Consider the following 56,447-nt stretch of genomic DNA (forward strand, 5'->3'; position numbering starts at 1 on the left):
GACGCCCGCGACCGACGGCGGCTTCATCAGCGGCCACGAAGCCGAAGCGATGCGCGATGCGATGACGATGGCGTGGCTCGTGCCGGAGCGGTTCCAGGAAATGGTCAGCCGCGGTCTCGAACTCGGCGAGAACCGGATCCTCGCCGGCATGCATTCGCCGCTCGACGTGATCGGCGGGCGCATGCTCGCGCTGGCCGTCAGCGCGGCGAACCTGACTGCGTACGCGAGCGATGCGCAAGCCGCGTACGGCCAGGCCCACCAGGCGCTGCAGCAACTCACGGGGACGACCGCCACGACGTTCGCCGCCTTCGCGCATTCGGGCACGGCGGCCACCGACCGGTTCGCCGATTACGCGACCAACAGGACGGCCTTCGCGCGCCGCATGACGTTCGGCTTCGGCGCGATCGAGTCGACCGATGCACCGCCCGTCGTGCCCAAGGGCGCGGAGATCCTGCTGCAGACACGCTTCCCGTACCTGAGCGCCGATCAGCGCCGCGTCGTGCTGAAGACCACCGAAATTTCGTCGGGCTACCCGGTGATGGACGATGCGGAAGGCTGGGGCCGCCTGAACCTGTTTGCGGCGGCCGACGGCTATGGCGCGTTCAACGGCAACGTGATCGTGTCGATGGATGCGTCCCAGGGAGGGCTCAATGCGGCCGACCAGTGGCGCAACGATATCGCCGGTGCGGGCAAGCTGACGCTGCAAGGCACCGGTACGCTCGCGCTCGCGGGCAACAACCGCTATACGGGCGGCACGCAGGTGAGCGGCGGCACGCTCGCGGCTGCGTCGGCAATGGCGTTCGGCAACGGCGACGTGTATGTCGGTTCGGGCGGTAGCGTCCGGATTGCCGCCGGCGCGCCCGTCACGATCGCGACACGCTATACGCAGCTCGACAACGCGACGCTCGAACTCGACATCGACGGCAACGGCGGCGGACGCCTGCGCGTGGGTGGTCCGCTCACCGTCGCGGGCGGCACGCTGCACGTGAAGTTCGTGAACGGCTACGCGCCGAAGGCCGGCGACACCATCGCGCTGATCGACGGCGCGGCGGCCGCGGCGAAGTTCTCGACGGTCATGGTCGACGGGTTCAAGGCGACGCCGGTTTATACGGCGACGGGCGTGTCGGTCAGGTTATCGGCGTCGTGATCTCGTGTTCGTGTGTTACGGGTCGCGCGGACTGCGCGTGACCCGCATGTCGTACCCGACACGCTGATGAATCTCAGCGTGTCCGATGTGTCACTGGATACTTGATACGCAGGCACAGCAAGGTTCGTGCCGCGCGGTGGCACATGCATTGCTCGCCACACCGAATACGTGTGGACCAACGGGCATTCGGGTATCGACGTGACGAGAAAATCAGGTGAAGTCCGCATCGGCATTTCAGACTGGCGCTACGGCGGCTGGCGACACGGGTACGACGAAACGCCGCCCGGTTTTACGTTCAGCGTGAAAGGCCCACGCTACCTGACCCACATGCAGCGCTTTCGCGATGAAACCGCGACGCTCGCCTGCGCGAACTGCTTTGCGCAAGGATTGCTCGCCCTGAAGGACAAGCTCGGGCGGATCCTTTGGCAGTTTCCGCCGTCGCCGCGTTTCGACCCCGAGCACATCGCGCGCTTTCTCGGCCTGCTGCCGCACGATACGGAAGCGATACGGAAGCCGGATAAAACGGCATGCCGCGCGACAGCAGTCCGCACGATGAACCCGAACCGCAAGGAGAGGAACGATGACCCTGCTTATCTACCTGGTCGGATGGATCATTTTCATCGGCGGCGTGGCATGGGGATTGATGACGCTGCACGTGTCGCAGCACATCATCGAGATCGTCGCCGTCATTCTGTTCGGCATCGCGGTGATCACGGGCGCGACGCGCGCGCGCAATCGCGACCGGTCGTAGCGCGGTATCCAGGACAGGCCAGACGCCGCGAGCGACGCCGTTTCACTGCTGCGTGTCGATCCAGGCGATACAGGCGGCCAATTCCTCCGGCGTGCCGGACGGAAAGGCATCCTCGAGGTGATCGGGAAACGCGGCAACGCGCGCGCTCGATAATCGCGTGGAAGTGCTACAGCGCCCATGGGGCGATGTCAGGCCCCGGCACGTCGCTCACGCGCGCACCGACGCGACACCGTCGAGTTCACGCACGGCATCCTCGGGCAACCCCAACGCGCCCGCGGCGAGATTCTCGCGCAGATGCGCGACGGACGACGTCCCCGGAATCAGCAGGATGTTCGGCGCGCGCTGCAGCAGCCACGCGAGCGCGGTCTGCATCGGCGTCGCACCGAGCCGCGCGGCGACCGCGTCGAGCGTGGACGACTGCAGCGGATTGAAGCCGCCGAGCGGAAAGTACGGTACGTATGCGATGCCGTCGCGCGCGAGCGCGTCGATCAGGTCATCGTCGTCGCGGTGCGCGAGGTTGTAATGATTCTGCACGCAGACGATTTCGCAGATCCGGCGCCCTTCGGCGATCTGCGCGGCCGTCACGTTGCTCAGCCCGATGTGCCGTACGAGGCCCTGCCGCTGCAGTTCGGCCAGCGCGGACAGCGGCGCCTCGATCGAGCCTTCGGCCGGGCCGTGCGTGTCGAACATGATCCGCAGATTGACGACGTCGAGCACGTCGAGGCCCAGGTTGCGCAGGTTGTCGTGCACGGCGGCCGTCAGCGCTTCGGCGGAGAATGCCGGCAGCCAGGAACCGTCGTCGCCGCGCGTCGCGCCGACCTTGGTCACGATCAGCAGCTCGTCGCGATACGGATGCAACGCTTCGCGAATCAACTGGTTGGTCACATGCGGGCCGTAAAAGTCGCTCGTGTCGATGTGGTCGACGCCCGATGCGACCGCTTCACGGAGAACGGCGAGCGCCGCATGGCGGTCCTTGGGCGGACCGAACACGCCGGGGCCGGCCAGCTGCATCGCGCCATAGCCGATGCGATGAATGCTGCGGCCCGCGACGGAATACGTGCCGGATTGAACGATGGGGGACATGGTCGTGCTCCTGTAGCGAATGCGTGAATCGCAGGTTACGCCGCGTTGCGCTGCGCGATAACCGGTCATAATCCGCACAACCTGTACGAAAAGGCGAACAATGCAAGTCGATCTGGGCGATCTGAACGCGTTCGTGGCGGTGGCACGGGCGAAGGGCTTTCGCGAAGGCGCGCGCATGGTCGGGGCGAGTGCATCCGGTCTGAGCGAAGCGGTGCGCCGGCTGGAAGCGCAACTCGGCGTGCGGCTGCTGCACCGCACGACGCGCAGCGTGTCGCCCACCGAAGCCGGCGAGCGTCTGCTCGCACGGCTCACGCCGGCACTGAGCGAGGTGGAGGCGGCGCTCGACGTGGTGAACACGTTCCGCGAGCGGCCGGTCGGCACGCTGAAGCTCAATGTGCCGATGAGCGCGGCGCGGCTCGTGCTGCCGTCCATCATCCCGCGCTTTCTCGACGCATATCCGGAGATACGGCTCGAAGTCGTGGCCGATGAAAGCTTCGTCGATATCCTTGCGGCCGGCTGCGACGCGGGCATCCGTTACGACGAGCGCCTCGAACAGGACATGATCGCCGTGCCCATCGGCCCGCGCTCGCAACGCTTCGCCACCGCCGCCGCACCCGCCTATCTCGACCGGCGCGGCCGCCCTACCCATCCGCGCGACCTGCTCGATCACGCGTGCCTGCGCGGCCGCTTCGCGAGCGGCGCGATGCCGGCGTGGGAATACGAGCGCGACGGAGAAGTGGTGCGCGTGGAGCCGTCGGGCCCGCTCGTCGTGCAGATCGGCGGTGCCGTCGATCTCGTCGTCGATGCCGCCTGCGCGGGGCTCGGCATCGTGCACCTTTACGAAGACTGGCTTCGGCCGCATCTGGCGAGCGGCGCGCTCGAGCCCGTGCTCGACGGCTGGTGGCGGCCGTTCCCGGGCCCGTATCTGTACTATCCGGGGCGGCGGTTCGTGCCGGCTCCGCTGCGCGCGTTCGTCGATTTCATCAAGGCGGATGCCGGGTAGAACGGCATGAGCCGTCCACCTCCCCGGCAAGCGGCGATCGCATCCGCACGGCGCCTCATCGCCGGTTCGACCGCGACACCACGTCGATCCACACGGCCAGCACCAGCACCGCGCCCTTGACGATCATCTGCCAGTACGCGTCGACGTCGAGCATCGACATCCCGTTGTCGAGGCTCGCCATCACGAGCGCGCCAATCAGCGCGCCATAGACCGTGCCCGACCCGCCGCGCATCGACGTGCCGCCGATGAAGCATGCGGCGATCGCATCGAGCTCGCCCATCGTGCCGGCCGACGGCGAGCCGGCTGCGAGCCGCGCGGTGTTCACGATGCCCGCGAACGCGCACATCAGCCCCATCAGCGCGAAGATCGCGAGCTTCACGCGGTCGGTGTCGACGCCCGACAGCCGCGTCGCCTCCAGGTTCGAACCCACTGCATAGATGCGCCGGCCGAACACGGTCTGCGTCGCGATCCACGAGAACGCGCCGAGCAGCGCGAGCAGCAGCAGCACCGGCACGGGGATGCCGCCGTAGCGGTCGAGCGTCGCGACGAACGCGAACAGCACCGCGCCCGCGCCGGCGATCTTCACGACGTCCTGCCACAGCGGCGCGACCGCGAGCCGATAACGGTGCCGCGTACCGCGCTGCCGGACGACCAGCAGCGCGACGAGCGCGAACAGCAGCAGCGCGAGGCCGTCGCCGACGACGCGCGGTAGATAGCCCTGCCCGATGAACACGAAGCCGTCGGACACCGGCGCGATCGTCGAGCCGCCCGTCACGCCGAGCAGGATGCCGCGGAACACGAGCATCCCGCCCAGCCCGACGATGAACGACGGCACGCGCCGGTAGGTCGACCACCAGCCGTTGAACAGCCCGACCAGCACACCGAGCGCGAGTACCACCGGCACCGTCGCGGCGACCGGCCAGTGCCGATTGACGTCGAGGATCGCCGCGACGCCGCCGAGCAGCCCGAGCAGCGAGCCGACCGACAGGTCGATTTCACCGGCGATGATCACGAACACCATCCCGCATGCGAGCATCCCGGTGATCGACATCTGCCGCAGCAGGTTCGACACGTTGCGCGGCGTGACGAACGCGCCGTCGGTCAGCACCGAGAAAAACACCCAGATCGCCGCGACCGCGAACAGCAGCGCGAGCACCTTGTAGCGCACGAAGACCTGGCGCAGCGGATGGCCGTGCGTGCGACGCGCGTCGGCGTCCTGCGGCACGGCGGCGGAGGAAGACAATTCGGTATTCATGGCGCACTCGCTGCAATGGGTTCGGCCGGACGCCGCGCGGGTTTCAGCGCGGCGCCGAGGATCTGTTCCTGCGTAAGACCGTCGTTGACGAAATCGCCGCGCACCTCGCCTTCGCCGATCACGAGCACGCGATCGGCCAGCCCGAGCACTTCCGGCAGCTCCGACGACACGACGATCAGCGCGACGCCGCGCTTCGCGAGCGCGAAGATCAGCCGGTAGATTTCCGCTTTCGCGCCGACGTCGACGCCGCGGGTCGGCTCGTCGAGGATCAGCACCTGCGGGTCGGCCAGCAGCATCCTGGCGAGCACCGCCTTCTGCTGGTTGCCGCCGGACAGGCTCGCGATCGGCAGGAACGGATGCGCGGCACGCACCGACAGCCGCTGCATCTCGGTGCGGATCGCGTCGAGTTCGGCGGCCGCGTCGATCCGCCCGCGCGCCGCGAAGCGGCGCAGCACCGACAGCGTGATGTTGTGGCCGACGCCGAGCTGCGGCACGATCCCGTGGCGCTTGCGATCCTCGGGCACCATCGCGATCCCGGCGCGGATCGCATCGGCCGGCGAACGGATCGCGAGCGGCCGGCCGTTGATCCGCACGCTCGCCGTGCTCGCGCCGGGATACACGCCGAAGATCGCCTGCATCAGCTCGGTGCGGCCCGCGCCGACGAGCCCGGCGATGCCGAGAATCTCGCCGCGCCGCACGCTGAACGACACGTCGTCGACACGCTTGCGGCGCGGGTTCGCCACGTCGTGACAGGTCACGTTGCGCGCCTCCAGCACGACGTCGCCGATCTCGTGCGGCTCGCGCGGATACAGGTTGCGGATTTCGCGCCCGACCATCATCGCGATGATCCGGTCGGTGGTCAGCGTGCGCATCGGCTCGGTCGCGACATGACGGCCGTCGCGGATCACGGTCACGGTGTCGCATACGGCATCGACTTCGTCGAGCTTGTGCGAGATGTACACGCATGCGACGCCGCGCCGCTTCAGGTCGCGCACGATATCGAGCAGGATGCGCGTCTCGGCGGCACTCAGCGACGACGACGGCTCGTCGAGGATCAGCAGCTTCGCGCGCTTGTTCAATGCCTTCGCGATTTCGATCAGTTGCTGGTGCCCGCCGCCGTAGTTCATCACCGGCTGCGCGACGTTGATCGCGTCGATGCGCAGCTCGCGCAGCAGCGCCTCCGAGCGCCGCACCATCTCCGCGTAGTGCATGCGTCCGCCGGGCAGCGTGATCTCGTTGCCGAGGAAGATGTTCTCGGCCACCGACAGCTCGGGCACGAGCATCAGCTCCTGGTGGATGATCACGATGCCCGCGCGCTCGGTGTCGCGCACGCCGGACGCGACGAGCGGCGCGCCTTCCCAGCGGATTTCGCCATCCCACGTGCCGTGCGGGTAGACGCCCGACAGCACCTTCATCAGCGTCGACTTGCCGGCGCCGTTCTCGCCGCACAGCCCGACGCATTCACCGGGGCGCACGGTCAGGTCGATCCCGTCGAGCGCCTTCACGCCGTCGAATGCCTTGACGATGCCGCGCATCGTCAGCAAGGGTTCGGTCATACGTTCATTGCCTCGCGATGAGCACGCGGCCGCGCGCAGGGCCCGGCCGCGTGCAGCGTGCCCGCCGCGCCGTTACTGGCTCGCCAGCTGGGCCTGGGTGTAGAAGCCGTCCTTCACGACGACGTCGACGTTGCGCTTGGTCAGCAGCGTCGGCTGCAGCAGCACCGTGTCGACCTTCTTCTTGCCGTTGTCGTACTGTGCGTTGAACGCGGGCTTCGTGCCCTTCGCGAGATCGACGGCAAGCTTCGCGGCTTCGCTCGCGATCAGCTTCAGCGGCTTGTAGACGGTCATCGTCTGCGTGCCGGCGATCACGCGCTTGACCGCGGCGAGGTCCGCATCCTGCCCGGACACCGGCACCTTGCCGGCCAGATGCTGCGCGGCGAGCGCCTGGATCGCGCCGCCCGCGGTGCCGTCGTTCGACGCGACGATCGCGTCGATCTTGTTGTTGTTCGCGGTCAGCGCGTCCTCGACGATCCGCAGCGCGGTCGACGCGCTCCACTCGGGCACCCATTGCTGGCCGACGACCTTGACGTCGCCGCGGTCGATCGCCGGCTTCAGCACCTTCAACTGACCTGCGCGCAGCATCTTCGCGTTGTTGTCGGTCGGCGCGCCGCCGAGCAGGAAGTAGTTGCCCTTCGGCTTCGCGTCGAACACGCCCTGCGCCTGCAGTTCGCCGACCTTCTCGTTGTCGAACGAGATGTACGCGTCGACGTCCGCGTCGAGGATCAGGCGGTCGTACGACACGACCTTGATGCCGGCCTTCTTCGCCTCGGCGACGACGTTGCCGAGCGTCTTCGAATTGAACGGCACGATCACGATCACGTCGACGCCGCGCGAGATCAGGTTCTCGATCTGGGAAATCTGCCGCTCCTCGCTCGCGTCGGCCGACTGCACCGACACCTTCGCGCCGAGCTTCGTCGCGGCCGCGACGAAATAGTCGCGGTCGCGCGACCAGCGCTCGACGCGTAGATCGTCGATGCAGAAGCCGATCTCGGGCTTGTCCTTGCTCGCATGCGCGAGCGGTGCGCCCAGCGTCAGGATCGCCAGCGCAGCGGCGCCGGCAAGCGAACTCAATACGGTACGACGCGTCACGGATTTCATGTCTCCATCTCCTTGTTATCGGACTACCTCACGAACGACGGGCGGCCGCCGGAACGGGCTGCCCGTATCGACTCGCCGCAACGCGCGTCAAGCGAGCGTTGCAAATACCGGTTCGAGCGCGCGGTACAGCGCGTGAAACGTCGGACGCCGCGTGTCGCGATACCACGCGTGCCGTGCAGGGTCGGGCTCGCGCACCGCGACGATCGGCGGCTGCGGGCATACGTCGTCGAGCGACGCATCCGGTTCGAGCGCGAGATGCGCGAGCCGCGCGGCACCGAGCGCCGGACCGACCTCGCCGCCCGCGCGCAACGTCAGCACGCGGCCGCTCAGGTCGGCGAGCATCTGCGTCCAGTACGCGCTGCGCGACCCGCCGCCGATCACCGTGATGCTGTCGGGCGCCAGCCCGGCCGCATGCAGCGCATCGATCCCGTCGAGCAGCGCGAAGCCGACGCCTTCGAGCGTCGCGTTCGCCAGATCCGCGCGCTGCGTGTCGGGCGTGAGCCCGTAGAACACGCCCTTCGCATTCACGTCGTTGTGCGGCGTGCGCTCGCCGCTCAGGTACGGCAGAAACCACGGGCGGCTCGCGCGTGCGTTCGCCTCGGCATCGGCGAGCAGCGCCGCGACGCCGTCGTAACCGGTCAGTTGTGCGGTGAAGTCGATGCAGCCGGCCGCGTTCAGCATCACCGACATCAGGTGCCACGCGTCCGGCAGCGCGTGGCAGAAGCTGTGCACCGCGGATTCGGGGTTCGCGCGAAATCCGTCCGACACCGCGAAATACACGCCCGACGTGCCGAGCGACAGCAGCGCATCGCCCGGCTTCACGATGCCGACGCCCACCGCGCCGGCCGCGTTGTCGCCGCCGCCGGCCACCACGGGAATCTCGCGCAGCCCGAGTGTGCGCGCGACCTCGGGCAGCAGCGTGCCGGTCACGCCGTTACCCTCGAACACGGTCGGCATCTGTGCACGCGACAGCCCGCACGCGGCGAGCAGCGTGTCGTCGTAGTCGCGCTTCGCGACGTCGAGCCACAGCGTGCCGGCGGCATCCGACGGATCGGTTGCGAACGCACCGGTCAGCCGGTAGCGCAAATAGTCCTTCGGCAGCAGCACGTACGCGATCCGCGCGAACACGTCGGGCTCGTGACGACGCACCCACAGAAGCTTCGGCGCGGTGAAGCCGGGCATCGCGACGTTGCCGGCCACCGTGCGCAACGCGGGCACGAGCCGCTCGAGTTCCGCGCACTCCGCATCCGCCCGGCCGTCGTTCCACAGAATCGCCGGGCGCAGCACGTCGCCATGCGCGTCGATGAGCATGGCGCCATGCATCTGCCCGGTCAGCCCCAGCGCGTCGATGTCGTGCGGATCGATGCCGGCCGCACGGGCTTCATCGACGAGCGCGGCAAGCGCCCCGCATGCGGCATCCCACCAGTCGCGCGGCGCCTGTTCCGACCAGCGCGGCCGCGGCCGGCTCACCGTCAGCGGGCGGCTCGCGCTCGCCCGCACCGCGCCGTCACGGTCGAGCAGCACCGCCTTCACGCCCGACGTGCCGAGATCGAGTCCGATATACATGGCGTCAGCGCAGCCCGTAGATCGCCTGGTTCACGATGTTCTCGAGCCGCTCCTGGGCGCCGCTCGCATGCCGCGGATCCACGCCGCGCGCGAGCGCATCGTCGGCCAGCGACTGCAGCGTATAGCCGCCCGACAGGATCTTGCGGCCGAACGCCTCGTCCCACTGCGCGTAGCGCTGCCGGCGCAGCGCATCGAGCCGGTCGTTCTCGACCAGCACCGCCGCGCGCTCGAGCGCGAGCGCGAGCACGTCGATCGCGCCCACGTGGCCGTAGAACAGGTCTTCCGGATCGACGCTCTGGCGCCGCACCTTCGCGTCGAAGTTCATCCCGCCGGTCGTGAAGCCGCCGTGGCGCAGGATCTCGTAGAACGCGAGCGTCAGCTCCTCGACGCTGTTCGGGAACTGGTCGGTGTCCCAGCCGTTCTGCGGGTCGCCGCGGTTCGCGTCGACGCTGCCGAACACGCCGAGCGCGAACGCGTTCGCGATCTCGTGATGGAACGAGTGCCCGGCGAGCGTCGCATGGTTTGCCTCGATGTTCACGCGGATCTCGTTCTGCAGTCCGTACTGCACGAGAAAGCCGTGCACTGTCGCCACGTCGTAGTCGTATTGGTGCTTGGTCGGCTCCTGCGGCTTCGGCTCGATCAGCAGCGCGCCGTTGAAGCCGATCCGGTGCTTGTGCTCGACGACCATCGACAGGAAGCGCGCGAACTGATCGCGCTCGCGCTTCAGGTCGGTATTGAGCAGCGTCTCGTACCCTTCGCGGCCGCCCCACAGCACGTAGTTCTCGCCGCCGAGCCGATGCGTCGCGTCGAGCGCATGACACACCTGGGTCGCGGCCCACGCGAACACGTCGGGGTTCGGGTTCGTCGCGGCACCCGCCGCGAAGCGCGGATGCGAGAACAGGTTCGCGGTGCCCCACAGCAGCCGCACGCCGCTCGCCTGCTGGCGCTCGCCGAGATAGTCGACCATCCGTGCGAAATTGGCCGCGTACTCGCGCAGGCTGTCGCCCTCCGGCGCGACGTCGGTGTCATGAAACGTATAGAACGGCGTGCCGAGCTTCGTGAAGAATTCGAATGCCGCATCGGCCTTCATCCGCGCGCGCTCGAGCGCATCGCCCGGTTGCTGCCACGGCCGCCGGAACGCGCCCTGCCCGAAGATGTCGTGCCCCGGCCACACGAACGTGTGCCAATAGCAGACGGCGATCCGCAGATGCTCGGCGAGCGTCTTGCCGAGCACGCGCTTCTCGGGGTTGTAATAGTGGTAAGCCAGCGGGTTGTCCGACTGCGGACCTTCGTAGCGAATCGCGGGAATGTGTTCGAAATACGACATGGCGTCTCCGTGCGGGGTCTTGTTGCAGCGCAACGCGCGTCGCGACGACGCACGCGGCCGAATTCGGTTGACTGGATCGTGCCCGCGCGCCTGCCGGCCGGCAATTGCGAAATTGCGCAGCGCGCTTAATGTTTCTTGCCAGCCGCGCTCGCGCGGTGCGCGTTCCGTCCTACAATCGCCGGACACCAGACATCGCGCGCCGCCGCCTCGAGCGCGCGCCCGGAGACAATGGCACGGCGCCCTGGCGGCGCTCGCCCCGAGACCGAGATGACCCGCGCCCCTTCCGCCCAGACACCGCACCGCATCGCACTGCTGTTCAACGCGAACAAGGTCTACGACCGCGAGATCATCAGCGGCATCGGCCAGTACCTGCACACGACGCGCGTCGTGTGGGACCTGTTCCTCGAAGACGATTTCCGCTGCCGGCTCGCCGGCATCGAGCGCTTCGACGGCGACGGCATCATCGCGGACTTCGACGATCCGGCCGTCGCCGACGCGCTCGCCGGCTCGCCGTTGCCGATCGTCGCGGTCGGTTCGTCATACGAGGACCCGGCGCACTATCCTGACGGCGTCCCATATATTGCGACCGACAACCCGAAGCTCGTGTCGCTCGCCCATACGCATCTGATCGGCGCGGGGCTCGCGCACTTCGCGATGTACAGCCTGCCGGCCGCGCAGGAGAACCGCTGGGCACAGCAGCGCGAGCTCGCGTTCGACCGGCTCGCGCGCGCGGACGGGCTCGATGCGCCGATCTACCGCGGACTGTCGACGAGCGCGTCGGGCTGGAACCACGCGATCGAGCAACTGATCGGCTGGCTGCATGCGCTGCCGAAGCCGGTCGGCGTGATCGCGGTCACCGATGCGCGCGCGCGGCACTTGCTGCAGGCGTGCCTGATCGCCGGCATCGCGGTGCCGGAACAGGTTGCGATCATCGGCATCGACAACGATCCGCTCACGCGCACGCTCACACGCATTCCGTTGTCGTCGGTCATCCAGGGCACCGAGGAAATGGGCCGCACCGCCGCGCACCTGCTGCACCGGATGCTGCGCGGCGCGCGTTTTCCCGGGCAGCGCATCCTCGTGCCGCCGGTCGGCATCAACGTGCTCGAGTCGACGCGCCACCAGCCGCTCGCGAGCCCGCACGTGATGCGCGCACGGCATTTCATCCGCCAGTACGCGTGCCAGGGAATCAAGACCGAACAGGTCGCCGACTATGTCGGCGTGTCGCGCTCGCTGCTCGAAGAACACTTTCGGCGCGAACTGCAGCGCACCGTGCACCAGGAAATCCTGCGTCACAAGCTCGAGGCCGCCCAGGCGCTGCTCGCGAGCCGCAACGCGTCGAGCGCGGAAGTCGCGATCCGCTGCGGCTTCACGTCGCTGCAGTACATGTATGCGGTGTTTCGCCGCGAACTCGGCTGCACCCCGCGCGAATACCAGGAACGCACCGCGCCTGCCCACTGAATTCACCGCCCACGAGCGAACCCACTCATGCATATCGATACCGACTCTTCCCGCCCGGCAGCCGACGTCGGCCGCATTCCGTCCGAGCCGTGGGGCACGCTGCCCGGCGGCGATCCGGTGCGGCGCTATACGCTGCGCAACGCGCACGGAATGCGCGTCGTCGTCAGCGATCTCGGCGCGACCGTCGTGTCGTGGCTCGCGCCCGACCGCACCGGGCGCTTCGCCGATATCGTACTGGCCCACGACACGCCCGCCGACTACGTCGAATCGGGTGCGTACCTCGGCGCGACGGTCGGCCGCTGGGCGAACCGGATCGCGGGCGCCCGCTTCACGCTCGACGGCGTCGACTACACGCTCGATCGCAACGAGAACGGCAACCTGCTGCACGGCGGCGCGAGCGGCTTTCACCGCGCGCGCTGGGACGTGATCGACGACCGCGACGGGCTGACGCTGCGGCTCGATTCGCCGGAAGGCGATGCCGGGTTCCCCGGCAACGTGAGCGTGCAGGTGCGCTACACGCTCGACGACGACGGCACGCTGACGATCGACTATGCGGGACGGACCGATGCCCCGACGCCGCTGAACCTGACGAATCACAGCTACTTCAACCTGAGCGGACGCGCGGGCAGCGACGTGCGCGGCCATCTGCTGCAGATCGACGCCGATGCGTTCGTCGAAGTGGACGATGCGCTGATCCCGACCGGCACGGCCGACGTGACGGGCACCGCGTTCGATTTCCGGCAGAGCGCGCCGCTCGGCGCCCGCCTCGCCTGGCCGCATGCGCAGCTCGCGCGCGGACGCGGCTTCGATCACTGCTATGTGCTGCGCGACCCCGGGCACGGCGTGCGGCCCGTCGCGTCGATCTACGATCCGGAAAGCGGTCGAGAGCTCGCGGTATCGACGGATCAGCGCGGGCTGCAGCTCTACACGGGCAATTATCTGGACGGTGTGCGCGCAAGCGGCGGTGTGTCGTGCGTGCAGCATGCGGCGCTGTGCGTCGAAGCCGGGTTCTTTCCGGACCAGGTCAACATGGATGCGTTGCGCGACGAAACGATCGTCGGCCCGGGCGACACCTATCGCCAGACGACGCGATATCGGGTCGGCGTTCGCGGGTAGCGGACACGTCGGGCGGCCGCCGATCACGCGCGGCTCACCCGTTGCCGGATGGCAGGCGGCGCACGTGGTCCTTGCGTATGCGCCGCCCTGCGCGCCCTGCGCGCGATGGGCGATGCACGATTCGGCCTCGCATCGAGGCCGAAATGTGATCGCTTGAATCACCGCAGCCTGCGATCCCGAGATCGACCGAGGCCAGCGCTGGAGGATGACGTCGATGCCCTTCCCGCCCCGACTCCGATCGCGGTAGGAATGCCCATTGCTAGACACCCCCCGCACAGATCCCGGCGTGCCCAATTCGGGCACCGGGCTCCTACCTTGAGTGTTTGACGGCGAACCGCCGGTCTGGCCACGGGTGAAGGATTCGAGGTTGTGGGAGCCAGGCATCCGCGATCCGCTCGACCCGCGTCCACGTCATGTGATCCTTCTGGCTGCGGCGCCGAAGCGCACGCCGCCAGAGATCCACGACGTGGTAACGGAACGCGCCAAGTGCGCGCGAATTCGTCGGTACCGCGTGGTACGCGAAGTAACCGCGAACCACTTGCCCGAGCCATTTCCCTTGTATGGGAATCGGTTCGTGCATACGCCGCCGTAGTTCCTCCTTGATCCCCCTGAGCTTCGCCCGCATGCGATCGCCCCGGGTCTTCCTCTGAAGCTGGAAGCTACCCCTTCGCGATTTGCCGCAGATAAAGATAAAGCCCAGAAAGGCGAAGGTCTCCGGCCGGCCAAGACCGCGGCTCCGGCGATTGGCCGCCGCATAGCGACCAAACTCCAGCAGCCTCGTCTTCTCCGGGTGAAGCGCAAGCATGAACTCCTCCAGCCTCGAACGCATCGCATCCCAGAAGCGCCGCGCGTCAGCTTCGTGCTCGAAGCCGACCACGACATCATCCGCGTATCGCAGGATGATGACGTTGCCCTTGGCTTCCCGCCGTCGCCAACGATTGGCCCAGAGATCGAAGACGTAGTGCAGGTACACGTTCGCGAACAGTGGCGAGGCCACTGATCCCTGCGGGGTACCTGTCTCACTTACGCTTAGCTCTCCGTCTTCCAGCACGCCGGCCTTGAGCCACTTGCGCACAAGACGGATGATGCGTTGATCACCGATCCGGTGCTCAATGAATCGCACCAGCCATTCCTGACTGACCGAATCAAAGAAGCTCTTGAGATCGGCGTCCAGAATCCAGTTCACCGGGGTGCGGGTGATCGCTGTCGCCAACGCGTCCAACGCATCGTGCTGACTACGTCCGGGCCGGAACCCGTACGAGAATCCGAGGAAGTCCCCCTCGTAGATCGCATTCAGTACTTCAACCACCGCGCGCTGGACGATCTTGTCCTCCAGCGCGGCAATCCCCAGCGGGCGATGCTTGCCATCCGGCTTGGGTATGTACTGCCGCCGAACGGGCAGTGCCCGATACGCTCCGCTGTGTACTTGCGCGTGCAGGCGCTGGAGATGGTCTTCCAGTCCTGCCTCGTAGTACCGCCACGTCAAACCGTCCACCCCAGGGGCCGCCTTGCGTTTGAGCGCAAAGAACGACGCCCTGAGACGATCGATCGTGACGTGGTGCAGCAGCGCGGTGAACCGTTCCTTCTTCCGCTGCCTTGCAGCCTGCCGTACACGGTCCAGCCCCTGTGACACGCTTGCCCGGTTCTGCGCCCGGCACGTGCTGAACTGCCCCGTGTTCCTCTTGGTCCCCGCCCTTGGCTCCACCCACTCCGCAGCCGGTTGCCCGACCTTGTTCGCAGGCTTCGACGCTACTATGGCGGAGTCTGACTTCTCCCGTCCGTTCATCATCGGCTACGGCTCCTCACCTTCCCGACACGGACCAGCCCGGGTTGCGACTGGCCAGACGAGAGATCTCCCGGTTCCCGCGCAAAGAGCGTCCGTGCGTGCCAGGGTCTTCGACCACGCCGGGTCGTCGAGGCGCTCGCGCTTGCGCGCCCCTTCATGTTGCCTTCCGCGTTCTGAACCGCGTCGGCACCCGGAATTACACAACTATCGCGGCTCAATGGCTGGCCCGCACGTTCCCCTACCGACGCTTCGCCGGTCGCCTCACGGCAGCCGACGCACGGCTCGGGGTCGATGTGGCTCGCTACGCCTTCATCGTAATGGACTTGCACCACCTGCTCCTTGCCGGTCTCCCGGCGCACTCAGAACTTGTGACGGATCCCCGCATGCACCATCAACTGCTTCGACGTCGACGACAGGTCTGCCGCCCCCGGAACATACGCCTGGTCGAGCGACGAGCCGGTCGCATCGCCCGCAATCCGCTGGTACGCACCCATCAGGTAGACGTCGGTGCGCTTCGACAGGTTGTAGTCGGCCATCAGCCCGATCGAATGGATCTTCGGTTTCGCGCTGCCCGTGGTCGCGTCGTAGCGCACGGTCGTATACACATACTGCGCGCCCACGAAGAACGCCGGCGTGAACTGATACTTGCCGTTCACTTCGAAGTTCTGGTACTTGATCGCGGTGACCGTGCCGCCCGCGAGCGGCCCCGTGACGGGTTCGATCGTCTCGTCGCCGAACAGGTAGCCGACGTTCGCGGTCGGCCGCGTGACGTTGCTGTTCGTGTAGGCAAACCCGACCGTCGCGGGCCCGGCCGTGTAGTTGATGCCGGCCCCGAAGATCCGCAGCCGCGCCGACGCGAAGTTCGCATCCGCGCCCACCGACCCCGCCCCCGCGATCGCGCCACCGGCGGTCGCGCCCGGGTTGTCCGCATTCAGGAACGCCGCGCCGACGAGCAAGCCGCCCTGCTCGTACTGCGCGCCGACGCTCCACTGCCGGTCGTTCGCGAACCCGGTGTCGTTGCTGAAGCTATATGTGCCGCCGAACGAGAAGCCGGCGAAATCCGGGCTCGCGTACTTGACCGTATTGTTCACGCGGAACGTGTTGCCGGTGTTGTCGTTGTCGAGCGGATGCGAGAACGGATAGACGCCCCAGCTGCCGTTCGCGGTCGTCGGCGCGAGATAGTCGACGACCGAGTCATATTGCCGGCCGAGCGTCAGCGTGCCGAAGCGCGCGCTGCCGAGCCCGACATAAGCCTGCCGCCCGAATAGGCGGCCGCCCTGCGCGAGCGTGCCGCTGTTCACGTTGAAGCCGTTCTCGATCTGGAACAGCGCGCTGTAGCCGCCGCCGAGATCCTCGGCACCCTTCAGCCCCCAGCGGCTGCCCTGCGCGAAACCGCTCGCCATCTGCCACGCGCCGTGGCCGCCGACGTTGTTCGTATAGTCGATGCCCGCATCGACCAGCCCGTATAGCGTGACGCTGCCTTGCGCGAAGGCCGGTGCCGCACAGAGTGCCGGCATCGCGACGAAAAACAATCTCCAGTTCATTCGTTTTCCTTATTGATATATTGAGCGCTACCACCCGATGCGCTGTCGTGCCGCTTATTTCGCGCCGTAGATGTCGAAGTCGAAGTATTTGCGGTTGATTCGCTGATACGTGCCGTTCGCGAGGATCGTCGCCAGCGCGCGGTTGAACGCGTCGCGCAGGTCGGTGTCCTGCTTGCGCAGCCCGAGGCCGTCACCCTGCCCGAAATACTTCGCGTCGTCGATCGCCGCGCCGACGAACATGAAGTCCTTGCCCTGCGGCTTCTTCAGGAAGCCGTCGCTGGCCGCGATCGATGCCTGGAACGCCGCGTCGAGCCGCCCCGTCACGAGATCGGCATAGACCTGGTCCTGGTTCTGGTATGACTCGATCTGTACGCCGGCCGGCTGCCAGTTCGCGATCGCATAGTCGGCCTGCGCGGAGCCCTGCTCGACGCCGACCCGCTTGCCCTTCAGCGACGCGGCCGTCGGCAGCAGCGGCGAACCCTTGCGCGCGATCAGCCGCGCCGGCGCATTCGAGATCCGGTTCGTGAACGCGATCTGCTGCATCCGCTTCGGCGTGATCGTCATCGACGACGCGATCACGTCGAACTTGCGCGCGAGCAGCCCGGGAATCATCCCGTCGAAACTCGATTCGACCCATACGCAGCGCGCATGCAGCTCCGCGCACAACGCGTTCGTGATGTCGACCCCGAAGCCGCTCAGCGAGCCGTCCGGCTGCTTGTATTCGAGCGGCGGATACGTGGGATCGACCGCGAGCCGGATCTCCTTGCCCGTCCAGTCGCCGGCATGCGCGACGCCTGCCGCCGCCGTTGCCGTGAGCGCCACCGCGAGCGCCGCCATCCACTGTTTCATTGCCAGTCTCCTTGTTTCTTCCGTCGTTGAAAGTGATTCGAATGCGTTTGCCCGGCTTACGCGAGATAGCGCTCCGCGAGCGCGATCCAGTAGCTCGCGCCCGTCGCGAGGCACGCGTCGTTGAAGTCGTAGCCGGGGCTGTGCAGCCCGCAGCCCGCGGCACCGTTGCCGTCGCCGTTGCCGATCGACAGGTAGCTGCCCGGGCAAGCGTCGAGCATGAACGCGAAATCCTCGCTCGCCGCGATCGGCCGCAAATGCGGAATCAGCGCGTCATCGCCGCCCCATGCGCGCGCCACGTCACGGGCGAACGCCGTTTCCGCCGCGTGATTGACGAGCACCGGATAACCATAGCGATAGTCGATCTCGGCCGTCGCGCCGTAGCTGTCGGCCTGGCCGTGCACGATCGCGCGGATGCGCCGTTCGAGCAGCGCGCGCACGTCCGGCGACAGCGCACGCACGCTCAGTTCGAGATCCGCATGGGGCGGAATCACGTTCGATGCGGTGCCGGCGTGGATCGAGCCGGTCGTGACGATCGCCAGTTCCTGCGGATTCACGTTGCGCGACACGACCGTCTGCAGCGCCATCACGATCGACGCGCACACGACCACCGGATCGATCGTCGTGTGCGGCGCCGCACCATGGCCGCCGCGCCCGGTCACGCGCACGCGCACCTCGTCGGCCGACGCCATCGCCGGGCCGTCGCAGAAGCCGAGCACGCCAGCCGGCAGGCCCGGCACGTTATGCATCGCGAACACCGCATCGCACGGGAACTGCGTGAACAGCCCGTCGTCGAGCATCCGCTTCGCGCCGCCGAGCCCTTCCTCGGCCGGCTGGAAAATCAGGTTCAGCGTGCCGCCGAAGCGCCCGCGCTCGGCCAGGCAGCGCGCCGCCGCGAGCAGCATCGCCGTGTGGCCGTCGTGGCCGCACGCGTGCATCACGCCGTCGCGACGGCTCGCATGCGGCAGCCCGGTCGTCTCGCGGATCGGCAGCGCATCCATGTCCGCGCGCAGCCCGAGCCGCTTCCCGGCGCCGCGCGTGAGCGTGCCGACCACGCCGGTGCCGCCGAGGCCGCGCGCGACCCGATAACCCCATGTTGTCAGGTAGTCGGCGACGAGTTCGCTCGTCGCGTGTTCCTCGAAGCCGAGCTCCGGATGCGCGTGCAGCCGGTGGCGCAGCGCGATCATCTCGGCCTCGATGGCCGCCATTTCAGGCGGAATGCATGATCGATCCAACCCCGATACTCCTCGACAGGTGCCCGTTGCCGATCGCCGGAATGGCAGATCGTGGCGAGATCGTAGGCAGCGAAAAAGCCGGCGAACAGCCGCAGTTTCGTTATGATGACAACCATTCGTTGTCATCCATCTCACCCTCGACACCATCAATACCACCCACACCATGAGCACGATCAAGCTGCATCAGCTGCAGGCGCTCGTCGCGAGCGCGGAGGCCGGGAGCATTCGCGGCGCGGCGCGCACGCTCGGCCTGTCGCAGGCGGCCGTCACGCGCGCGCTGCGCGAGCTGGAGGCCAGCGAGCGCCTGCCGTTGCTGGTGCGCGCGCCGGAAGGCATCGGCTTCACCGAGTACGGGAAGACCTTGCTCACCCACGCGAAGCTCGTTCTGAAACAGCTCGAGCACGCGCAGAGCGATCTCGAACGAATGCGCGGGCGCGTCGAGGGGCGGCTGAGCGTCGGCGTCACGCCGTGGCTGACGATGACGTTCCTCGCGGAAACCGTGCTGCAGTTTCGCGAGCGGATGCCCGACGTGCGCCTCGAGCTCTACGAAGCGCTGATGGCCGTCGCGCAACCGCTGCTGCGCGACGGCAGCATGGATTTCGCGCTCGGCCACGTGCAGCCCGGCAGCGGCGCGCAGGAATTCGCATTCGAGCCGCTGCTGCGTTACGGCACGTCGGTGATGGTGCGCGCCGGGCATCCGCGCGAACACGCGAAGTCGGTGCACGACCTGCTCGATTGCGACTGGGTGCTGAATTCGTCCGCCGACGGCCAGGCCGCACTCGTCGACCATCTTTTTACGCGGCACGGCGCGCAGATCGACGAACGGCGCATCGTGCGCGCGCAGTCGGTCGCGATGCTGCAGACGATGCTCGAACAGGCCGGCATGTGCACGTGGTGCCCGACGATCCTCGCGGCGGTGCCGCCGTTTGGCGAGCGGATGCGCGTGCTGTCGCTGAAGGAGACCTTCGAGCCGAGCGAACTCGGCATCGTCACGCGTCGCAGCAGCACGCTGAGCGACGCCGCACGCTGCTTCATCGACTGCCTGCTGCAGACGATCCGGCGGCATGCGCGCTCGGCGCGCAAAGAGGATCTCGCGCTGTTCCGCACGCTTGCGCTGTTGATCTGACGGCAAAGGGCGCCAGCGGAAAGCGCGGTGCCGCGGCCGAAACCACGACGCGTCGTGCCGGCCGACTACCCTTCCCCTTTTCCGGTCGACGCCCACCGGGGCGGCCTCCGGGAATGATCCCGTATACCTCCGTGCTGCAATGTTCTATACTGCCCCCCAGTATCCGGAAACCACGATCCCATGCCGCATTCCCCCGAAGAAAAGAAACGCGTTCTGACCCGCGTGCGCCGCGTGCGCGGGCAACTGAACGCGCTCGAGCAAGCGCTCGAGGAGGGAGCGGACTGTGGTCCGATACTTCAGCAACTGGCTGCCATTCGCGGCGCGATCAACGGCGTGATGGCCGGCGTGCTCGAAAGCCATTTGCGCGAGGAATTCACCCAGCTCGCGGACGCATCGCGCCCCGCTTCCGGGTCGATCGACGATATCGTGACCCTCGTTCGGTCCTACTTGCGCTGACCGATGCGGGATCGTCGACCTACCGATCCATTCGATGATTTTTTAAAGGATTGCCATGAAATCACGTGCCGCAGTTGCGTTCGAGGCGGGTAAGCCGCTGCAGATCGTCGAAATCGACGTCGAACCGCCCCGCAAGGGCGAAGTGCTCATCAAGATCACCCATACCGGCGTGTGTCACACCGATGCCTTCACGCTGTCGGGCGACGATCCGGAAGGCATCTTTCCCGCCGTGCTCGGCCATGAAGGCGCCGGCATCGTGGTGGAAGTCGGCGAAGGCGTGACGAGCGTCAAGCCCGGCGACCACGTCATTCCGCTGTACACCGCCGAATGCGGCGAGTGCCTGTTCTGCAAGAGCGGCAAGACCAATCTGTGCGTATCGGTGCGCGCCACGCAGGGCAAGGGCGTGATGCCCGACGGCACCACGCGTTTCAGCTACAACGGCCAGCCGATCTATCACTACATGGGCTGCTCGACGTTCAGCGAATACACCGTCGTCGCCGAAGTGTCGCTCGCGAAGATCAACCCGCAGGCGAACCCCGAGCAGGTCTGCCTGCTGGGCTGCGGCGTCACGACCGGCCTCGGCGCGGTGAAGAACACGGCCAAGGTGCAGGAAGGCGATACCGTGGCCGTGTTCGGCCTCGGCGGCATCGGTCTCGCGGTGATCCAGGGCGCCAAGCTCGCGAAGGCCGGCCGCATCATCGCGATCGACACCAACCCCGGCAAGTTCGACCTTGCGCGCGTGTTCGGCGCCACCGATTGCGTCAACCCTAAGGATCACGAAAAGCCCATCCAGCAGGTGATCGTCGAAATGACCGGCTGGGGCGTCGATCACAGCTTCGAGTGCATCGGCAACGTCAACGTGATGCGCGCCGCGCTCGAATGCGCACACCGCGGCTGGGGCCAGTCCGTCGTCATCGGCGTCGCGGGCGCCGGCCAGGAAATCTCGACGCGCCCGTTCCAGCTCGTCACCGGTCGCCGCTGGCTGGGCACGGCATTCGGCGGCGTCAAGGGCCGCTCCGAACTGCCGGGCATGGTCGAGGATGCGATGGCCGGCACGATCCAGCTGGCACCGTTCGTCACGCACACGAAGCCGCTCACCGGCATCAACGAAGCGTTCGACCTGATGCACGAAGGCAAGTCCATCCGGACCGTCGTGCATTTCTGAAACACGCGTGAGGAGACCATCGCGGCTGCCGCAACCGGTCTCCTCGCGCGATGCCGCCGGCAAGCCGCGATGCTTGCCGGCGCGACGCATTCTCCCCCTTCCGCAATCGGGCCGGCAACGGTCATCGTCACGCCCTCTCCCGCCCAACGCGCAATGCGGGCCCACCGCTGTGCCACACGCGCTCGCGCCGCCAATCCGGCGACGCGCATGTGTCAATCCTGGCGGCCGTCGGCACGCGGCGACATCAGGAACGGCGCGTAGTGGACCGCGTACGCCGCGAACGCGACGATCCAGCACGCACCCGACACATCGAGCCAGACCGCGTACGGCACGCCGGGCACGAGCGGACCGAACACGCGAACGACGGCCGCGCCGATCACCAGCCAGTAGCACAGCTGCTCCCACGGGCCCGCGACGAGCATGCGCCCTGTGTGGCCGAGCGCCGTGCGCGTGATCATCGCGATGATCGCGCCGCCGATCGCGCCGACGGTCAACGCATGCACGGCGAGCGAGTGCGCGACCACGCCGGCGAACGATAGTGCGAGCAGCACGAAGCCGACCGGAATCCACAGACAGGACACGTGCAGGATCCACACGATCGGCCGCTTGCCGACGCGCCACGAATGCCATCCGGCGACGCGCCATGCATGCAGCACGGCAGTGGCGAGCGCGGCGGCGATCAGCAGCGTATCGGGCGCGCCGAGCGCATCCGCGAACAGCGTCAGCGCGACGGCAGGGGCCGCGAGCGCGTCCACGATCCTGAAGCGGCGCATCTTGAACCCGGGAATCGCGTTCATCGTGAACATCGGCACGATGCGGCCGGTGATCACCGCGACGAAGAACACGACGAGCCCCGTCGCCGCGTACGCGGCACGCAGCGCGAGATCGGCCTGGCCCGTCATCACGGCGGCATGGAACAGCGCGTTCAACGCGCCGAACAGCAGCAGTGCGACCGGCAGGAACACGTTGTGCCGGTTCTTCGCCGAAATCAGCACGCGCAACAGCACGACGGCCGTCACCGGCAGGAACAGCGAATCGACGACGGCCGCAAGCGTCGCCGGCCCCGACCAGACGAGCACGCGCCCCGCAAGCCAGAGCAGCCACAGCGCGGCGAGCGCGGGGCCGCGCAGCGTTTCGCGCGACGTCCAGGCCCGTGTGGCGGTCAGCAGGAAGCCGACGACGATCGCGGCGACGAAGCCGAAGATCATCTCGTGCACGTGCCACATGAGACCGGTCATCGCGCCCGCGCCCCCGGCGGCGGGCACGCCGTGCCAGGCCGCGAGCCACACCGCGACGGCAAGGCTCGCGAACAGCGCGCCGGTCAGATAGAAGGGCCGCAGGCCGAGCTGCAGCAACGGCAGCATATCGGGTGCCGACGGGGCTCGCATCGGTTCGCTGATTTTCATGTGCGTCTCCGGCAATCGAGGATGACGTCATTCATCCTAGACCCGTGACGCCCGAAACGGGGGCGTGCCCCTACGCGGCGCGGTGGCATCGTCCGCGTTCATGACATGCGTCAAGCTCGCGCTTCACGCATGTGCCAGACTTTCAAGCGCGCGCCTGCGTCGCCGGTGCAACCGTCAGCACCGCACGCGTCGCATCCGCAGCGTGGCCGACGGCGATTCCCCGAACGCGCGCTTGTAGTCGATCGCGAACCGCCCGAGGTGCGCGAAGCCCCATTTCAGCGCGATGTCCGTCACCGACGCGAGCCCCGGTGACGCATCGTCGAGCAGTTCGTCGCGCACATGTTGCAGCCGCAACTGGCGCACGAATGCCATCGGCGTGATGCCATGCCGATTGCGGAATCCGGCGAACAGCGTGCTCGGGCTGACGCCCGCGAGTTCGGCGAGCCGTTCGATCGTCAGCGGCTCGTCGACATGCGCGCGGATGTAGTCCTCGACGCGCCGCACATAGAACGGCGCGAGCGGCGCCGGCGCGGGCCGTGTGCCGTTGCGTGCGCTGTTCGGGTGGCCGTACAGCAACAGATTGAGCAACGTCGATTCGAGCTGCTCGAACGCGAGCGGATGGCGCAGCGGATGCCCGTCCGTCGCGATCGCGTCGGCAAGCAGCGGCAGCATTTGCGCGAGACACGCGCCCTGCTGCGACGACAGGCTGAATTCCGGCTCGAATTCCACCGACACACGCCGGTCGTCGCCGAAATGCCGCTGCGCATGCCGCTCCATCACCTCGCGCTCGATGCGCAGGATCGCCTGCGGGCATGCCTCGCCCCACCGCATCCTCAACGGCAGCGTCGGTGACAGCAGCGACGCGGTATCGGGCGACGACACGAAGCGCGTCGCGCCGCATTCGATCTCGGCGTCGCCGCGCAGCGGAATCTGCAGCAGAAAGAAATGTTCGAGCGGCCCCGGTTCGATCGACACCTCGCCGCCATAATCGAGCAGATTCAGTGACAGGTTGCCCCAGCGCGCATGGTGCATGCGGCTTTGCAGCGCGTGTGAATTGCCCGTCAGCGTCAGGCGATGCGGCTTGAACACATCCGCCACGCGCGCGCGCACCTCATCGAGATCGTTCGACTGCAGCAGCAGCGTGTCGTGATTGAAACAGGCGGCGTCGCCCAGCCAGCCCGTTCCGGAAATTTGCCCCATCGAAGTTCTCCCGTCGTGCTCGATCGCACTTGCGCGGTGCACGCATTCCCGATCCCGGGAATCCCGTCGCACGATCCGGATAGTGTCCGGAGTATCCGGACAGTCCGCGTCGTTACACTACGCAAGCCCTGCGCACATGACGCAAGAAGCGGACCGTTCGCGCATCGTAGAAAACTGTGAGGGACTTCCGCATCCGCACATACCCGCAGTGCGCCGCGTTCCGGCCCCGGCGCGGCGGGCCGATCCTCAGGTTTCCGGAATTCGTGGATACCGGCCGAAGAAAGCGGATAGAAGCGCGCGTTTCGTCCGCCAATACTGGGCCCATGCAAGCCACGAACAGAATGGAGGGACACATGAAAGGACGACACATCGAGATCCCGTCGCCGGATGGCGGGGCGTTTCGCGCGTACCTGAGCACGCCGGCCGGCGGCACGGGGCCGGGCATCGTGCTGTGTCACGAGATCTTCGGCGCGAACGCGACGATGCGCGACGTGGCCGATTATTACGCCGAGGAAGGCTACACGGTGCTCGTGCCCGACCTGTTCTGGCGCCAGGCGCCCGGCATCGAACTCGGGTACACCGCGGCCGACTTCGAGCGCGCGATGGCACTGTACCGCGAGTACGACGAAAACAAGGGCGTCGAGGACGTCGCCGCCGCACTGGCCGTGCTGACGCAACGGCCGGAATGCACCGGCAAGGCCGGCGTGCTCGGCTACTGCCTCGGCGGCAAGCTCGCGTATCTCGCCGCGTGCCGGCTGCCGGACGTGGCCGCCGCCGTCAGCTATTACGGCGTGGGGATCGAGCACGCGCTCGACGAGGCCGCTCACCTGCGCGGCCGGCTCGTGCTGCAGATCCCCGCGCAGGACCGCTTCTGCCCGCCCGACGCGCAGCAGCGCATCACCGCTGCGCTGGCCGGGCGCGACGGCGTCGAAGTGTACGTATACCCGGGCGTCGATCATGCCTTCGCGCGCATCGGTGGCGATCATTTCGACAAGGCGGCCGCGATCATGGCGCACCAGCGCGCGATCGCCGCGTTCCGCGCGGCGCTCGGCCCGCACTACGACCTGTCCACACTGTGGGAAGAACATCTCCGGCACGAATTCGACACGCGCAACGTCGACGCGACGATGGACACGATGGTTGCGCAACCTTACGTGAACCATATTCCGACGCTGACGGGCGGCGTGGGCTACGACGAGCTCAAGCGCTTCTACACGCATCACTTCGTGCATGCGAACCCGCCCGACACGACGATCACGCCGATCTCGCGCACGATCGGCGCGAGCCAGATCGTCGACGAACTGCTGTTCTGCTTCACGCACACGACCGAGATCGACTGGATGCTGCCCGGCGTCGCGCCGACCGGCAAGCGCGTCGAGATCCCGCTCGTCGCGATCGTCAAGTTCCGCGGCGACAAGCTGTATCACGAACACATCTACTGGGATCAGGCAAGCGTGCTCGTGCAGATCGGCCTGCTCGACGCGACCGGGCTGCCCGTCGCCGGTGTCGAAACCGCGCGCAAGCTGCTCGACGAAACCGTGCCGTCGAACGGGCTGATGCAGCGCTGGCACGACAGCGCGTGATTGCCGGCGGATACGCAGCAGGCGCGCCGAGCGCGCGCCGCCTTCACTCAATCATTCCAGGAGACACCCCATGACTGCCCTTGCTGGCAAAGTCGCGATCGTCACCGGCGGCGCCACGCTGATCGGCGCCGCCGTCGCGCAGGACCTGAGCCGCGCCGGCGCGTGCGTCGCGATCCTCGATCTCGATGCGGAAAACGGCGCGCGCGTCGCCCATACGCTCGGCGAACGCGGGATGTTCATCGCGACCGATATCACCGACGACCGCGCGATCGAACGCGCGGTGTCGGCCGTCGCCGAACGCTTCGGCTCGATCGACCTGCTGATCAACCTGGCGTGCAGCTACGTCGACAACGGCATCCAGGCGTCGCGCCGCGACTGGCTCGCGGCGATGGACGTCAACGTCGTGTCGGCCGCGATGCTGGTCAAGGCCGTTCATCCCTACCTGACGCGGCGTGGCGGCGGCGCGATCGTGAACTTCAGTTCGATCTCCGCGCAGTGTGCGCAGACCGGCCGCTGGCTCTACCCGACCTCGAAGGCCGCGATGCGCCAGCTCACGCGCAGCATGGCGATGGATCTCGCCGCCGACCGGATTCGTGTCAACTCGGTGTCGCCGGGGTGGACGTGGTCGCGCGTGATGGACGAGCTGACGCACGGCGACCGCGCGAAAACCGACCGCGTGGCCGCGCCGTTTCATCTGCTCGGCCGCGTCGGCGATCCGTCGGAAGTCGCGCAGGTCGTCACGTTCCTGTGCAGCGACGCGGCGAGCTTCGTGACGGGTGCCGACTACGCTGTGGACGGCGGCTATTCCGCAATGGGCCCCGAGCAGGCGGTGCCGGCGATTCCGCGTCTGGCGGAATAACCCAAGATCGTTTTCTTCGCCCATATTCCGATCCGAGTAATTCGTTCTACAAAGGATTTCATCATGAAACGCATCGCTATCGTCGGCGCCGGTCAGTCCGGCCTGCAACTCGCCTTCACGCTGCTCGACCAGGGCTATCACGTCACGCTCGCGACCAACCGCGACGCGCAACAGATCCGTGCCGGCAAGGTCATGTCGAGCCAGTGCATGTTCCATACCGCGCTGCAGATAGAGCGCGATCTCGGCCTGAACGACTGGGAAGAAGCGTGCCCGTCCATCGAAGGCATCGGCGTGGCGGTGCCGCATCCCGAGGGCGGCGGCCGCAAAGCGATCGACTGGTCGTCGCGGCTCACCCGCTACGCACAATCGGTCGACCAGCGCGTGAAGATGGCCGACTGGCTCGACGCGATCCGGCGCCGCGGCGCCGACGTGCGTATCTGCGACGTTGGCGTACCCGAACTCGAGGAGCTCGCGCGCAGTCACGACCTCGTGCTGCTCGCGGCCGGCAAGGGCGAAATCGTCAACCTGCTGGGCCGCGACGACGCGCGCAGCACGTTCGAGCGGCCGCAACGCGCGCTTGCCCTCACCTACGTGAAGGGGATGACGCCGAGCCAGCCGTATTCGCGCGTGCGCTTCAACCTGCTGCCCGGCATCGGCGAATACTTCGTGTTTCCCGCGTTGACCACGACCGGCCCGTGCGAAATCATGGTGTTCGAAGGGATCCCCGGCGGCCCGCTCGACTGCTGGGCCGACGTGAAGACCCCCGAGCAGCATCTCGACCGCAGCCTGTCGTTCCTGCAGCAGTACGTGCCGTGGGAATTCGAACGCTGCCGCGACGTCGAGCTCACCGATCCGAACGGCACGCTGTCCGGGCGCTTCACGCCGACCGTGCGCAAGCCGTTCTTCCGCCTGCCGTCGGGCCGCACCGTGTTCGGCATGGCCGATGCGGTGGTCGTCAACGATCCGATCACCGGCCAGGGCTCGAACAATGCGGCGAAATGCGCGAAGGTGTACGGCGACGCGATCCTCGCGCGCGACGCCGCGCCGTTCGACGAAGGCTGGATGCACGAAACGTTCGAACGCTACTGGGCCTATGCACAGCACGTCGTGCGCTGGACGAACTCGTTGCTCACCCCGCCGCCGCCGCACATTCTCGAGCTGCTCGGCGCCGCCGGCCAGCTGCCGTCGCTCGCCGCAACGATCGTCGACGGTTTCGACGATCCGCGCCAGTTCGCGCCGTGGTGGTTCGACCCGTCGGCCTGCGCGGCACTGATCCGCGAACACGCCGCACGTTCGGAGTAAGCGACATGGACACCACCGCTTCCTGCGCCCCGGGCCTCGACCCGCTGCAACTGCGCGCCGCATTCGGGCAATTCCCGACCGGCGTCACCGTGATCACCACGCGCTCGCAGGACGGGCGCAAGGTTGGCCTCACCGCCAATTCGTTCTCGTCGCTGTCGCTCGACCCGCCGCTCGTGCTGTGGAGCCTGCGCAAGGTTGCGCCGAGCCGCCCCGATTTCGTCGCGGCCACGCACTTCGCGATCAACATCCTCGCGCACGACCAGATCGAGCTGTCGCGCCGTTTCGCGACGCCAAGCGCCGACAAGTTCGACGGCGTGCCGCACGTGGATGCCGACGCAGGCGGCGTGCCGTGCCTCGACGGTTCGAGCGCGCGTTTCGTGTGCCGCAACGTCGGGCATTACGAAGGCGGCGACCACCTGCTGTTCATCGGTCAGATCGAGGCATTCGACGCGTTCGGGAAGGCGCCGCTCGTGTTCCATGCGGGCCAGTATCGTGCGATCTCGTCCCATCCCGATCTTTCTCGCGCCGTTTGATTAGCTATACAAATAAATATTCAGGAGGTGGTGATGGTGATGAAATGCGGTTCTCGTCTGCTTGCGATCGCGGGCCTCGTGCTCGCCGGCCTGACCGGACACGCGCCGGCTCATGCGACCGACCTGCCGTCGGTCAACCTCGGGATGACCAGCTTCCTCGACGGGATGCCGCCGGCCGGCTCCGGCTGGTACGGTACGCAGTATCTCGAGTACTACACGGCCGGCCGCGTCAACGACAATGCCGGCAACAAGGTCGGTCTGCCGAAGCAGGACATCGACCTGTTCGCCGGGCTGAGCCAGCTCGTCTACCAGTCGCCGCTGACGTTCGGCGGCATGCATCCGGGGCTCGACGTGATCCTGCCGTGGGTGGCGTCCGTGCATACGAACGACGGGATCGGCAACGTCGCGCTGAATTCCCGTGCCGGGTTCGGCGACCTGCTGGTCGGCCCGTTCATCCAGTTCGATCCGGTGATGGGTGCGCAGGGCCCGCGCTTCGCGCAGCGCGTGGAATTCCAGTTCATCGCGCCGACCGGTGCATACGATCCGGCGCGTGCGATCAATCCGGGCAGCCATTTCTGGTCGTTCGATCCGTACTGGGCCGCGACGTTCTGGGTCACGCCGAAGTGGACCGTGTCATGGCGGCTGCACTATCTGTGGAACGCGACCAATCACGAGCCGGCGACCGCGCTCGGGCCCGACGTGAGCTCGACACAGGCCGGTCAGGCCGTTCACGCGAACTTCGCGACCGAGTACGAAGTGCGGCCCGGGCTGCGGCTGGGGCTCAACGGCTACTGGCTGCGCCAGACCACCGACATGAAGGCGAACGGACAGGACGTTTCCGGCACGCGGGAAGCCGTGCTGGCAATCGGGCCGGGCGCGATATACAGCTTCTCGCCGCAGGATCACCTGATGTTCAACGCATACTTCGAGGTCTATGCGCGCAACCGGCCGCAGGGCACGCGGATGGTGCTGCGGTACGTGCATCACTTTCAGTGACGCGCCAACCCGGCCGGCGTTTCCGGCCGGGGCCGCTATCGTATGACGAATGCAACGCGCACCTCCGGCGTGTGGATGCGTGTCCTATAGTTCTGGGGATGGCAAGGAGACCAACGCATCACAACAAGAAAAGGAACACGCTATGGCGACTTCTGCTCCTCACCGGCCGTTCCCGCGCGCCGCCAGGCGGCTGATGCACCACGTGGCGACGATTGCGCCGGCGCTCGCCGTCGGCATCATCGTTTCCGCGTGCGGCGGCGACAGCTCGCTCAACGACGGCGAACCGGCCTACGCAACCCAGGCACGCCCGCAGATCAACGCGTTGCTCGCGGACACGCTGACACCCGGTGCCGTCGTCTACGTGCAATCGCCGCACGGCAACTGGCTCGCATCGTTCGGCACGGCCGTGCGCGGCACGAACACGCCGATCCCGACGAACGCGCACTTCCGCATCGGCAGCGTGACGAAGACGTGGACAGGCACGGTGATCCTGCAACTCGTGCAGGAAGGCAGGCTGCGCCTGACCGATCATGTCAGCCAGTACGTCGCGAACGTGCCGAACGGCGATTCGATCACGATCGAGCAGTTGCTGACCATGCGCAGCGGCCTTTACAACTACTCGACGAACCTCTCGTTCAACCAGACGCTGGACGCGCAGCCGGACAAGGTGTGGACCATCGATGAGCTGCTGGGCATCGCGCGGAGCCAGCCCGTCTATTTCGCGCCGGGCGCGGATTTCCGCTACTCGAACACGAATACGGTGCTGCTCGGCCTGATCATCGAGCAGCTCACCGGCATGAGCGCCGCCGATGCGATCCGGACCCGGCTGTTCGCGCCGCTCGGCCTGACCGAGACCGCCCTGCCGCCGCAGGACCACACGGCGCTGCCCGCGCCGGCGCCGCAGGGCTATCAATGGGGCACCAATGTGGAGACCCTCGACAGCAACACGCTGTCGCCGGCGCGTCAGGCGGCCGCCAAAGACGGCACGCTGCAGCCGACCAACGTGACGAGCGTCAATACGTCGTGGGCGTGGACGGCCGGCTCCGGCATCTCGACCGCGACCGAACTGGGCGCGTACGTGCAGCGGATGGTCAGCGGCGGCTACCTGAACGCCGACCTGCAGGCGCAACGGCTCGCGAGCTGCACGCCGACCGATCCGTCGAATCCGGCATCGGCCAGCTACTGCATGGGACTCGCGAAATTCGGTACGTTCTACGGGCACACCGGTGAAATACCGGGCTTCAATACGTTCGCGGGCTACGATCCGGCCACGAAGACGACGATCGTCACGTGGGCGAACACGGCGGCCGGCCCCGACGGACGCGCACCGGCCAACGAGATCGCGCGAATCATCATGGCCGAGCTCAGCAAGGCATCGGACGTGCCGAGCGAGGGCCGGCCGTGACACGCCGGCACGGCGCGCGCGCGGCTTATTTCGCCGCCTGCGCCGCCGGCGTGAAGCTGCACTTCGGATCGTTCTTGCCGCGCGCCGAACAGCATTCGAGCAGGTCGCTCACCGACTTCGCGTTCGCCGCATTCCATTCATAGAGGCTCTTGTTGTTGTCGATCGGCATCCAGTGCGTCAGCGGGTAGCGGCGCGCACGCGCGTTGCTGCCCTTCGGCGGCGGCAGCAGCCCGGCGGCGAGCGGCACATAGATCTTGCAGCTGTTCTGGTCGCCGATCCGGTGACAGCCGATGCAGGTGTTGCCGGGCGTGCTGATCGCATGCGATGTCCACGACGCGAAGTCGGCGCCGAGATTCACATACTTGCCCCACGGATCGGTCGGCACCTTGTTCCACACCTGCCCGATCCACGGGCTGTACATGACCGGGCTCGCGTCATGACACGATACGCAGCGCTTCGTCGCGGTCGCGGCCGGCTTCCACCAGAACTCGGCCGCGGACGGATGGCCGGGCGGCGGCGTCGTCTCGTTCGGCGGCGGCACCCGCGCGGCGTTCATGCCGGCCGTTCCCCCCTTCTCCGCATGAAACCAGCAGGTCTTGCCGTTGCCGACATGGTGCAGCACGATGTCGACTTCGTCGTAATACGGGCTGCGGTTCGCACGGATCTGCTTGCGGCGGCAAAACGCCGAGATCTGCGTGTCGCCGTGGGACAGGTCGAGGATCTTCGAATAAGGCGTGCACTGCCCGGACGTCGGCGCGTCATACGGCAGGAGCGCCGGGCGATCGCACGTCATGTGCGCCGTATAGCGCGCCGGCACCCGGCCGTTGACGGTGATCGGCACATCGGTGCCGGCGTTGCAGTCGAACGCGGGAATCTCGCCGATTTCATCGGTGCACTGCTGCGCATACTCATGCAGCGAAGCATCGCCGCTTCCCGCCGCGAGCGCGACCGGCGCAACCTGCACGGCCAGCAGCGTCGCCAGCGCGGCGACGCAGGTTCTCGTCGTCATGCCGCCCCCTTCGTGTAGCGCAGCGCCACCTTGCGAATGGCCTCGATGTACTTGACGTAGCCGGTGCAACGGCAGATGTTGCCGCCGACCCAGGTTTCGATCATCGCGTCCAGATCGCGCTCGTGCACCGGCTGCGCGCGCAGATGGTCGAGCATCGCGGTCGCGGCCATCAGGAAGCCCGACGTGCAGTAGCCGCACTGGAACGCGAACGACTCGAGAAAGCTCTGCTGCAGCGGCGACAGCGCATCGCCCTGCGCGAGCCCTTCGATCGTGTACACGTGCATGTCCGCCATCGCACTGACCGGCGTCGAGCACGACAGCGTCTTTTCCATCGGCGCATCGGGCGCGTTGCGCACGCCGACCGTGCACGCGCGGCACACGCCGATGCCGCAGCACAGCTTCGTGCCCGTCAGGTCCCGTCGCTCGTGCAGGAAGTCGATGAGGTTCATGTCGCCGTCGGCGGCGGCTGCTTCGACGGGCTTGCCGTTGATGGTCATCCGGACCGGATTGCTCATTGCAGTGCCTCCCGAATCTTCTCCGGCGTCACCGGCGTCACCCGGAACCGCCGCCCCGTCGCCATCGCGAGCGCATTGAGCAGCGCCGGCGCGATCGGGCACATCACCGCTTCCGCGATGCCGCGTGCATTCGCCGGATCGCCGGCCGGCGGCGGCAAAGCGATCAGCTCCTGCACGGGGATATCCGGCAGCCGCGTGACCTCGTAGCGATCGAGATTCCATCGGCCGCCGCCCGGCCCGTCCGGCCCCAGCGGACAGGTTTCGGTCAGCACGTTGCCGATCCCCATCGCGACCGCGCCCTGCGACTGCCCTTCGACGAGTTCCGGCGACAACTGCCGGCCGACGCTCACGGCCGTCACCACGCGTTCGACCTTCACGCGCCCGGTTGCCGGATCGACAGCCACCGCGACGAGCGTCGCCGACGGCGCATAGGTCGTGCGCCCGTAGAGCGTCGTGTTGACCGGTGGCGGCTGCAGCACGCGCTGCAGCCGCGCCAGGCGATACGGGTCGAGGCCGACCGCCACGTAGTCGTAGTCGATCTGCGCACTGCCGGACGCGAACGGATAGGTGCCCTTCCAGAAGTACCCGGCATAGCTCGCATGCACAGCCGCCACGGTCTGCAGGCCCAGCTTCCTGATCGTGCCGAGCAGCGCCGGCCATGAAATCGGGGCGAGGCCGTTCGCGACGAGCGCACGATCGACCCAGCGTACGTCCTCGGCCCGTACCGGCACGCCCCACCACGCACGCGCAGCCGGCAGCACGCTTTGCAGAAACAGCGCCTGCGCGGCGCCCTTCACCGCGTGGTACTGATGGAATGCGCCGAGGCACGCGCTCGACGAACCATAGTTGTAGCGCACCCACTTCGGATCGCTCGACGGGCCCTTCGTGGTGAGCCCGAGCGCGTTGAACGGCGCGATCTCGCTCATCGCAATCGTTTGCGCGTTTTGCCCGAGAAATTCAGCCGGTGCGAGACCCAGCGTCGTGGCCGCGCCGTTGCCCATGTCGGTATATGGCGTGACCACGCGCAGGCTGCTGTCGGGCAGGATCTGCACCATCCCGAACATCCCGTCGCCGGACGTGCCGTACGCCTCGTTCGCCATCGCGAGACCGACGCCGTAGCGGAGGCTGCGTGCGTTGCGCTCGACACGCGCCTGCTCGCGCTCGAGCCATAGCGGATGACGCTCGAGCCGGTCGAGCAGCGCGTCGAGCTGCAGGTCGAACAGGATCGGTGCCCCCGTGATCGCGCGCCCCTTGCCGAGACCCGGCGCCTTGCCGAGCAGATTGGCGCGCCGGATCTCGAACGGCGACAGCCCGAGCCGGCGCGCGGCTTCGTCCATCAGCGTCTCGATCGCCATGAACGCCTGCGGTCCGCCGAAGCCGCGCTGCGACCCGCCGAAGACTTCCCGCGTGTAGGTCGATGCGGCCTGCGCGCGTGCGCGCGGGATCTCGTAGCAGCTCATCGCGCTCAACGCGGCAAGCTGCGCCACGTACGGCGACAGGTTCTTCTTCCCGCCGCCGTTCATCAGGAAATCGCAGGTGATCGCTTCGAGCTTGCCGCGACGGTCGAACCACAGCGATTCGGAAAACTGCGTCTCGCAGCGTTTCAGGCCGACCTGGAATTGTTCGTAGCGCGATTGCTGCCAGCGCAGCGCGCCCTTCGCGAACGGGGCAGCAAGCGCCAGATACAGCGGGAAATAGGACTTGTCGCGTCCGCCGAAGCCACCGCCCGGGTAGCACGCGATGACATGCGCCTCCTTGACCGAGATGTCGCTGCCGTCGAACAGCGCGCACGCGCCCGTTGCATCGTCGTTCGCCGACTGCGTGCCGAGAACGAGGCTGATTTTCGCGGCCGACGCGTCGTACCACGCGAGTCCCGACTCGGGCTCCATGAACATCGGGTCCATCGCCGGCGTCTCGAATCCGCCGTCGCCGGTGGCCCGAACGCCGATCCACGTGCCGGCGGCTGCATTGCGGGCGACCGTCGCGTCGATGTTGGCGACCGCCGCCTCGCGTTCCGCCAGGTACTTCGCGGTCGGCTTGCCGTTGCTGTCGGTCTGGTAGTTGTCGACGTAACTGAAATGTTGTTCGTCGTCGCGCACGTAGATGGTCACGGGCGAATACGGGACGACCGGTGCGGCCGGCCCCGGGCCGACCGGCGCGCCGTAGCGAATCACGCCGCGATTGAAGTCGAGCAGCTTCTTCGCGCGACGATAGACGTCGAAGTTCGCGAAGATCAGCAGCGCGGCCGGTTGTCCGTAGCAGTCCGCCGGATGGCCGGCCCGCGCGAGCCAGTAGATGTCCTGGTTCGCGATCGGATCGGGTTCCGGTGCAAGCGGAATCCGGCGCGCGCTCAGCAATGCGTTGTCGACGACGGCGATCGGTCGCAGCTCGGGCGGCAGCACGCCGAGGTCGTAGCCCTGGTACACGGCGTCGACCCGGTCGCAGCGCAGCGCATAGAGCCAGTTTTCCTGCTGCGGCCAGCCGACGAAGTCGCGGGACTTGAAGTCGCGCGCGTAGATCTTCTGGCCCGTCACCTTCGGCATGCCGTCGATGCGCCAGCGCGCCTTGCCGGGCACGGGTGCCCAGTTCGGGCCGTTCGCGTCGGCCTGCGTCTCGCCCGCGGCGAGTACGACGGCCGGCAAATGGGTGACCGACACGGCGACGACGGCGCCGCTGCCGGCGAGCTTCAGAAACGTCCGGCGTGTCACAGGCACATGGATGGCCATGCTGCGTCCCTCGTTCGAATTGTTATGTCGGTCCGTCGACTGCGCGACGCGCGTCGCCACGCCGGCCGCGTGCGGGCCGATGCGCGGGGGCGCCGATGCGCAGGATATCGGTGAGCAGGAGGTATTCCGGGCGCGGTCGGCCGCACCGGCTGTCAGGAATCGGGGGGTAAAGGACGCGCAATGCCGCGCGGCGGATGCGCAGGACCGTGCCGGACGGCCGAACGCCTGCTCGACGAAGCATCAAGCCGCCTGCACATCGCTGCTTGCTCGTTCATGATTCCCCCGGCCTTGATCGTGCATGACTGGCCTGTTTTCCGTGTCGTCGGGCAGTCGCTTGATTTTCAATGCTTCTTTGGATATTTCCGAGAGGCCGAATGCGCGTCCCGTTCCCGTCGTGATTCAGCACTGATTTTGAATAATGCTAGAAATTCGAATCGGGGATTTCAAGGAAATTTTCGGCTGCATGGCGCCTGCCGGCGCATGCGGACAGGGATAGACGGGCTACCGTTCGCCGGCCGGGAGGCCTGCCTCTGACCGGCTACTTCGGTGCCGGCAGGGGCACGCCCCTGTCATTACAATTCACTTTCGCGAAAGGAGACGTTCCGACAAACGTGATTTTCCCGTGAGTGGGGAAAGAAGAGCCGGGGGGGTAATTCCGATCGATACTTCGATAAACAATCGCGCACATTATTGATTCGGATTAGTTCAGTTGTGCGGATCGATCCAGTCGGATTGCTTTTTCGATTCGGCCGGCGCGCTGCCGCGACTGTGTTCGGGTTAGTCGTAGGGGGCCACCCGCGCGGGCAGTGGACTACGGCTGCATCCAGGGTCGACCATGGGTCCGGGTTGCGTCGACGTCGCTATGATCAACCTCTCTCGCGACGCCGCCCGGGGGAGAAGGAGCCTCCCATGAAGACGGTGGCCGTGCCGGCTGACCTGTGATGTGGGGCCGGCACGCAAATCCGTTGCGCGCGGTATCCGTGCGTGTGCTTACTGCCCAACGGTGGCGAAGGACGGCAACAGCACGCGATACACGTGAATCATCGCCGGCCCCAGCAACACGCACATCAGCGCCGGGAAAATGCAGAAGATCAGCGGGAACAACAGCTTCAGCGCGATCTTCGCGGCCCGCTCCTCGGCGCGCATCCGCCTCCGCGTGCGCAGCATGTCGGACAGCACACGCAGCGATTCGGCAATGCTCGTCCCGAAGCGATCTGCCTGGATCAGCATCGCGCTGAACGATTCGATGTCCTCGACGCCAGTCCGCAGCGCGAGATTGCGCAACGCCGTGTCCTTCGTAAACCCCGAACGCATCTCGAGCAGCAACAGGTCGAGTTCGCTCGAAACCACCTCACTGCGAAAGCGCAGTTCCTCGCTCACCCTCATCAAAGCCGCGTCGAGCCCGAGCCCGGCTTCGACGCATACCGTCAGCAAGTCGAGCGCGTCCGGAAAGTCCTCGAAGATCGTTCGCTGACGCGATGCGATCCGCCGCGCGAGGATGAAGTTCGGTATGTAGTAGCCGATCCCGGCAAGCGCGACGAGGATGAACGAAAGCAACATGCGCTGATCTGCGAGTCGTGTCGTGATGAGCGCCAGCAGCGCAGCGCCCGGCAGCAGCAGCGCAAGCATCGTCTTCGCCGTGAAGTACAGCGCGCCCGCATTCGGATCGCGCCAACCGGCATTCATCATTCGGATTCGCAGCGGTGAATCCTCCCAGCCCTCTTGCGGCACCGACAACCGGGAAATGGGTTTCGACAGCTCGACGAGCTTCGCGACCCAGCGCGTTGCTTGCCCGCCGCCGTCGTCCGCACCGGTGCCAATGCCCACGCTTGCCCCGCTCGCCTGCTGAATCCGGCGTTCCATGCTGCGCGGTGCAAACAACAGCATCGCAGCGAGCACGCCACCGGCGACGAAGATGAACAAGCCGGCCAGCATCACGGTATGTACTACGCTCATGTTTTGCATGACAGCCTCGAATCGGTTCGTGAAGCCTGAGACACGCGTCAGACGCGAATCCGGATGATGCGGCGAATCCACAGCAGGCCGAACGCCATCGACCCCAGCATCGTCCCGACCATCTTGATGCCCGCCGGATCCTGCCAGAGTACCGACAGAAACTCCCGGTTCAACATTGCCATCATGGCCGCGGTTCCGAACGGCAGCAGGCCGAGGATCCACGCCGACAGCCGCCCTTCGGCCGACAGCACGCGCACCTTGTCGAACAGCTTGAAGCGTTCGCGCACCAGCGATGCGATGCTGTCGAGCAGTTCCGCCAGATTGCCGCCGGTCTCGCGCTGGATCAGCACCGCGATCACGAAGTACCGCAGGTCCTGCGCCGGCACGCGGGTCGCGAGGTTCACCAGTGCATCATGCAGCGATACGCCGTAATTGATCTCGTCGAACGTGATCCGGAATTCACCGCCCATCGGGTCGGGAAACTCCTCGCCGACCATCCCGAGTGCGCTCGTAAACGAATGGCCGGAGCGCAGCGCGCGCGCGATCATGTCGCAAATGTCCGGCAGCTGCCGCTCGAGCTTGCACATCCGCCGATTGCGATGCCTCGTCACGTACATGGTCGGTATGCACGCCGTCACCAGTGCGACAGGCAGCACGGCGATCAGCGGCAACGGCGTGAGGCACAGGACGAGCGCGGTCACCACCGGCAGTGCTACGCTGAGCACGACCAGCTTCGCGACCGTCCAGTCGAGCCCGGATTGCTGCAGCACCAGATCCAGCGACTGCACCCGCGGCATACGCAGCAGCAGCCGGTCGAACGGTTTCGACTCGTCGAGCATCCGCTTCTTCAGGATCGACATACGCTCCTGCTGCACGCTGCCGCCGGCCGACATCGCGCGCAGGCGCGACTCGATCCGGCGTGCCGCGGCACCGTGGCGCCCGTTCCACCATTGATAGGCGCCTTCGATCGCGAGCACGACCGCGACGAAGGTGAGAATCACAAAACCGTAAAAGATCGAGTCCATGGGACCTCCCCGGGATCAGACGGCCACGCGTCGTTACTTCGTCTCGAAGCGCTGCGCCGGGTCGTACAGCGAATCCGGCAGGTTGATGCCGAATGCCTGCAGCCGCTCGGCGAACTTCGGCCGCACGCCGGTTGCGCAGAAATGCCCACGCACCGTGCCGTCTCGATCCATGCCGGTACGCTTGAACGTAAAGATCTCCTGCATGTTGATGATGTCGCCCTCCATCCCGGTCAGTTCCTGGATGCTGACGATCTTGCGCTTGCCGTCGGTGAGCCGCGTCGCCTGCACGACCACCGAGATCGCCGACGCGATCTGCTGGCGCATCGTCTTCGGCGGCAGCGTCAGGCCGCCGACGCTGATCATGTTCTCGAGCCGCGTGAGCGCATCGCGCGGCGTGTTCGCGTGGATCGTCGCGAGCGAGCCTTCGTGGCCGGTGTTCATCGCATTGAGCATGTCGAGCGCTTCCGCGCCGCGCACCTCGCCGAGGATGATCCGGTCCGGCCGCATCCGCAGCGCATTGCGCACGAGCGTGCGCTGCGTGATCTCGCCCTTGCCCTCGATGTTCGGCGGCCGCGTCTCGAGTCGCAACACGTGCGGCTGCTGCAGTTGCAGCTCGGCCGCATCCTCGATCGTCACGATCCGTTCCGATCGCGGAATGAAGCCCGAGAGAATGTTGAGCAGCGTCGTCTTGCCGCTACCGGTACCACCCGACACGAGCACGTTCACCTTTGCCTTGGCCAGCGAGTCGAGCAGTTCCGCCATCGGCGGCGTGAGGCTCTGGTAACTCACCAGGTCGTCCATCTTCAGCGGATTGACCGCGAAGCGCCGAATCGACATCAACGGCCCGTCGATCGCCGACGGCGGGATGATCGCGTTCACACGTGAACCGTCCGGCAGCCGCGCGTCGACCATCGGGGTCGATTCGTCAATGCGGCGCCCGACCCGCGAGACGATCTTCTCGATCACCTTCATCAGGTGCGCATCGTCGTAGAACGTCACGTCGGTCAGCTCCAGCTGGCCGCCGCGCTCGACGTAGACCTGGCTGTACGTGTTCACGAGGATGTCGGAGATGCCGGGGTCGCGCAGCAGCGACTCGAGCGGGCCGAAACCGAACATCTCGTCGTACACGTCGATCGCGAGCTGGCGCCGCTCGATGTCATTCGCGGGCGTGCGCTGCTCGTCGAGAATGCGCGAGATCAGCGCCCCGATTTCCTGCCGGACCTGATCCTGCGGCAAGCGCGACAGGCGCTCGAGCTCCACGCGCTCGAGCACGGCCAGGTGAATTTCACGGCGCAGCTTCTGGTACGCGTCGCGTACCGCCGAATGCGTCGACGCAGCCGGTTCAGTACCGACCGCATGGGGCTGAGCCCGATACAAGGACATCTGTTCGCGCAATGACATGATGGTTTCCCCGAAAGATTCACATGGACTTGAGCTTCGGCGTGGCCTTGCGGCCGAACAGCCGGGACATCAACGGTTCGCCGCTGGACGCACCCTGCTGGATCCGCACGTCGCCTTCGACGATCTGCTTCGCGCAGGCCTGCAACGCACGCGCGACCGCGGCGCCGCGTGCGACGCGCGACACCGGATGCCCCTGGTCGAGCGCCTCGCGCACCGTGTCGGCGTCGTCGGGTATCGTGCAACTGGCGCGCAGGCCGAGCACTTCCTCGAGCGCGGTGCGGGTCCGGTCGCTCGCACGCGTCATCCGGTTGACCACAAGCCGCAACTGGTCGGTCGGATAGCCGAGCGACACGAGAATCTCCAGGAGCCGGCGGCCCGCCCGCACATGCGGCATCGCGGGCTGCAGCACCAGCTGGATCTGGTCGCTGCGATCCAGCGCGACTATCGACAGCGGATTGATGCTGACGCCGAGGTCGAAAATCACGAAGTCGTAGCGTGGTGCGGCGACACCGAGGATCCATTCGAGCGCGTCCTCGCGCATCTCCGCCGCCTTGACCGGGTCGCCCGCGCCCGCGAGCACATGGAACGTGGACGTCACATGCGCAACGCTCGCATCGAGAAATGCGCCGTCGAGCCGCTCGATCTGCGCGCACAGTTGCGGCAACGTCGACGGCGGCGTTTCGTCGCTGACGAGGAACGCGGCATCCGCGAACTGCTGGTTGAGATCGACCAGCAGCACGCGGCGCTTGTAGGCTTCGGCGATCTCGTACGCGACGTTGCTCGCGGTGAAGCTCGTGCCCGCACCGCCCTTGCACGACATGAACGATACGAACCGCGTATCGTCGGCGTCGCGCCGCGTGCTTTGCGCGGCAGCGCGTTCGAGCGCATGGGCAAGCGCTGCGGGGTCGATCGGCCACTGCAGCACGTCGCGCACGCCGGCGCGCATCGCGTCCAGCAGCACGTGCGGCGACGCATCGGCGGCCACCAGGATGCCGGTCAGGCCCGGATGCAGCCGGCAGATCCGCTCGATCGCCGACAGCTCGGCCGCATCGGTCGTCGCCCCATCGATCAGCAGGATGTCGAATGAATCGAGCCCGTCGGTTCGATGCTCGATCTGGGACGGCCGCCCATGCGCCCGGGTCACGCGATAGTGCCCGCTGTCGGTAACCAGGCGCGCGATCTGCGTGAGCCGGGCGGTATCGTCGGCAGCTACGAGGATATTGATCATGACTGTGCCTCGTCGGTTCGATTATTGACAGGCGGAGCCGCCCGTCGAGGAATTCAGGCTTTCCCGCGGCAGCGTCGTGGTGAACGGCGGCATCGTGATCGCGAAGTTCGCGATCGGAATCATCGTATTGACGGTGACGTTGGTAACGCTGACGGTCACGAACGAGCAGGAACTCACGTCGCAACCCGACGGCGTGTAGCTGACCGACACGTTCGAGTTCGACAGGATCGGCAGCAGCGACCTCACTCGCTTCGCGACACCGGCGGCATTGACGTCGCAGACGATCGCCGTGCGTGCGCCGAGGCGTATGGCCTCGCTCGCGGTATTCCAGTAGTACAGCACGCGCCCGAATTCGACGATGCCGATCAGCAGCGTGATCAGGATCGACGCGATCAGCGCGAACTCGACGATCATCGCACCGCGTTGGCTGCGGCGGCGCGACAGCGGAAAGGGGCGCGCGTTCATGACACTTGCCTCATCACGGTGACGATGTTGCCGAAGGTAATCGTGGGCAGTCCCGGGTAGGCCGGAATCGGCTGGTATTGGTAGCCCTTCACCTTCACCTCGACGACGTTGATGCTGCCGGTCGCCGTGCCGCTTGCCGCGTTGTTGGTCGAATCGTACGTCGGCAGATTCGCGAACTGCGGCGGGTCGGATGCATCTGCGCAATCGGTCGAATGCGCGGCGTCGCAGACGATCACCATCGACGTCGTGAGCCCCGGCACCAGCTCGGTGCCGGCGGAGCCGCACGTGGTGCTGCCATACACGACGAGACACTGCGCCTGCGCAAGCGGATACGCGCTGTCGGTCGGCAGAAAGACCGACAGGTAGCGTGCCGCGTTGCGCGTCGCCTTGGTCAGCGTCTCGTATTGGTAGATCGCGCGGCCGAACTCGGCGACACCGGTCGCGAGCACGATCATCGGCATCAACACGAGCGCGAACTCGACCGCGGCGACACCGCGCATGCGCGAACGGCGAATCGGGAGCCTTTTCATGATCACGTCTCCACTATTGAACGAGCATCGGCACCTTGATGCCGACCGAGCTGCCGCTGCCCGGCAAGCCGTGCGTCGCGCAAGGCGTAGTGCCGGATGCCGTCGAGCCGAGGTATTCGAGGTGCGCCACGACTCCGCCGGCTCCTGGGCTGAACGGCAGCGGATCGAGCATCAGCACGCAGTCCCACTGCGTAACGTGCAGCTTGCTGCTCGCGCCCGACAGCGTCGAGCAGTCGCCCTCGGGGGCAAGCGCGACCCGGCGGTCGCCGCCAAACGTCTGGTAATTGCTGGCCGTGACGGTCCCGTTGGTCGAGATGCCGCTGCCGGTGGGCGGCGTGCCGTCGCCCTGGTAGGCCTTGAAGCTCGCGCGATCGAGCACGAACTGCGTGTATGCGTCGCCGACGATGCCCGCGGTTCCCGGCGGCCCGTAGTTGGGGCCGACGTATGCGTAGCCGGTGAAGTCCGGCTGGCCGCTCGAGCCGTTGGCGCCGTTCGTGTAGATGCCGAAGCGGGTGTTCCAGGCACGCAGCGCCGCGGACTTCAGGCCCGTCGAACCGAGGTCGGGCGGCGACACGATGTTGCAGGTATTGCCGGACAATTCGCTGGCGATGGTCGTCTCGTTCGTCGACCCGTCGAGCGCCGCCCAGCCGAAGTTGCCGGGCCCGTATGTCGACGACGAGCCGGACGGCGACGAAATCCAGTCGCCGACCTTGTACGGCGCGGCGGCCGCCGCCCGGCACACGAACACCGGAATCGCACAGGTGGTTTGCCCGGCGCCGACTGTTGCGATCGCGCTCGCCGAGACCTGCGCCGCGTTCGCGACCTGCACGCCGGGAATCGTGTTGAGCACCTCGATGAACCAGTGCGCGATGTTGCTCAACTGCGCGGTGCACTTCACGTACTTGATGTTCGCCGGCGTAGCGACCGCCGTCTTGGTCAGGAACGGATTGGTCAGCGAATCGCTGAACGTGACATTCGAATCCGTTTGCATCTGTACTGCGTTCTGCTGAAAGAACGCGAAATTCGAGTGGCCGGCGGCGATGCCGTCCGCTTCCGCGACCTGCAGGCTGATGGCCGATGTAAGGTCGCGCGCAGCGGACAGCGCGCATGCGTCGGCGCTGTTCTGAAGTTCGCTGCGCGTGACGTACAGCTTGCCAAGGTCCAGCGCGAGCCCGACGGCCCCGATCAGCACCGCCAGTGCGAGACCGACGATGATCGCGACGGCGCCCCGCTGACGATGCAGACCGCGACGCTTGAGTTTCGGACGACGAGCTGCGCTGGACATGGCGTTCTCCCTGAGCGTGCCTGTATTACTGCCCCGACTTGCCGATCCCGATCACGAAGGCATTGGCTTTCGGCTCGGGCTGCTTGAACGACTTGTCGTAGTTGTCAAGCGCGGCCGCAGCGGCGCTGCCGTCGACCCCCGGCCGCGCTGCCGCGTGGTCGGCGGCATGCGGATCGATGATCTGGGCTTGCGTGACGGCGCGGACGGAGTCGCCAAAGCGGCTGTCCCACACCGGGCTCGACGACATGCAGCCGGCAAGTGCGAACGCGAGCGGTACGGCAAGCGCCGCGCGGCGCACGAATACGAGGTAGGCGGATTTCATGAGCTTCCCCTTGGATGGCTTCAACGATCGGTGGACTCGGAGCCCGCGTTCGCCCGCGCGATCTGCGCGTGGGCAGCGGCCGGCGAACCGTGCTTCGGGAGCGGCGCAGGCTTTGCCGGCGTGGTGGAGCCGGCTGCCGCGAGACGCGCGGCAGCGGCTTCGATGCGCGCGATCCGTGCCGCACTGGCCGCATCGGCCTGAGGTTGCGACTGCTGCTGCCCGGCGGGCGCCGGCGCGGCACTCACTGCCCCGGCCGCGTCGGCCGCCGGCGCGGCATGCTCCGGCTGCGCAGGCACCGGCGCTGGCGCGTCGGCAGGCTGCGGCGCACGCGGTGCGGGCAATGCGGCAGCGGGTGCGGCCGGCGCGCCTGATTGCGGTGCGGGAGCAGGTGCCGGAGCCGGCGTCTGCGGGGCTTCCGTCGCGCCATTCGCCGGTTGCATACCCGACTTGCGGACACCCTTGCGGCCTTCCATGTTGCCGGTCGCATACACGTCGGCTTCGTTGGGCTTCGAGAAGCTGTCGGTCGGCAGCGGCACGTCGGCGGTCTGCAGCGGCCTGACCAGGTGCGGCGTGATCAGGAAGATCAGCTCCGTGCGATCCTGCTGGAACGACGTGCTGCGGAACAGCGCACCGAGTACCGGCACCTCGCCGACGCCCGGGATCGCCTTCAGCGCGCCGCTGGCGTTGTCCTTGATCAGCCCGCCGATCGCGAACGATTCGCCGTCGCTCATCTGAACCGTCGTCGACGCGCGCCGGGTCGTGATCAGCGGCAGGATCGACGTGCCGCCGATGTTGGTCGCGCTCAGCGTGACGCCCGTCTGCGACAGCTCCGACACTTCCGGCGCAACTTTCAGGCTGATCCGGCCGTTCGCGAGCACCGTCGGCGTGAACTTCAGCGCGACGCCAAACTCCTCTTCCTGCAGCGTGATCGACGACGTGCCGGTGCCGCTGCTCTGCGGAACCGGGATGAAGATCTTGCCGCCGGCGAGGAACGTCGCCTCCTGCCCGCTGATCGTCACGAGATTCGGCTCCGCGAGAATCTTGACGAGGTTGTCCGTGTTCTGCGCATCGGCCGCGATGCTGAACGGCTTGTTGTTCGCCTTGTTGAACACCGCGCCGCTTGCGACGCCCGCGAGCAGGTTGCTGACGAGCGCGCCGCTCCACGAACCGAAGCCACCCTGGATGTTGAACGCGCTGCCCATCTGATTGATCAGCGTCTTCGATACTTCCGCGACCTTCACCTCGAGCATCACCTGCTGCGGCGACGTGACGGCCAGCATGTTCAGCACGCCACCGCCCTTGGCGCCCCCGCCGCCTTCACCAGCACTGTCGCTGTACGCACGGGCGATCTGCACGGCCTGCTGCGCGGCCTGCGAGTTCGATACGGTGCCGGCCAGTACGATCGTGCCGGCGGCGGTCGACACGTGAATGTCGCGCTCGTTCGGCATCAGCTGCTGCAGCGATGCCTGCAGGCCGCCGGCATCCGCGCCGACCGCCACGTCGATCACGCGGCACGCGCCGCTCCTGCCCTGCACGATCATGTTGGTCGTGCCAACCGACAACCCGAGGATGTAGAGCGTCTGCGGCGACACCATCGTCGCCTGCGCGACGGCCGGGTTGCCGATGGTCCGGTTGCGGACCGGCTCCGGCATCGGCACGAGCAGCGACTTGCCGAGCGGCACGCTGACGCTGGTCGACTCGCGCACCGCGCCCACGCAGTTCGGTCCACGCAGCGGGCCCGCCGATGCGGCGGGCGCGGCGGCCGGCGCCGGCGCCATGCTGATCGTCATCTGCATCGGCCCCTTCGCGACGGCGGCCGGTGCGCTGGCACCGCCCTTCATCAGAGCGGCCGATTCGACGCCCTCCTGTGCCAGCGCGCTGTACACGGTCAGCGTTCCCGTGCAGAGGATCGCGGCCATCATCGCGCCCCGCGCGACGCGCGTGCGCACCGGGCCGGTACCTGAATGTTGCGGATTGATCTTCATTTCGTCTGATCCCCCGAGTGACCGGCGAGACGCCGGCTGTCCCTTCCAAGGCCGCCGTACCCTGACGGCGGCCGATCTGGTTAATCTGGTTATCTGGATGTGTTCTACGGTTTCAGAAACATTCGACGCTGCCGCGCACCCCGGTCAGCACGCCGACGCAGTCGCGGCGCGCTTCCGGTGCCGCGTGCGACGCGACACGCACACGCACGGTCTTCACGGGTGCAGGGGCGGGCGCTTCGGGTGCCGGGGCCTTGCCGAGCAGCGTAAGCTTGGTCGCGCCGTCGGTGGTCAGCGTCTTCTGGTCGACCTGGTTGCGCAACACGAGCGACAGCGTGCCGACGCTGCGCGCGAGGTCGAGACGTTCGGCCTGGTCGGGCGTGACTTCGAGCGTCACCGCGTTGACGACCTTCGGTGCGGTGTCGTCGCGGCTGACCTGCTGCGCGACGGCGAGCACGAGGATGTGCTCGAGCACGATCTTCGAGATGCTCTGCCCGTCGGTCTTGCCCTGCTGTTCCTGCGTGTTGACGATCACGTCGACGTAGTTGCCCGGCAGGGCGAAGCCCGCGACGCCGACCACGTCGTTCACACGCACGGTGATCGCGCGGCTGCCGTCGGCGATCACCGCGGACAGCCCGCCCTTCGTGCCGATCGGCGCGAGCTTCGACTCGATCACCGGCTCGCCGCGTGCGAGGCTCGTGCGCACGACGCGCCCTTCGAGTTCCTTCGTGTCGGTGAACGCACCGGTCGGCACACTGCCCGACGGCCAGCTCACCATGTGGATCTGGTTCGGCCCGAGCGGCTCGCCCAGGTTCAGGTCCGTGGTCGCCACCGCGACCGACGTGACCGAGCTGCTGGAAGTATTCATCAGCCAGCGGGACGCGAACACGACCGCGGCAAGCCCCGCGACCATCGCGACGATCAGCATCATGAGCGCTCGACTGTTTTTCATGGCAATGCTCCTCAACGAATCGTGAAAGAAACGGCTCAACCGGTTATGTACGTGCGACCGCCGTGCTCGGCAGGCGGCAGATACCCGCCGTCACGCTCGGGCGCCGTGCCGAAATAACTGGCCCATGCGTCGTGCAGCGCGTCGTGCGTCACTTCTGGCGGATCGCCGCGATACCGCGCGCCAGCGGCGACGAGACGCAGCAGATCCATTGGGAAGCATGCGAGATATGCCTTGCCGGTCGGCAGGTGCAGCCGGTGCAGCAGATAGTCGAATGCGTCCTGCGACGACACCAGCCCCAGCGACGCGCATGCGGCGTCGAACACCGCGCGGTAGTGGTCGATCGACAACGCGCCGACGTGAAGCTTGGAACCGAGCCGGCGCAGGAACGCTTCGTCGGCGAACTGCTCCGGCGCCAGGTTGCTCGAGAACACCGGCCAGACGTCGAACGGCAGCACGAAGCGATTGCCGGACTCGAGCGTCAGGAAATCGACGCCACGATCGAGCGGACGCAGCCAGCGATTGAGCAGGTCGCGCGGCTCGACACGCTGGCGACCGAGATCGTCGACGATGTACATGCCCATGTTCGCCTTCATGTGCGGCGGCGCCTGGTAGAAGCCGGCCGCTTCATCGCGGCGCAGGTCGAGCTCGTCGAGCGTCAGCTCCCCGCCGGACATCACGACCGGCCGCTCGCAGAGACGCCAGCGGCGATCGACCGATTGGCCGTCCGCTTGCGATGCCGCGTCGACATGCACGAGCGGGTCGTAGATCTGGATCACTTCGCCGGCCGCGTAAATCGCGTGCGGCACCGGTACGTGACCGCCCATCAGCGAGCCGAGCCGCTCCGCGAGGAAGGTCTTGCCGCTGCCGGCCGGACCATAGATCAGCAGCGGACGGCCGGAGTTCAGCGCAGCAGCAGCCGAGTCGAGGACCGCCGTGTCCATCACGATGCCTTCGAACACGGCCCACACGGCGTTCTGCGTTACGCGCAACTTGCGCACCGAATGGGTATCCACGCAGTCGAGATACGCGTCGAGCGTCACCGGCGCGGGCCCGCTATAGCTGCTGCGCGCCCGCTCTTCGAGCGCGAGTACACGGCCCGCGTCGGTCAGGCGGAACGTCACGTCGAGGTCCGTCTTTCCGCGATGAGTCAATTCGACCAGATGCTCGCGCACCAGGAATGCGAAGACGTCGTCGAGCACCGCGAGCGGCAGGCAGTGTCGCTCGATCAGGTCGCCGTACGACGGGCGACCGAGCACCAGCGTCGACTTCAGCACGAGCCCTGCGACGAACGACTGGCTCAGTCCGGTTTCCTCGATCGAGCGCGGCGCCGGCGGCAGCTGTGCGCCCGGTTTCGCATGCGCCTCCCGAAACGGCGACGGATGCGGCAGGTGTGCAACCTGCGCGTCGCGTTTCGGTTCGGTGGGGTTCGTGTTCATGTTCGTTCCATCCTCGTTGCAGGTTCGTCGCGCTATGCGCACGAAACGAACAGCATGCCCAGCGTGCCGGCGGCAATCGCCACGCCGTACGGCAACGCGCCAACCGACGCGACTTCCATGGGGCCGTCGGTTGCCCCTGCATGCGCGCTGGTCGAGCGACGCGCGATCAACATCCGGACGTTCGCCCACATCCGGCGCATGCGCCCTCGCAGCAGTGCGAAGCCGATCGCGCCGATCCCGCCGGCCAGAAAGGTGGCAAGCACGATGTAGAACGTCATCTGTGCGCCGACCCAGGCGCCGATCGCGAGCATCAGCTTCACGTCGCCTGCGGCCATCCCGCGCAGCAGATAGAATGGCAACAGCAGGCCGAGGCCGGTCGCTGCGCCGGCGAGCCACGCGAGTGCACCTGCCTGGACGCCGTGCAGCACGCATTGGGTGATCAACGCGCCAACCAGCCCGATCGCGACGAGCCGGTTCGGAATGCGTCGGCTCGCGATGTCCGTGCTCGCCGCAACGATCACGAGTAACGTCACGCACAACGGAACCGGATAAGGCAGGGCGGCAGGCAACATGGCGAACCTCGATTGGACCTAATAGTGAGAATCACTGACCCAGTGCGGTACTGACCGCCGCGGTCACGATCGACGCGATCGAGTTGTACGCATCGTCGAGCGAGCCTTTCAGCGTCATCACGCTTCCCAGCACGATGGTGGCGAACACCGCCGCGATCAGCGCATATTCGATCGACGTCACACCCTGCTCGTCGTCGATCCATTGCGATACCGATACCGCGCGTACCCTGGCCCGCATGACGGCCTCCGATTCGGTTGGTCAAAAGAGCGGGGGCGGCTCGAGTACTGCACCGGCCGAGCCATCCACCGTTCGGTCCATCCAACATTTTTTAGAGAGTTGCGTCCGGCCCTCCACAAGCGGCGAGATGACGGCGAACGGGCCGGACTCACCGTTCGCCGTCCCGCCATTCAGATCGCCGTGGCCAGGTCGCTTGCAATCGTGTTGAAGACGTCCTTGAGGTCGTTCCCGACCAACGTCAGCGCCGCGACGAGCCCAACTGCGATCAGCGCAGCGATCAGGCCGTATTCGATGGCCGTCACGCCTTGCTCGTCTTGAACGAAACCACGGATCTTCTGGATGAACGTGAACATGGCTATTCTCCTTTCGCACTACTATGAAATTCCCGTTGTCGGGGATCGACGCCGGGAGCGGCTACTACAGGCACAACAAAATGAATTCGAGTGCGGCGCTCAGCGACACGCACGGCAGGTTGCGAGCCTGTCCGGGCGAACGTATGTGGGTGAGCTGGTGCGTGCGATACGCATGCGCGCTCCGATCGGCGAGACGTCGCGATCGAGCGGGACGGAATGGTTTCCGTCCGGCGCATGGGTTCGGATTGAACGGCTGACGCGAGTGCGTCGATACTGCTGCAGATTCTCGTCGCGGCGTGCAAGCCGCGGTGTGCTCTGGTCTTTCATTTTTATTCCCCAAATGCTGTCATGTGATTCTTATTGCGCGGACGATGCCGTCGCCTAATTCGATCGGTCGACGTTACTGGCGGCTTTCAAGGCCTGGGCGGCGTATTCCCCGACGCGCCCTCGATCCGTTACTTTCCGCAGGTGATTCAGTCCGGTTTTGTCAGTCTGTTGCGTCAACCGGTCGTTCATCACGTCGTCGACAGTCGTGCGGACCATGTCGCAAAGAGCAGGCCAGCCGTGACGAAATCCCGATGCAGCAAGGGTTTCGGCGTTTCACCGAGAGGCCGGCTCCCGGCGCGATGCCCGAAATGTTTCAAATTTGATATATGTACGCCGGCCAGCCAACGAGCCCGCCCCAGCGCCGCCGCACTGCGCAAGGGCCGCAAAAAATTTTCTCGGGATTTTCCCGAATCCGCGAAGTCATGTGCCGGACGCGTATTCCGGGCGATGCCGGACCGACCGAAAACGCAGAATGTTTCAAGCGAGAAACATCATTTGCGCCGTCCCGGTTTTCTCAGACGTGAAAACCCGGTTTTCGGCCATTTTGCTGCCGATTCGATATCGCTCGATTCAGCCCGTGGTTTGCGTCACGCAGTTTTTTCTCCAACAATGCATTCACCGGACAACGCCATCGAATGCGATTCGATCCGGATACACGACAACACAAAAGGGCTGCGGCAGATCACGCGGCCCTCACTGCAAACGGGGCATCATGTACACAGCCAATCAAGGAAGGCGCTATCGCGCCAAACGCTGTGCTCAATGGCTGACGGCCGACCGGATCATTCCGTATAGCTGCATCATGCTGATGCTTTGCGCGGCATTCGTGATCACCTGGGCCGTCCTATCAGACGCCTTCACGTCGGAGTCCGTTGCTCGCCCCGGAATCGATTTTTCCGTCTTCTGGACCGCATCGCATCTCGTACTGCACGGCCACGCCGCAGCGGTCTACGATCCGGTCTTCTTCTCCAATGCCGAGGCAACCCGTTTTGGTGCAGATCTGCGACACCAATTACTGCCCTGGCTTTATCCGCCGACGATGCTGCTGTTCATCGCGCCGGTCGCCCTCGTGCCTTTCCTGCCCGCGTATTTCCTCTTTTTTGCGGGCAGTCTTTTATGCTATGCGTACGCCGTCCAGCGACTGTCCGGACTGCGCACGCACCTGCCCGTCCCACGCGCCGCCGCGCTCGTCGTGCTCGCATACTCGGCTGTGAGCGCATGCGTTTTCTACGGACAGAACGGCCTCCTGACCGCCGGTATCGCCGCACTCGCGCTGCATCTGTTGGGTCGACGCCCGATCGTCGCAGGCATACTGATCGGGCTCCTCGCCATCAAGCCGCAGATGGCGATGGTGTTTCCGTTCGCGCTGATCGCAACGCGCGCATGGCGCACCTTCGCATCGGCAGCGCTCACGGCCACACTGTTTACCGCGGCCGGCATTGCATTAGCCGGCATCGGCTCGCTGAACGGCATCGCTCACACGCTGTCTACGGTACGCGGCACGCATTTCGCCCTTCCCGCCTACTGGTTTGTTTCGCCCACGCCATTCGCCGCGCTGCGGCTCGCGGGGGCGTCGATTGCCGTCGCGCTCGCCGCACAAGCCGTCATTGGGCTGCTCGCGATCGCCGCCGCAATTGACGTCTGGCGCCGCACGCAGGACATGCGGCTTCGCGGTGCGGTTCTGGCAATCGCCACGCTACTGACGACCCCGTATCTGTGGCAATACGAGTTGCCGTGGCTCGGCATCGCGATCTTCTGCCTGATCGCCCACGGACTCGACGAAGGCTGGCTGCCCGGCGACCAGATCGTGATCGTGCTCGCGTGGCTGCTGCCGGTGTTCGAATTGTTCAACCGGATCATGGCGCTTCCGCAGATCGGCCCGGTCGTGGTGCTCGCGATGCTGTTCATCACCGTGCGTCGTGCGACGCTCGCGTCGCGGAGCCTGCAATGAAGACGCCCCGCACCGTTCTGCACGTCGAATCCGCCACCAACGCTCATCCGGAGCTGCCGATCGCGGGCCCGCGCCGTTTCCCGCACTGGCTCAATCACGATCGCGTGCTCCTCTACGCCGCGGCGGCGCTGCTGACCGAACTGCTGTTCATCTGCGTGTACCTTGCTCGCATTCATTGGTCGCATACGTCCGTACCCGAACCGATGTCGCAGGATATGGCAGCGATCTGGAGCGCAGCCCGCCTCGCCGCACACGGGCACGCAGTCGACGCATGGAACTTCCCCGCGCTGTTCGTGGGCGAGAAGCTCGCCATTCCGACGATGAACGCCTCGAACGGCGTACTGCTGTGGCTCTACCCGCCCACCATGCTGCTGTTCGTGCTGCCGCTCGGCTGGCTGCCGTACCTGCTCGCACTCGTGCTGTGGCTCGGCGTCACCTACCTGCTGTTCGCGGCGACCATCCGCGCGACCGTGCAGCGCGACGCCGCGCTGCTTTGCGCGCTCGCGTTCCCGGGTGCGTTTCTCACCGTGATCATCGGACAGACGAGCCTCTTCACCGCGACGCTCGCCGGCGTCGGGCTGCTGACGCTGAATCGCCGCCCCGTCATCGCCGGCATCTGCTTCGGCTTGCTGACGATGAAGCCGCAGATGGCGATCCTGTTCCCGCTCGCGCTGCTGTGCGCCGGACAATGGCGCGCACTGGCCGCATGGGCCGCGACGATCGCCGGTGGCGTCGCACTGACGACGCTCGCGTTCGGCATCGGTTCGTGGGTCGCATTCGTGCACGGGATCAACGATGCGTACCAGATCGTCGGCACGGGGCACGTCAAGCTCGCGCGCATGCCGACCGTGTTCGCGCTCGCGACCCTCGCCGGCTGGCCCGCCTACATCGCGCGCGCGCTGCAGCTGCTGTCGGCCGCGACCGCCGCGATCGTCGTCGTGTATGCATGGCGCGGCGCGTGTTCGTACGCGCTGCGCGCGTCAACCCTCGCCTGCGCATGCCTGATCGTCAGCCCCTACCTGTACGACTACGACCTGACCTGGTACGGGCTCGTGATCGCGTGGTACGCGCGCTATGCGTGGACGCACGGCTGGCGGCGCTTCGATCGCGAGTGGCTGCTGACGATATGGGTGATGCCGCTCGCCGGCCTCGTGCTGGTGCCGCATCTGTCGTTCCAGTTCATGCCGCTCGTCACGCTGGCGTCGCTCGCGCTGCTCGTCAGCCGGATTGCACAGGAAAGGCACGACGTGCCGTCGATGCCCGACGCGCGTGACAACTCCACCGAAACCGGCTTCACGCATCCGGCCCGCTCACACCACCGCCCGGCGCACGGACTGCGCCGCATCGGCCGCCCGACTTTCGGCATCGGCCGCTGATACGTCGCTACAGGGGAACCCATCATGCGCGAACCACTCCACACGCCGCTCGTCTCGCTGGTCGTGCCGTTCTACAACGAAGGCGAAGCCGTCGAGCGCTTCTTCGACGTCGTGATTCCGCTGATGGCCGATCTTGACGCGATCCGCTTCGAGATCGTCTGTATCAACGACGGCAGCCGCGACGACACGCTCGACCGGCTGATCCGGATCAGCATGACCGACCGCCGCGTGCGCGTCATCGATCTCACGCGCAATTTCGGCAAGGAAGCGGCGCTGACGGCCGGCCTCGACGAAGCCGCCGGCGACGCGGTGATCCCGCTCGATGCCGACCTGCAGGATCCGCCGAGCCTGATTCCGGTGATGCTCGAGCACTGGCGCGACGGTGCGGAAGTCGTCGCCGCGAAGCGCAGCAGCCGCGCGTGCGATTCGTTCGCGAAGCGCACCGCCGCCGCGATCTACTACCGCGTGCACAACCTGCTGTCCGACGTCAAGCTGCCCGAGAACGTCGGCGACTTCCGGCTGATGGACCGCAGGGTCGTGAATGCGCTGCGCAGCCTGCCCGAGCGGCATCGCTTCATGAAAGGGCTGTTCGCATGGGTCGGCTACCGGACCGTCATCATCGAGTACCAGCGCGATGCGCGCAGCGCCGGGCACTCGAAGTTCTCCGGGTGGAAGCTGTGGAACTTCGCGCTCGAAGGAATCACGAGCTTCAGTACCGTGCCGCTGCGCAGCTGGACCTACATCGGCGTCGGCATCGCCGCGCTCGCGTTCCTGTACGGTTCGTTCATCGTGGGCCGCACGCTGCTGTTCGGCAACCCGGTGCTCGGCTACTCGTCGCTGCTGTCGGTCATGCTGTTCATCGGCGGGATCGAGCTCGTCGGCATCGGCGTGGTCGGCGAGTACATCGGGCGCATCTACGACGAGTCGAAGCAACGACCCGTCTATCTGATTCGCCGCCGCTACCAGGCGCACGGCAAGGTGATCGAGTTGCCGGTCGCGCGCGATGCACGACGCACGGCCGCACGCCGCCGCGTCCAGCCGGCCCGCGTGCGGGTCGGCGCGCGCTGACCGGCGGAGCCGGCGATGTTCGAAATGCTCTATGCGGAGCGCGTGCGGCTGGCGCGCTTCGGTCTGTCCGGACTCTGCTCGACCGCGCTGCACGTGCTGGTCGCCTCCACGATGTACGCGCTGTTCGATGCAACGCAGGTGATCGCGAACGCCGTCGCATTCGTCTGCGCGACGGCGTTCTCGTATCTCGCGAATACGCTGTGGAGCTTCTCGGCGAGCGTACATTCGCGCAACCTGCTGCGTTATCTGACCGTCGCGCTGGCCGGCTTCGCCGAAACGATGCTGCTCGCGCACGCCGCGGAACTGCTCGACGTGCCGCGCGGCTGGGCCATCGTCGCGATCGCGCTGCTGATCCCGCCGACGATGTTCGTGCTGCACCGGTTGTGGACGTATCGGTGAAGCCTGCGGCGCCGACAGCCGCAATATCCAACGTCTGATCAGAAATCCGAATCCTGACTTACGGATCGATCATGGTCGCACACGCGTCCATCGGCGCCGCGGCCACGTGCCCCACGACCGGCACGATCTTGATCCCCGCAGACGCGATGCGACACGGTGCCGCAGCGAGGCCGCATCCGCCAAGCGCGATACAGCCAGCAACACAAACAGCTCGGACGAACCACTTCATATCAACCTCCTGGTAACGATCAACACCTCTTCCGAACAGTCCCGACTTGCAGGACCTGCGCCCGGAAGATCATGCTAACATACAAACCGTCTAGACGGTTTGTATGTTAGCATGAGTCGTATGTCGAATCCGTACATGCGACGACCCGCACTGCTCGATCGCTCAACGCGTAACGGATGTGCGGGAGCTCGATATGCCGTTGTCTCGGCGTCGACCAACGCTCACATGACGGTATCCATCGCGCGAGCGCAGCAGACCGTACTCCCTTCTGTCACTCATCGCACAGCGACCATGCGCCACCCAACCACACCCACCCCGAGCCGCGGATTTTCAATCGGCACGCTGCTGTTGCTTGCAGCCCCGCTTGTTGCATCGCTCGTGAGCGTCCTCATCATCGTGACGGTATTTTCAACCGACGTTCCTTACTTGACGAACGGCTTCTAGAACTGGCCCAGATGAAAACTTCATACTTCGTGCCGATCGTGTCGTGCCTGGCAGCGACCGGTTTCATTTCGACGGCACATGCTCAGTTTCGCGGCCTCGACGATCTGAATCGATTCGGCGAGAAGCGCACCCTCTGCCGTCAAGCGCTCTGGTCGTCAGGCATGGAAGACGATATGGACCAGCGTATCCGCGACCTCGTCGGAAAATCGTACGACACCGCCGGTCGCAAGCGCAGACGGGCCGGATCGTCGGACGCCAGCACTTATCGCGAGATGATCGAAGACGCCGTCAACGATCTCAGGGATCCGGTACTCAAGCAGTTGACGGATAGCTGCGCAAGGAATTTCACGGTAGGCGAACTCCGTGGCGTCAACGATTTCTATACGAGTTCGGCTGGACAGGCATGGCTTCGCAAAGGTCGAACCACCATCATGCCGGAGATGGACAGAGCGATCTCCGGCATTCAACCCCGGATCAATGAAAACTGAGGAAGCGTCGTTGCACGACGCTCGTGTTACCGGCGGGCGTCCATGCCCGCTGGAAGGCACTTCGCCGGCGGCTCCGCAGGTCGCCGTGCAGGTGCCCATTCGGGCGACGACACGCGTCTTTTGCCAACGCTCGTTGCTGCGCGACAATCGAACGATCGATACGGCTCCGGCGGGCTCACTGCGTCGCCTGCAGCCGACATGGCCCGCGCGCGGTCATCGAGACAGGTCCTGGATGTCGGTCTGGAAGCCCAGCACGAGTGTCAGATAAAAGAGCGACGCAAAAACGCCGGCCATCGTACCGAAAATGTCCCGTGCAAGCGCGCCTCGGATCACGTGAGCAGGAATCCCGATCGCCATATAGGCGACCAGGAACACGATCGAAACCATGAGCGGTGGTGGCGTGGTAAGAATGAGGCAGGCGATTTCGCGCATGTTCCCGGCTCCTCGTCAATTTCGGTCAGCTCATCCTGGATGCCTCGACATCGACTCGCTGCTTCGTGGCGAGCGTGACATCGCTGCCGTCACCGAAGTTGGGCAACGAGCGCATCTGCACCCTTGTCGATACCGGTCCGGGCAGCACTGAGCGAACCGAATGCAGCCGGCAGATTCATGGCGTTCGGGTATTGCTTCGTCACATAGGCGGTCAGCAGTTGACCGCTCGTGCTGTCATAGACTTCGACGGCGTACGAAACCGAACCGCTGAACGCCCCCTTGCCACCCCGAATTGCCTGCACGCCGTTATAAAGATTGCCGGCGATATCGAAGTGCATGGCTTGCCCGACAACCGCCGTGGTCTTCTCCGCGCCAGTCAGCGTGAGCCGTACGCGCAGTGTCGCAGGGGACGGCTTCGACGCGAGCTGGAAGCGCTTGGCGAGTTTGTCGGCGAATACCTTCCCCATGTAATCGGCAAGCGCGCTCTTGTCCTCGGTCTTCAAGTCGCCGAACTGATTGTCCTGGCCGGCATACACGACGACCGGATCCACAATCACCTGCCGGTACTGCGACCATTCCACGCGCGCCGCATATCGGTACGGCACCTTGGCGGCGTCACCGCTGCGGTTCTGCGTCAGTTGCGGCGAGGAGGCAATGCCCGAATAGGCAACGGGTTGCACACCGGCGCATGCGGTCAACGTCAGCACCGTGACGCCGGAAAAAATGAAAGAGCCAAATTTGGGTGTGAGCATGTCGGATTCCGTGGAAGGCGCTCGGCCGGCGCCAGAGGTGAAATGGCGGAAGGGTTGACGCGAGGCAAGCGTAGCACCGCCCCTGCAACATGTAAACCGTCTACCCGGTTTGTTTTGTGAAAGTTCATCGCCAAGGTACAATGCCGGCTTGCGGCCGAACGCATCATCTCGAGCTCGC

Annotated in this window: 51 protein-coding genes and 1 pseudogene (1 of these 52 running past the window's edge); 20 read left to right on the forward strand and 32 right to left on the reverse strand. The window is 66.4% G+C overall.

Translation table 11 applies throughout. The features are described from left to right. The 3 genes and pseudogenes from AC1Z3W_RS18165 to AC1Z3W_RS18175 all read left to right on the forward strand — a co-directional run. Positions 1–1,147 carry the 3' portion of a phosphatase PAP2 family protein gene (locus AC1Z3W_RS18165; RefSeq protein WP_124835041.1) on the forward strand. It extends 812 nt beyond the left edge of the window, so only the last 1,147 of its 1,959 coding nucleotides appear in the window; its start codon lies beyond the left edge, outside the window; its stop codon occupies positions 1,145–1,147. A gap of 198 nt (positions 1,148–1,345) precedes the next feature. Further along, positions 1,346–1,744, forward strand: a pseudogene (locus tag AC1Z3W_RS18170) (DUF72 domain-containing protein); the annotation flags it as partial. Further along, positions 1,728–1,898 (forward strand): hypothetical protein, encoded by a 171-nt coding sequence (locus AC1Z3W_RS18175; RefSeq protein ID WP_006397039.1) that lies wholly within the window; start codon positions 1,728–1,730, stop codon positions 1,896–1,898. The pseudogene AC1Z3W_RS18170 and the gene AC1Z3W_RS18175, both read left to right, overlap by 17 nt. Before the next feature lie 207 nt (positions 1,899–2,105). On the opposite strand, the gene AC1Z3W_RS18180 is transcribed toward AC1Z3W_RS18175, so the two are convergent. Further along, positions 2,106–2,981, reverse strand: a complete 876-nt coding sequence (locus AC1Z3W_RS18180) for an aldo/keto reductase family oxidoreductase (protein ID WP_057927365.1) — start codon at positions 2,979–2,981, stop codon at positions 2,106–2,108. A 100-nt stretch (positions 2,982–3,081) separates the two neighbouring features. Here AC1Z3W_RS18180 and AC1Z3W_RS18185 point away from each other — a divergent pair, with 100 nt between their 5' ends. Next, on the forward strand, positions 3,082–3,984 hold the full coding sequence (locus tag AC1Z3W_RS18185; protein WP_483508155.1) for a LysR family transcriptional regulator: 903 nt from the start codon (positions 3,082–3,084) through the stop codon (positions 3,982–3,984). 55 nt (positions 3,985–4,039) lie between these two features. Here the strand turns inward: AC1Z3W_RS18185 and AC1Z3W_RS18190 are convergent, their stop codons facing one another. From AC1Z3W_RS18190 to xylA, 5 genes are all read right to left on the reverse strand, one after another. Continuing rightward, positions 4,040–5,239, reverse strand: coding sequence for a sugar ABC transporter permease (locus AC1Z3W_RS18190; protein WP_483508156.1), 1,200 nt, complete (start codon positions 5,237–5,239; stop codon positions 4,040–4,042). Then, entirely contained in the window at positions 5,236–6,795 is a 1,560-nt protein-coding gene (xylG, locus tag AC1Z3W_RS18195) for a D-xylose ABC transporter ATP-binding protein (RefSeq protein WP_483508157.1), read from the reverse strand. The genes AC1Z3W_RS18190 and xylG overlap by 4 nt, the downstream gene beginning before the upstream one ends. 72 nt (positions 6,796–6,867) lie before the next feature. Then, positions 6,868–7,896 carry a D-xylose ABC transporter substrate-binding protein gene (gene xylF, locus AC1Z3W_RS18200; protein WP_175826321.1) on the reverse strand — a complete coding sequence of 343 codons (1,029 nt, stop codon included), beginning with the start codon at positions 7,894–7,896 and terminating at the stop codon, positions 6,868–6,870. An 87-nt stretch (positions 7,897–7,983) separates the two neighbouring features. Continuing rightward, on the reverse strand, positions 7,984–9,462 hold the full coding sequence (xylB, locus tag AC1Z3W_RS18205) for a xylulokinase (protein ID WP_483508158.1): 1,479 nt from the start codon (positions 9,460–9,462) through the stop codon (positions 7,984–7,986). 4 nt (positions 9,463–9,466) lie between these two features. Then, positions 9,467–10,789, reverse strand: coding sequence for a xylose isomerase (gene xylA / locus AC1Z3W_RS18210; protein WP_175826319.1), 1,323 nt, complete (start codon positions 10,787–10,789; stop codon positions 9,467–9,469). Positions 10,790–11,056: 267 nt separating this feature from the next. On the opposite strand from xylA, the gene AC1Z3W_RS18215 reads away from it, so the two are divergent. Then, positions 11,057–12,250, forward strand: coding sequence for a XylR family transcriptional regulator (locus AC1Z3W_RS18215; RefSeq protein WP_483508159.1), 1,194 nt, complete (start codon positions 11,057–11,059; stop codon positions 12,248–12,250). A gap of 27 nt (positions 12,251–12,277) precedes the next feature. Next, positions 12,278–13,366 carry an aldose epimerase family protein gene (locus tag AC1Z3W_RS18220; RefSeq protein WP_483508160.1) on the forward strand — a complete coding sequence of 363 codons (1,089 nt, stop codon included), beginning with the start codon at positions 12,278–12,280 and terminating at the stop codon, positions 13,364–13,366. 310 nt (positions 13,367–13,676) lie between these two features. On the opposite strand, the gene ltrA is transcribed toward AC1Z3W_RS18220, so the two are convergent. From ltrA to AC1Z3W_RS18240, 4 genes are all read right to left on the reverse strand, one after another. Then, a complete protein-coding gene (gene ltrA / locus AC1Z3W_RS18225; RefSeq protein ID WP_124835047.1) occupies positions 13,677–15,155 on the reverse strand; it encodes a group II intron reverse transcriptase/maturase in 1,479 nt (492 codons plus the stop codon). Between the two features lie 356 nt (positions 15,156–15,511). Then, positions 15,512–16,696 carry a porin gene (locus AC1Z3W_RS18230; protein ID WP_483508161.1) on the reverse strand — a complete coding sequence of 395 codons (1,185 nt, stop codon included), beginning with the start codon at positions 16,694–16,696 and terminating at the stop codon, positions 15,512–15,514. A 54-nt stretch (positions 16,697–16,750) separates the two neighbouring features. After that, positions 16,751–17,545, reverse strand: a complete 795-nt coding sequence (locus AC1Z3W_RS18235) for an ABC transporter substrate-binding protein (protein ID WP_057927375.1) — start codon at positions 17,543–17,545, stop codon at positions 16,751–16,753. A gap of 56 nt (positions 17,546–17,601) precedes the next feature. Further along, positions 17,602–18,729 carry a M20 aminoacylase family protein gene (locus AC1Z3W_RS18240; protein ID WP_409364320.1) on the reverse strand — a complete coding sequence of 376 codons (1,128 nt, stop codon included), beginning with the start codon at positions 18,727–18,729 and terminating at the stop codon, positions 17,602–17,604. A 211-nt stretch (positions 18,730–18,940) separates the two neighbouring features. Here AC1Z3W_RS18240 and AC1Z3W_RS18245 point away from each other — a divergent pair, with 211 nt between their 5' ends. From AC1Z3W_RS18245 to AC1Z3W_RS18255, 3 genes are all read left to right on the forward strand, one after another. Beyond that, on the forward strand, positions 18,941–19,903 hold the full coding sequence (locus AC1Z3W_RS18245; protein ID WP_124835051.1) for a LysR substrate-binding domain-containing protein: 963 nt from the start codon (positions 18,941–18,943) through the stop codon (positions 19,901–19,903). Between the two features lie 180 nt (positions 19,904–20,083). Continuing rightward, positions 20,084–20,359: a formaldehyde-responsive transcriptional repressor FrmR gene (gene frmR, locus AC1Z3W_RS18250; protein WP_059599650.1), complete on the forward strand. Its 276-nt coding sequence runs from the start codon at positions 20,084–20,086 to the stop codon at positions 20,357–20,359. A 55-nt stretch (positions 20,360–20,414) separates the two neighbouring features. Next, positions 20,415–21,524 (forward strand): S-(hydroxymethyl)glutathione dehydrogenase/class III alcohol dehydrogenase, encoded by a 1,110-nt coding sequence (locus tag AC1Z3W_RS18255; RefSeq protein ID WP_057927377.1) that lies wholly within the window; start codon positions 20,415–20,417, stop codon positions 21,522–21,524. 212 nt (positions 21,525–21,736) lie between these two features. Here the strand turns inward: AC1Z3W_RS18255 and AC1Z3W_RS18260 are convergent, their stop codons facing one another. Together AC1Z3W_RS18260 and AC1Z3W_RS18265 are read right to left on the reverse strand one after the other, a co-directional pair. After that, the gene (locus AC1Z3W_RS18260; protein ID WP_483508162.1) at positions 21,737–22,930 is read right to left on the reverse strand and encodes an NnrS family protein; all 1,194 of its coding nucleotides are present in this window, start codon (positions 22,928–22,930) and stop codon (positions 21,737–21,739) included. A 174-nt stretch (positions 22,931–23,104) separates the two neighbouring features. Next, positions 23,105–24,130 carry an AraC family transcriptional regulator gene (locus AC1Z3W_RS18265; RefSeq protein ID WP_057927379.1) on the reverse strand — a complete coding sequence of 342 codons (1,026 nt, stop codon included), beginning with the start codon at positions 24,128–24,130 and terminating at the stop codon, positions 23,105–23,107. Positions 24,131–24,483: 353 nt separating this feature from the next. Here AC1Z3W_RS18265 and AC1Z3W_RS18270 point away from each other — a divergent pair, with 353 nt between their 5' ends. From AC1Z3W_RS18270 to AC1Z3W_RS18295, 6 genes are all read left to right on the forward strand, one after another. After that, a complete protein-coding gene (locus tag AC1Z3W_RS18270) occupies positions 24,484–25,713 on the forward strand; it encodes a dienelactone hydrolase family protein (protein ID WP_124835052.1) in 1,230 nt (409 codons plus the stop codon). A 70-nt stretch (positions 25,714–25,783) separates the two neighbouring features. Continuing rightward, positions 25,784–26,572 carry an SDR family oxidoreductase gene (locus AC1Z3W_RS18275; RefSeq protein ID WP_057927381.1) on the forward strand — a complete coding sequence of 263 codons (789 nt, stop codon included), beginning with the start codon at positions 25,784–25,786 and terminating at the stop codon, positions 26,570–26,572. 63 nt (positions 26,573–26,635) lie between these two features. After that, positions 26,636–27,874 carry a styrene monooxygenase/indole monooxygenase family protein gene (locus tag AC1Z3W_RS18280; RefSeq protein ID WP_483508163.1) on the forward strand — a complete coding sequence of 413 codons (1,239 nt, stop codon included), beginning with the start codon at positions 26,636–26,638 and terminating at the stop codon, positions 27,872–27,874. A 5-nt stretch (positions 27,875–27,879) separates the two neighbouring features. Then, positions 27,880–28,407 carry a flavin reductase family protein gene (locus tag AC1Z3W_RS18285; protein ID WP_057927383.1) on the forward strand — a complete coding sequence of 176 codons (528 nt, stop codon included), beginning with the start codon at positions 27,880–27,882 and terminating at the stop codon, positions 28,405–28,407. A 39-nt stretch (positions 28,408–28,446) separates the two neighbouring features. Further along, positions 28,447–29,403 carry a SphA family protein gene (locus AC1Z3W_RS18290; protein ID WP_057927436.1) on the forward strand — a complete coding sequence of 319 codons (957 nt, stop codon included), beginning with the start codon at positions 28,447–28,449 and terminating at the stop codon, positions 29,401–29,403. Between the two features lie 142 nt (positions 29,404–29,545). Next, positions 29,546–30,808 carry a serine hydrolase domain-containing protein gene (locus AC1Z3W_RS18295; RefSeq protein ID WP_483508164.1) on the forward strand — a complete coding sequence of 421 codons (1,263 nt, stop codon included), beginning with the start codon at positions 29,546–29,548 and terminating at the stop codon, positions 30,806–30,808. A gap of 25 nt (positions 30,809–30,833) precedes the next feature. Here AC1Z3W_RS18295 and AC1Z3W_RS18300 read toward each other — a convergent pair whose 3' ends face one another. The 17 genes from AC1Z3W_RS18300 to AC1Z3W_RS18380 all read right to left on the reverse strand — a co-directional run bounded on the left by AC1Z3W_RS18300 (position 30,834) and on the right by AC1Z3W_RS18380 (position 48,803). After that, entirely contained in the window at positions 30,834–31,817 is a 984-nt protein-coding gene (locus tag AC1Z3W_RS18300; protein ID WP_175827138.1) for a hypothetical protein, read from the reverse strand. Then, positions 31,814–32,332 (reverse strand): (2Fe-2S)-binding protein, encoded by a 519-nt coding sequence (locus AC1Z3W_RS18305; protein WP_057927386.1) that lies wholly within the window; start codon positions 32,330–32,332, stop codon positions 31,814–31,816. The genes AC1Z3W_RS18300 and AC1Z3W_RS18305 overlap by 4 nt, the downstream gene beginning before the upstream one ends. Beyond that, a complete protein-coding gene (locus tag AC1Z3W_RS18310; RefSeq protein WP_483508165.1) occupies positions 32,329–35,058 on the reverse strand; it encodes a xanthine dehydrogenase family protein molybdopterin-binding subunit in 2,730 nt (909 codons plus the stop codon). The genes AC1Z3W_RS18305 and AC1Z3W_RS18310 overlap by 4 nt, the downstream gene beginning before the upstream one ends. Before the next feature lie 990 nt (positions 35,059–36,048). Continuing rightward, positions 36,049–37,023 (reverse strand): type II secretion system F family protein, encoded by a 975-nt coding sequence (locus tag AC1Z3W_RS18315; RefSeq protein ID WP_057927388.1) that lies wholly within the window; start codon positions 37,021–37,023, stop codon positions 36,049–36,051. 38 nt (positions 37,024–37,061) lie between these two features. Next, the gene (locus AC1Z3W_RS18320; protein ID WP_483508166.1) at positions 37,062–38,039 is read right to left on the reverse strand and encodes a type II secretion system F family protein; all 978 of its coding nucleotides are present in this window, start codon (positions 38,037–38,039) and stop codon (positions 37,062–37,064) included. 33 nt (positions 38,040–38,072) lie between these two features. Then, complete coding sequence (locus AC1Z3W_RS18325; protein WP_057927390.1) at positions 38,073–39,440, reverse strand: TadA family conjugal transfer-associated ATPase; 1,368 nt, start codon at positions 39,438–39,440, stop codon at positions 38,073–38,075. A 19-nt stretch (positions 39,441–39,459) separates the two neighbouring features. After that, positions 39,460–40,668, reverse strand: a complete 1,209-nt coding sequence (locus AC1Z3W_RS18330; RefSeq protein WP_483508167.1) for a CpaE/TadZ family protein — start codon at positions 40,666–40,668, stop codon at positions 39,460–39,462. 21 nt (positions 40,669–40,689) lie between these two features. Next, positions 40,690–41,133 (reverse strand): TadE/TadG family type IV pilus assembly protein, encoded by a 444-nt coding sequence (locus AC1Z3W_RS18335; RefSeq protein WP_057927392.1) that lies wholly within the window; start codon positions 41,131–41,133, stop codon positions 40,690–40,692. Next, entirely contained in the window at positions 41,130–41,663 is a 534-nt protein-coding gene (locus tag AC1Z3W_RS18340; protein ID WP_057927393.1) for a TadE/TadG family type IV pilus assembly protein, read from the reverse strand. The genes AC1Z3W_RS18335 and AC1Z3W_RS18340 overlap by 4 nt, the downstream gene beginning before the upstream one ends. 13 nt (positions 41,664–41,676) lie before the next feature. Beyond that, entirely contained in the window at positions 41,677–42,948 is a 1,272-nt protein-coding gene (locus AC1Z3W_RS18345; RefSeq protein ID WP_483508169.1) for a pilus assembly protein TadG-related protein, read from the reverse strand. 25 nt (positions 42,949–42,973) lie between these two features. After that, positions 42,974–43,270: a hypothetical protein gene (locus AC1Z3W_RS18350; protein WP_175827132.1), complete on the reverse strand. Its 297-nt coding sequence runs from the start codon at positions 43,268–43,270 to the stop codon at positions 42,974–42,976. A gap of 20 nt (positions 43,271–43,290) precedes the next feature. Further along, positions 43,291–45,255 carry a type II and III secretion system protein family protein gene (locus AC1Z3W_RS18355; protein WP_483508170.1) on the reverse strand — a complete coding sequence of 655 codons (1,965 nt, stop codon included), beginning with the start codon at positions 45,253–45,255 and terminating at the stop codon, positions 43,291–43,293. 112 nt (positions 45,256–45,367) lie between these two features. After that, positions 45,368–46,204, reverse strand: a complete 837-nt coding sequence (gene cpaB / locus AC1Z3W_RS18360) for a Flp pilus assembly protein CpaB (RefSeq protein ID WP_175827130.1) — start codon at positions 46,202–46,204, stop codon at positions 45,368–45,370. Between the two features lie 35 nt (positions 46,205–46,239). Beyond that, positions 46,240–47,640 (reverse strand): ATP-binding protein, encoded by a 1,401-nt coding sequence (locus tag AC1Z3W_RS18365; RefSeq protein WP_175827129.1) that lies wholly within the window; start codon positions 47,638–47,640, stop codon positions 46,240–46,242. Positions 47,641–47,672: 32 nt separating this feature from the next. Beyond that, complete coding sequence (locus AC1Z3W_RS18370) at positions 47,673–48,212, reverse strand: A24 family peptidase (RefSeq protein WP_483508171.1); 540 nt, start codon at positions 48,210–48,212, stop codon at positions 47,673–47,675. A 31-nt stretch (positions 48,213–48,243) separates the two neighbouring features. Continuing rightward, entirely contained in the window at positions 48,244–48,450 is a 207-nt protein-coding gene (locus AC1Z3W_RS18375; RefSeq protein ID WP_057927400.1) for a Flp family type IVb pilin, read from the reverse strand. Positions 48,451–48,620: 170 nt separating this feature from the next. Next, on the reverse strand, positions 48,621–48,803 hold the full coding sequence (locus tag AC1Z3W_RS18380; RefSeq protein ID WP_483508173.1) for a Flp family type IVb pilin: 183 nt from the start codon (positions 48,801–48,803) through the stop codon (positions 48,621–48,623). A 1,039-nt stretch (positions 48,804–49,842) separates the two neighbouring features. Between AC1Z3W_RS18380 and AC1Z3W_RS18385 the strand changes: the two genes are divergently transcribed. Genes AC1Z3W_RS18385 through AC1Z3W_RS18400 form a run of 4 tightly spaced genes read left to right on the forward strand, consistent with a single transcriptional unit; the run spans position 49,843 to position 53,924 of the window. Further along, on the forward strand, positions 49,843–51,081 hold the full coding sequence (locus tag AC1Z3W_RS18385; protein WP_483508334.1) for a glycosyltransferase family 87 protein: 1,239 nt from the start codon (positions 49,843–49,845) through the stop codon (positions 51,079–51,081). After that, positions 51,078–52,457: a glycosyltransferase family 87 protein gene (locus tag AC1Z3W_RS18390; protein WP_483508174.1), complete on the forward strand. Its 1,380-nt coding sequence runs from the start codon at positions 51,078–51,080 to the stop codon at positions 52,455–52,457. Before AC1Z3W_RS18385 ends, AC1Z3W_RS18390 begins: the two co-directional genes overlap by 4 nt. A 24-nt stretch (positions 52,458–52,481) precedes the next feature. Further along, positions 52,482–53,525, forward strand: coding sequence for a glycosyltransferase family 2 protein (locus AC1Z3W_RS18395; RefSeq protein WP_057927404.1), 1,044 nt, complete (start codon positions 52,482–52,484; stop codon positions 53,523–53,525). A gap of 15 nt (positions 53,526–53,540) precedes the next feature. Next, positions 53,541–53,924, forward strand: coding sequence for a GtrA family protein (locus tag AC1Z3W_RS18400; protein ID WP_175827124.1), 384 nt, complete (start codon positions 53,541–53,543; stop codon positions 53,922–53,924). Between the two features lie 58 nt (positions 53,925–53,982). On the opposite strand, the gene AC1Z3W_RS18405 is transcribed toward AC1Z3W_RS18400, so the two are convergent. Continuing rightward, a complete protein-coding gene (locus tag AC1Z3W_RS18405) occupies positions 53,983–54,153 on the reverse strand; it encodes a DUF6726 family protein (protein ID WP_483508175.1) in 171 nt (56 codons plus the stop codon). A 455-nt stretch (positions 54,154–54,608) separates the two neighbouring features. Between AC1Z3W_RS18405 and AC1Z3W_RS18410 the strand changes: the two genes are divergently transcribed. Further along, a complete protein-coding gene (locus AC1Z3W_RS18410; protein ID WP_057927406.1) occupies positions 54,609–55,085 on the forward strand; it encodes a DUF2059 domain-containing protein in 477 nt (158 codons plus the stop codon). A 213-nt stretch (positions 55,086–55,298) separates the two neighbouring features. On the opposite strand, the gene AC1Z3W_RS18415 is transcribed toward AC1Z3W_RS18410, so the two are convergent. Both AC1Z3W_RS18415 and AC1Z3W_RS18420 read right to left on the reverse strand, forming a co-directional pair. Then, positions 55,299–55,517: a hypothetical protein gene (locus tag AC1Z3W_RS18415; RefSeq protein WP_175827122.1), complete on the reverse strand. Its 219-nt coding sequence runs from the start codon at positions 55,515–55,517 to the stop codon at positions 55,299–55,301. A gap of 89 nt (positions 55,518–55,606) precedes the next feature. After that, positions 55,607–56,269 carry a DUF3313 domain-containing protein gene (locus AC1Z3W_RS18420; protein WP_483508176.1) on the reverse strand — a complete coding sequence of 221 codons (663 nt, stop codon included), beginning with the start codon at positions 56,267–56,269 and terminating at the stop codon, positions 55,607–55,609. Positions 56,270–56,447: the final 178 nt, after the last annotated feature.

Source organism: Burkholderia sp. 10_S31, assembly GCF_056930375.1.

Excerpts from the sequence above, each read along its gene's own strand:
- xylG (WP_483508157.1), bottom strand. The coding sequence starts at position 6,795 with ATGACCGAACCCTTGCTGACGATGCGCGGCATCGTCAAGGCATTCGAC.
- AC1Z3W_RS18400 (WP_175827124.1), top strand. The coding sequence starts at position 53,541 with ATGTTCGAAATGCTCTATGCGGAGCGCGTGCGGCTGGCGCGCTTCGGT.
- AC1Z3W_RS18190 (WP_483508156.1), bottom strand. The coding sequence starts at position 5,239 with ATGAATACCGAATTGTCTTCCTCCGCCGCCGTGCCGCAGGACGCCGAC.
- AC1Z3W_RS18395 (WP_057927404.1), top strand. The coding sequence starts at position 52,482 with ATGCGCGAACCACTCCACACGCCGCTCGTCTCGCTGGTCGTGCCGTTC.
- AC1Z3W_RS18280 (WP_483508163.1), top strand. The coding sequence starts at position 26,636 with ATGAAACGCATCGCTATCGTCGGCGCCGGTCAGTCCGGCCTGCAACTC.
- AC1Z3W_RS18385 (WP_483508334.1), top strand. The coding sequence starts at position 49,843 with ATGTACACAGCCAATCAAGGAAGGCGCTATCGCGCCAAACGCTGTGCT.
- xylA (WP_175826319.1), bottom strand. The coding sequence starts at position 10,789 with ATGTCGTATTTCGAACACATTCCCGCGATTCGCTACGAAGGTCCGCAG.
- AC1Z3W_RS18355 (WP_483508170.1), bottom strand. The coding sequence starts at position 45,255 with ATGAAGATCAATCCGCAACATTCAGGTACCGGCCCGGTGCGCACGCGC.
- AC1Z3W_RS18265 (WP_057927379.1), bottom strand. The coding sequence starts at position 24,130 with ATGGGGCAAATTTCCGGAACGGGCTGGCTGGGCGACGCCGCCTGTTTC.
- AC1Z3W_RS18325 (WP_057927390.1), bottom strand. The coding sequence starts at position 39,440 with ATGTCATTGCGCGAACAGATGTCCTTGTATCGGGCTCAGCCCCATGCG.
- AC1Z3W_RS18175 (WP_006397039.1), top strand. The coding sequence starts at position 1,728 with ATGACCCTGCTTATCTACCTGGTCGGATGGATCATTTTCATCGGCGGC.
- AC1Z3W_RS18365 (WP_175827129.1), bottom strand. The coding sequence starts at position 47,640 with ATGAACACGAACCCCACCGAACCGAAACGCGACGCGCAGGTTGCACAC.
- AC1Z3W_RS18270 (WP_124835052.1), top strand. The coding sequence starts at position 24,484 with ATGAAAGGACGACACATCGAGATCCCGTCGCCGGATGGCGGGGCGTTT.
- AC1Z3W_RS18185 (WP_483508155.1), top strand. The coding sequence starts at position 3,082 with ATGCAAGTCGATCTGGGCGATCTGAACGCGTTCGTGGCGGTGGCACGG.
- AC1Z3W_RS18290 (WP_057927436.1), top strand. The coding sequence starts at position 28,447 with ATGAAATGCGGTTCTCGTCTGCTTGCGATCGCGGGCCTCGTGCTCGCC.
- AC1Z3W_RS18305 (WP_057927386.1), bottom strand. The coding sequence starts at position 32,332 with ATGAGCAATCCGGTCCGGATGACCATCAACGGCAAGCCCGTCGAAGCA.
- AC1Z3W_RS18345 (WP_483508169.1), bottom strand. The coding sequence starts at position 42,948 with ATGTCCAGCGCAGCTCGTCGTCCGAAACTCAAGCGTCGCGGTCTGCAT.
- AC1Z3W_RS18390 (WP_483508174.1), top strand. The coding sequence starts at position 51,078 with ATGAAGACGCCCCGCACCGTTCTGCACGTCGAATCCGCCACCAACGCT.
- xylB (WP_483508158.1), bottom strand. The coding sequence starts at position 9,462 with ATGTATATCGGACTCGATCTCGGCACGTCGGGCGTGAAGGCGGTGCTG.
- AC1Z3W_RS18375 (WP_057927400.1), bottom strand. The coding sequence starts at position 48,450 with ATGCGGGCCAGGGTACGCGCGGTATCGGTATCGCAATGGATCGACGAC.
- AC1Z3W_RS18420 (WP_483508176.1), bottom strand. The coding sequence starts at position 56,269 with ATGCTCACACCCAAATTTGGCTCTTTCATTTTTTCCGGCGTCACGGTG.
- AC1Z3W_RS18410 (WP_057927406.1), top strand. The coding sequence starts at position 54,609 with ATGAAAACTTCATACTTCGTGCCGATCGTGTCGTGCCTGGCAGCGACC.
- frmR (WP_059599650.1), top strand. The coding sequence starts at position 20,084 with ATGCCGCATTCCCCCGAAGAAAAGAAACGCGTTCTGACCCGCGTGCGC.
- AC1Z3W_RS18220 (WP_483508160.1), top strand. The coding sequence starts at position 12,278 with ATGCATATCGATACCGACTCTTCCCGCCCGGCAGCCGACGTCGGCCGC.
- AC1Z3W_RS18285 (WP_057927383.1), top strand. The coding sequence starts at position 27,880 with ATGGACACCACCGCTTCCTGCGCCCCGGGCCTCGACCCGCTGCAACTG.
- AC1Z3W_RS18230 (WP_483508161.1), bottom strand. The coding sequence starts at position 16,696 with ATGAACTGGAGATTGTTTTTCGTCGCGATGCCGGCACTCTGTGCGGCA.
- AC1Z3W_RS18340 (WP_057927393.1), bottom strand. The coding sequence starts at position 41,663 with ATGAAAAGGCTCCCGATTCGCCGTTCGCGCATGCGCGGTGTCGCCGCG.
- AC1Z3W_RS18320 (WP_483508166.1), bottom strand. The coding sequence starts at position 38,039 with ATGGACTCGATCTTTTACGGTTTTGTGATTCTCACCTTCGTCGCGGTC.
- AC1Z3W_RS18235 (WP_057927375.1), bottom strand. The coding sequence starts at position 17,545 with ATGAAACAGTGGATGGCGGCGCTCGCGGTGGCGCTCACGGCAACGGCG.
- AC1Z3W_RS18350 (WP_175827132.1), bottom strand. The coding sequence starts at position 43,270 with ATGAAATCCGCCTACCTCGTATTCGTGCGCCGCGCGGCGCTTGCCGTA.
- AC1Z3W_RS18300 (WP_175827138.1), bottom strand. The coding sequence starts at position 31,817 with ATGACGACGAGAACCTGCGTCGCCGCGCTGGCGACGCTGCTGGCCGTG.
- AC1Z3W_RS18260 (WP_483508162.1), bottom strand. The coding sequence starts at position 22,930 with ATGAAAATCAGCGAACCGATGCGAGCCCCGTCGGCACCCGATATGCTG.
- AC1Z3W_RS18240 (WP_409364320.1), bottom strand. The coding sequence starts at position 18,729 with ATGATCGCGCTGCGCCACCGGCTGCACGCGCATCCGGAGCTCGGCTTC.
- AC1Z3W_RS18315 (WP_057927388.1), bottom strand. The coding sequence starts at position 37,023 with ATGCAAAACATGAGCGTAGTACATACCGTGATGCTGGCCGGCTTGTTC.
- AC1Z3W_RS18295 (WP_483508164.1), top strand. The coding sequence starts at position 29,546 with ATGGCGACTTCTGCTCCTCACCGGCCGTTCCCGCGCGCCGCCAGGCGG.
- AC1Z3W_RS18335 (WP_057927392.1), bottom strand. The coding sequence starts at position 41,133 with ATGAACGCGCGCCCCTTTCCGCTGTCGCGCCGCCGCAGCCAACGCGGT.
- xylF (WP_175826321.1), bottom strand. The coding sequence starts at position 7,896 with ATGAAATCCGTGACGCGTCGTACCGTATTGAGTTCGCTTGCCGGCGCC.
- AC1Z3W_RS18245 (WP_124835051.1), top strand. The coding sequence starts at position 18,941 with ATGAGCACGATCAAGCTGCATCAGCTGCAGGCGCTCGTCGCGAGCGCG.
- cpaB (WP_175827130.1), bottom strand. The coding sequence starts at position 46,204 with ATGAAAAACAGTCGAGCGCTCATGATGCTGATCGTCGCGATGGTCGCG.
- AC1Z3W_RS18415 (WP_175827122.1), bottom strand. The coding sequence starts at position 55,517 with ATGCGCGAAATCGCCTGCCTCATTCTTACCACGCCACCACCGCTCATG.
- AC1Z3W_RS18380 (WP_483508173.1), bottom strand. The coding sequence starts at position 48,803 with ATGTTCACGTTCATCCAGAAGATCCGTGGTTTCGTTCAAGACGAGCAA.
- AC1Z3W_RS18370 (WP_483508171.1), bottom strand. The coding sequence starts at position 48,212 with ATGTTGCCTGCCGCCCTGCCTTATCCGGTTCCGTTGTGCGTGACGTTA.
- AC1Z3W_RS18180 (WP_057927365.1), bottom strand. The coding sequence starts at position 2,981 with ATGTCCCCCATCGTTCAATCCGGCACGTATTCCGTCGCGGGCCGCAGC.
- AC1Z3W_RS18275 (WP_057927381.1), top strand. The coding sequence starts at position 25,784 with ATGACTGCCCTTGCTGGCAAAGTCGCGATCGTCACCGGCGGCGCCACG.
- AC1Z3W_RS18330 (WP_483508167.1), bottom strand. The coding sequence starts at position 40,668 with ATGATCAATATCCTCGTAGCTGCCGACGATACCGCCCGGCTCACGCAG.
- AC1Z3W_RS18405 (WP_483508175.1), bottom strand. The coding sequence starts at position 54,153 with ATGAAGTGGTTCGTCCGAGCTGTTTGTGTTGCTGGCTGTATCGCGCTT.
- AC1Z3W_RS18215 (WP_483508159.1), top strand. The coding sequence starts at position 11,057 with ATGACCCGCGCCCCTTCCGCCCAGACACCGCACCGCATCGCACTGCTG.
- AC1Z3W_RS18255 (WP_057927377.1), top strand. The coding sequence starts at position 20,415 with ATGAAATCACGTGCCGCAGTTGCGTTCGAGGCGGGTAAGCCGCTGCAG.
- ltrA (WP_124835047.1), bottom strand. The coding sequence starts at position 15,155 with ATGATGAACGGACGGGAGAAGTCAGACTCCGCCATAGTAGCGTCGAAG.
- AC1Z3W_RS18310 (WP_483508165.1), bottom strand. The coding sequence starts at position 35,058 with ATGGCCATCCATGTGCCTGTGACACGCCGGACGTTTCTGAAGCTCGCC.